The organism is Acrocarpospora pleiomorpha, from assembly GCF_009687885.1.
Taxonomy (GTDB): Bacteria; Actinomycetota; Actinomycetes; order Streptosporangiales; family Streptosporangiaceae; genus Acrocarpospora; species Acrocarpospora pleiomorpha.
Map to the genome: position 1 here is coordinate 57,672 of NZ_BLAF01000012.1, position 57,671 is coordinate 115,342.

The 57,671-nt window shown below is 69.9% G+C and carries 52 protein-coding genes and 1 pseudogene (2 of these 53 cut by a window edge); 14 read left to right on the forward strand and 39 right to left on the reverse strand.

What is annotated here, in order from left to right; translation table 11 throughout:
* Positions 1 to 1,102 carry the start of a CaiB/BaiF CoA transferase family protein gene (locus tag Aple_RS11770; RefSeq protein ID WP_155344578.1) on the reverse strand. 1,184 nt of this gene lie to the left of the window's left edge, so the window shows 1,102 of its 2,286 coding nt (coding positions 1–1,102); its start codon is at positions 1,100 to 1,102; the stop codon falls past the left edge of the window.
* Positions 1,103 to 1,259: 157 nt separating this feature from the next.
* Between Aple_RS11770 and Aple_RS11775 the strand changes: the two genes are divergently transcribed.
* The 3 genes from Aple_RS11775 (at position 1,260) to Aple_RS11785 (ending at position 5,039) form a co-directional block, all read left to right on the forward strand.
* The gene (locus tag Aple_RS11775; RefSeq protein ID WP_155344579.1) at positions 1,260 to 2,174 is read left to right on the forward strand and encodes a LysR family transcriptional regulator; all 915 of its coding nucleotides are present in this window, start codon (positions 1,260 to 1,262) and stop codon (positions 2,172 to 2,174) included.
* 142 nt (positions 2,175 to 2,316) lie between these two features.
* Positions 2,317 to 3,696: an MFS transporter gene (locus tag Aple_RS11780; protein WP_170321413.1), complete on the forward strand. Its 1,380-nt coding sequence runs from the start codon at positions 2,317 to 2,319 to the stop codon at positions 3,694 to 3,696.
* 110 nt (positions 3,697 to 3,806) lie between these two features.
* Positions 3,807 to 5,039, forward strand: a complete 1,233-nt coding sequence (locus Aple_RS11785) for an acyltransferase family protein (RefSeq protein WP_155344581.1) — start codon at positions 3,807 to 3,809, stop codon at positions 5,037 to 5,039.
* A 269-nt stretch (positions 5,040 to 5,308) separates the two neighbouring features.
* Here Aple_RS11785 and Aple_RS11790 read toward each other — a convergent pair whose 3' ends face one another.
* Entirely contained in the window at positions 5,309 to 6,541 is a 1,233-nt protein-coding gene (locus Aple_RS11790) for a low temperature requirement protein A (RefSeq protein ID WP_246264386.1), read from the reverse strand.
* Positions 6,542 to 6,633: 92 nt separating this feature from the next.
* A complete protein-coding gene (locus Aple_RS11795) occupies positions 6,634 to 7,230 on the reverse strand; it encodes a hypothetical protein (RefSeq protein ID WP_155344583.1) in 597 nt (198 codons plus the stop codon).
* A gap of 145 nt (positions 7,231 to 7,375) precedes the next feature.
* Between Aple_RS11795 and Aple_RS11800 the strand changes: the two genes are divergently transcribed.
* Both Aple_RS11800 and Aple_RS11805 read left to right on the forward strand, forming a co-directional pair.
* The gene (locus Aple_RS11800; protein WP_218038260.1) at positions 7,376 to 8,530 is read left to right on the forward strand and encodes a sensor histidine kinase; all 1,155 of its coding nucleotides are present in this window, start codon (positions 7,376 to 7,378) and stop codon (positions 8,528 to 8,530) included.
* Positions 8,527 to 9,180, forward strand: a complete 654-nt coding sequence (locus tag Aple_RS11805; protein WP_155344584.1) for a response regulator — start codon at positions 8,527 to 8,529, stop codon at positions 9,178 to 9,180. The genes Aple_RS11800 and Aple_RS11805 overlap by 4 nt, the downstream gene beginning before the upstream one ends.
* Before the next feature lie 63 nt (positions 9,181 to 9,243).
* On the opposite strand, the gene Aple_RS11810 is transcribed toward Aple_RS11805, so the two are convergent.
* Positions 9,244 to 9,873: a hypothetical protein gene (locus Aple_RS11810; protein WP_155344585.1), complete on the reverse strand. Its 630-nt coding sequence runs from the start codon at positions 9,871 to 9,873 to the stop codon at positions 9,244 to 9,246.
* 344 nt (positions 9,874 to 10,217) lie between these two features.
* On the opposite strand from Aple_RS11810, the gene Aple_RS11815 reads away from it, so the two are divergent.
* Positions 10,218 to 10,760 (forward strand): type 1 glutamine amidotransferase domain-containing protein, encoded by a 543-nt coding sequence (locus Aple_RS11815; protein WP_155344586.1) that lies wholly within the window; start codon positions 10,218 to 10,220, stop codon positions 10,758 to 10,760.
* Positions 10,761 to 10,798: 38 nt separating this feature from the next.
* Here Aple_RS11815 and Aple_RS11820 read toward each other — a convergent pair whose 3' ends face one another.
* A complete protein-coding gene (locus tag Aple_RS11820; RefSeq protein ID WP_155344587.1) occupies positions 10,799 to 11,410 on the reverse strand; it encodes a hypothetical protein in 612 nt (203 codons plus the stop codon).
* A gap of 281 nt (positions 11,411 to 11,691) precedes the next feature.
* Between Aple_RS11820 and Aple_RS11825 the strand changes: the two genes are divergently transcribed.
* On the forward strand, positions 11,692 to 12,270 hold the full coding sequence (locus Aple_RS11825) for a hypothetical protein (RefSeq protein ID WP_155344588.1): 579 nt from the start codon (positions 11,692 to 11,694) through the stop codon (positions 12,268 to 12,270).
* Between the two features lie 12 nt (positions 12,271 to 12,282).
* Here Aple_RS11825 and Aple_RS11830 read toward each other — a convergent pair whose 3' ends face one another.
* The 26 genes from Aple_RS11830 to Aple_RS11955 form a co-directional block, all read right to left on the reverse strand.
* Positions 12,283 to 12,876 carry an HTD2 family dehydratase gene (locus Aple_RS11830; RefSeq protein WP_155344589.1) on the reverse strand — a complete coding sequence of 198 codons (594 nt, stop codon included), beginning with the start codon at positions 12,874 to 12,876 and terminating at the stop codon, positions 12,283 to 12,285.
* Positions 12,873 to 13,337 carry a CoA transferase gene (locus Aple_RS11835; RefSeq protein WP_218038261.1) on the reverse strand — a complete coding sequence of 155 codons (465 nt, stop codon included), beginning with the start codon at positions 13,335 to 13,337 and terminating at the stop codon, positions 12,873 to 12,875. The genes Aple_RS11830 and Aple_RS11835 overlap by 4 nt, the downstream gene beginning before the upstream one ends.
* Before the next feature lie 6 nt (positions 13,338 to 13,343).
* Complete coding sequence (locus tag Aple_RS11840; protein ID WP_155344590.1) at positions 13,344 to 14,150, reverse strand: HpcH/HpaI aldolase/citrate lyase family protein; 807 nt, start codon at positions 14,148 to 14,150, stop codon at positions 13,344 to 13,346.
* Positions 14,147 to 15,304 carry an acyl-CoA dehydrogenase family protein gene (locus tag Aple_RS11845; RefSeq protein ID WP_174889814.1) on the reverse strand — a complete coding sequence of 386 codons (1,158 nt, stop codon included), beginning with the start codon at positions 15,302 to 15,304 and terminating at the stop codon, positions 14,147 to 14,149. Before Aple_RS11845 ends, Aple_RS11840 begins: the two co-directional genes overlap by 4 nt.
* 9 nt (positions 15,305 to 15,313) lie before the next feature.
* Positions 15,314 to 16,342 carry an ABC transporter permease gene (locus Aple_RS11850; protein ID WP_155344591.1) on the reverse strand — a complete coding sequence of 343 codons (1,029 nt, stop codon included), beginning with the start codon at positions 16,340 to 16,342 and terminating at the stop codon, positions 15,314 to 15,316.
* On the reverse strand, positions 16,339 to 17,877 hold the full coding sequence (locus Aple_RS11855) for a sugar ABC transporter ATP-binding protein (RefSeq protein WP_155344592.1): 1,539 nt from the start codon (positions 17,875 to 17,877) through the stop codon (positions 16,339 to 16,341). The genes Aple_RS11850 and Aple_RS11855 overlap by 4 nt, the downstream gene beginning before the upstream one ends.
* Entirely contained in the window at positions 17,878 to 19,038 is a 1,161-nt protein-coding gene (locus Aple_RS11860; protein WP_155344593.1) for a substrate-binding domain-containing protein, read from the reverse strand.
* 282 nt (positions 19,039 to 19,320) lie between these two features.
* Positions 19,321 to 19,899: a TetR/AcrR family transcriptional regulator gene (locus Aple_RS11865; RefSeq protein ID WP_155344594.1), complete on the reverse strand. Its 579-nt coding sequence runs from the start codon at positions 19,897 to 19,899 to the stop codon at positions 19,321 to 19,323.
* 94 nt (positions 19,900 to 19,993) lie between these two features.
* Positions 19,994 to 20,944, reverse strand: coding sequence for an MBL fold metallo-hydrolase (locus tag Aple_RS11870; RefSeq protein WP_218038262.1), 951 nt, complete (start codon positions 20,942 to 20,944; stop codon positions 19,994 to 19,996).
* A 17-nt stretch (positions 20,945 to 20,961) separates the two neighbouring features.
* Positions 20,962 to 21,897, reverse strand: coding sequence for a fumarylacetoacetate hydrolase family protein (locus Aple_RS11875; RefSeq protein WP_155344596.1), 936 nt, complete (start codon positions 21,895 to 21,897; stop codon positions 20,962 to 20,964).
* 19 nt (positions 21,898 to 21,916) lie between these two features.
* Positions 21,917 to 23,344, reverse strand: coding sequence for an amidohydrolase family protein (locus Aple_RS11880; RefSeq protein WP_155344597.1), 1,428 nt, complete (start codon positions 23,342 to 23,344; stop codon positions 21,917 to 21,919).
* A complete protein-coding gene (locus Aple_RS11885; RefSeq protein WP_155344598.1) occupies positions 23,341 to 24,006 on the reverse strand; it encodes a CoA transferase subunit B in 666 nt (221 codons plus the stop codon). Before Aple_RS11885 ends, Aple_RS11880 begins: the two co-directional genes overlap by 4 nt.
* Positions 23,993 to 24,709, reverse strand: a complete 717-nt coding sequence (locus tag Aple_RS11890) for a CoA transferase subunit A (RefSeq protein ID WP_246264387.1) — start codon at positions 24,707 to 24,709, stop codon at positions 23,993 to 23,995. Before Aple_RS11890 ends, Aple_RS11885 begins: the two co-directional genes overlap by 14 nt.
* Entirely contained in the window at positions 24,706 to 25,860 is a 1,155-nt protein-coding gene (locus tag Aple_RS11895) for a CaiB/BaiF CoA transferase family protein (protein ID WP_170321415.1), read from the reverse strand. The genes Aple_RS11890 and Aple_RS11895 overlap by 4 nt, the downstream gene beginning before the upstream one ends.
* Positions 25,857 to 26,630: a crotonase/enoyl-CoA hydratase family protein gene (locus Aple_RS11900; protein WP_155344600.1), complete on the reverse strand. Its 774-nt coding sequence runs from the start codon at positions 26,628 to 26,630 to the stop codon at positions 25,857 to 25,859. The genes Aple_RS11895 and Aple_RS11900 overlap by 4 nt, the downstream gene beginning before the upstream one ends.
* A complete protein-coding gene (locus tag Aple_RS11905; RefSeq protein ID WP_155344601.1) occupies positions 26,627 to 27,391 on the reverse strand; it encodes an SDR family NAD(P)-dependent oxidoreductase in 765 nt (254 codons plus the stop codon). The genes Aple_RS11900 and Aple_RS11905 overlap by 4 nt, the downstream gene beginning before the upstream one ends.
* Positions 27,392 to 28,990 (reverse strand): AMP-binding protein, encoded by a 1,599-nt coding sequence (locus tag Aple_RS11910; protein ID WP_155344602.1) that lies wholly within the window; start codon positions 28,988 to 28,990, stop codon positions 27,392 to 27,394.
* Positions 28,987 to 30,111: a thiolase C-terminal domain-containing protein gene (locus Aple_RS11915; RefSeq protein WP_246264389.1), complete on the reverse strand. Its 1,125-nt coding sequence runs from the start codon at positions 30,109 to 30,111 to the stop codon at positions 28,987 to 28,989. Before Aple_RS11915 ends, Aple_RS11910 begins: the two co-directional genes overlap by 4 nt.
* 14 nt (positions 30,112 to 30,125) lie before the next feature.
* Positions 30,126 to 30,608, reverse strand: a complete 483-nt coding sequence (locus tag Aple_RS11920; RefSeq protein WP_246264391.1) for a Zn-ribbon domain-containing OB-fold protein — start codon at positions 30,606 to 30,608, stop codon at positions 30,126 to 30,128.
* A 37-nt stretch (positions 30,609 to 30,645) separates the two neighbouring features.
* Positions 30,646 to 32,028: an aspartate aminotransferase family protein gene (locus Aple_RS11925; RefSeq protein WP_155344604.1), complete on the reverse strand. Its 1,383-nt coding sequence runs from the start codon at positions 32,026 to 32,028 to the stop codon at positions 30,646 to 30,648.
* A gap of 270 nt (positions 32,029 to 32,298) precedes the next feature.
* Complete coding sequence (locus Aple_RS55505; RefSeq protein ID WP_155344605.1) at positions 32,299 to 33,240, reverse strand: calcium-binding protein; 942 nt, start codon at positions 33,238 to 33,240, stop codon at positions 32,299 to 32,301.
* 245 nt (positions 33,241 to 33,485) lie between these two features.
* Positions 33,486 to 34,298, reverse strand: a complete 813-nt coding sequence (locus tag Aple_RS11935) for a hypothetical protein (RefSeq protein ID WP_170321416.1) — start codon at positions 34,296 to 34,298, stop codon at positions 33,486 to 33,488.
* Between the two features lie 9 nt (positions 34,299 to 34,307).
* Positions 34,308 to 35,081, reverse strand: coding sequence for a hypothetical protein (locus Aple_RS11940; protein WP_155344607.1), 774 nt, complete (start codon positions 35,079 to 35,081; stop codon positions 34,308 to 34,310).
* Positions 35,082 to 35,202: 121 nt separating this feature from the next.
* Positions 35,203 to 35,646 carry an SRPBCC family protein gene (locus tag Aple_RS11945; protein WP_155344608.1) on the reverse strand — a complete coding sequence of 148 codons (444 nt, stop codon included), beginning with the start codon at positions 35,644 to 35,646 and terminating at the stop codon, positions 35,203 to 35,205.
* 20 nt (positions 35,647 to 35,666) lie between these two features.
* Positions 35,667 to 36,017 (reverse strand): ArsR/SmtB family transcription factor, encoded by a 351-nt coding sequence (locus tag Aple_RS11950; RefSeq protein WP_155344609.1) that lies wholly within the window; start codon positions 36,015 to 36,017, stop codon positions 35,667 to 35,669.
* Positions 36,014 to 36,475, reverse strand: a complete 462-nt coding sequence (locus Aple_RS11955; protein ID WP_155344610.1) for an SRPBCC domain-containing protein — start codon at positions 36,473 to 36,475, stop codon at positions 36,014 to 36,016. The genes Aple_RS11950 and Aple_RS11955 overlap by 4 nt, the downstream gene beginning before the upstream one ends.
* Positions 36,476 to 36,805: 330 nt before the next feature.
* Between Aple_RS11955 and Aple_RS11960 the strand changes: the two genes are divergently transcribed.
* From Aple_RS11960 to Aple_RS11985, 6 genes are all read left to right on the forward strand, one after another.
* On the forward strand, positions 36,806 to 37,672 hold the full coding sequence (locus tag Aple_RS11960) for a DUF4132 domain-containing protein (protein ID WP_155344611.1): 867 nt from the start codon (positions 36,806 to 36,808) through the stop codon (positions 37,670 to 37,672).
* Positions 37,669 to 42,486, forward strand: coding sequence for a DNA-binding protein (locus tag Aple_RS11965; RefSeq protein ID WP_155344612.1), 4,818 nt, complete (start codon positions 37,669 to 37,671; stop codon positions 42,484 to 42,486). Before Aple_RS11960 ends, Aple_RS11965 begins: the two co-directional genes overlap by 4 nt.
* Positions 42,487 to 42,522: 36 nt before the next feature.
* Positions 42,523 to 43,653, forward strand: a complete 1,131-nt coding sequence (locus tag Aple_RS11970) for an ATP-binding protein (RefSeq protein ID WP_155344613.1) — start codon at positions 42,523 to 42,525, stop codon at positions 43,651 to 43,653.
* Positions 43,650 to 47,141: a vWA domain-containing protein gene (locus Aple_RS11975; RefSeq protein WP_155344614.1), complete on the forward strand. Its 3,492-nt coding sequence runs from the start codon at positions 43,650 to 43,652 to the stop codon at positions 47,139 to 47,141. The genes Aple_RS11970 and Aple_RS11975 overlap by 4 nt, the downstream gene beginning before the upstream one ends.
* 38 nt (positions 47,142 to 47,179) lie before the next feature.
* Positions 47,180 to 49,180: a hypothetical protein gene (locus Aple_RS11980; RefSeq protein ID WP_155344615.1), complete on the forward strand. Its 2,001-nt coding sequence runs from the start codon at positions 47,180 to 47,182 to the stop codon at positions 49,178 to 49,180.
* A 106-nt stretch (positions 49,181 to 49,286) separates the two neighbouring features.
* A complete protein-coding gene (locus tag Aple_RS11985) occupies positions 49,287 to 49,625 on the forward strand; it encodes a histone-like nucleoid-structuring protein Lsr2 (protein ID WP_155344616.1) in 339 nt (112 codons plus the stop codon).
* 30 nt (positions 49,626 to 49,655) lie between these two features.
* On the opposite strand, the gene Aple_RS11990 is transcribed toward Aple_RS11985, so the two are convergent.
* Positions 49,656 to 50,855 carry a cysteine desulfurase-like protein gene (locus Aple_RS11990; protein WP_155344617.1) on the reverse strand — a complete coding sequence of 400 codons (1,200 nt, stop codon included), beginning with the start codon at positions 50,853 to 50,855 and terminating at the stop codon, positions 49,656 to 49,658.
* Between the two features lie 85 nt (positions 50,856 to 50,940).
* Between Aple_RS11990 and Aple_RS11995 the strand changes: the two genes are divergently transcribed.
* Positions 50,941 to 51,687: an SDR family NAD(P)-dependent oxidoreductase gene (locus Aple_RS11995; protein ID WP_155344618.1), complete on the forward strand. Its 747-nt coding sequence runs from the start codon at positions 50,941 to 50,943 to the stop codon at positions 51,685 to 51,687.
* A 97-nt stretch (positions 51,688 to 51,784) separates the two neighbouring features.
* Here Aple_RS11995 and Aple_RS54375 read toward each other — a convergent pair whose 3' ends face one another.
* The 7 genes and pseudogenes from Aple_RS54375 to Aple_RS12025 all read right to left on the reverse strand — a co-directional run.
* Entirely contained in the window at positions 51,785 to 52,198 is a 414-nt protein-coding gene (locus tag Aple_RS54375) for a DUF6508 domain-containing protein (RefSeq protein ID WP_246264408.1), read from the reverse strand.
* A gap of 36 nt (positions 52,199 to 52,234) precedes the next feature.
* Positions 52,235 to 52,735, reverse strand: a pseudogene (locus Aple_RS54380) (O-acetyl-ADP-ribose deacetylase); the annotation flags it as partial.
* 63 nt (positions 52,736 to 52,798) lie between these two features.
* Complete coding sequence (locus Aple_RS12005; RefSeq protein ID WP_218038265.1) at positions 52,799 to 53,647, reverse strand: alpha/beta fold hydrolase; 849 nt, start codon at positions 53,645 to 53,647, stop codon at positions 52,799 to 52,801.
* A 188-nt stretch (positions 53,648 to 53,835) separates the two neighbouring features.
* Complete coding sequence (locus Aple_RS12010; protein ID WP_170321417.1) at positions 53,836 to 54,573, reverse strand: IclR family transcriptional regulator; 738 nt, start codon at positions 54,571 to 54,573, stop codon at positions 53,836 to 53,838.
* 113 nt (positions 54,574 to 54,686) lie between these two features.
* Positions 54,687 to 55,721, reverse strand: coding sequence for an NADP-dependent oxidoreductase (locus Aple_RS12015; protein ID WP_155344620.1), 1,035 nt, complete (start codon positions 55,719 to 55,721; stop codon positions 54,687 to 54,689).
* The gene (locus Aple_RS12020) at positions 55,718 to 57,256 is read right to left on the reverse strand and encodes a class I adenylate-forming enzyme family protein (protein WP_155344621.1); all 1,539 of its coding nucleotides are present in this window, start codon (positions 57,254 to 57,256) and stop codon (positions 55,718 to 55,720) included. Before Aple_RS12020 ends, Aple_RS12015 begins: the two co-directional genes overlap by 4 nt.
* 2 nt (positions 57,257 to 57,258) lie before the next feature.
* On the reverse strand, positions 57,259 to 57,671 hold the 3' portion of the coding sequence (locus Aple_RS12025; RefSeq protein WP_170321418.1) for a nuclear transport factor 2 family protein. Its footprint extends 193 nt past the window's final position; 413 of the gene's 606 nt are visible here — the last part of the coding sequence; its start codon lies beyond the right edge, outside the window — the gene reads right to left on this strand; its stop codon occupies positions 57,259 to 57,261.

The window sequence follows — 57,671 nt, forward strand, 5'->3', positions numbered from 1 at the left end:
CCTCCGCGTTGTGCTCCCCCACCTCCGGTGCCGGGCGTCTGGGCCCCGCGCGGACCCCGTTGACCTCGACGTATCCGGACGGCAGCCGCCCGGCCAGCCCGGGGGCGACCACCATGTCGACGAAGCCGCCGCGCGCCAGGAAATGCGGGCTGGCCAGCACCTCGCCCGGGTCGAGCAGGGCCGCGATCGGCACCCCGCGCTCCTGGCCCTGGGCGATGAGCTCCTCACGCGCCTGGTTCCTGAACAGATCGCCGATCAGCACGTGCAGCCGCTCGGAGGCGCCGAACCTGGCGGCCAGGTTGTCGTATTTCGGGTCGGCGAACTCCGCGGGTTCGCCGAGCCAGCCGAACATGCCGCGCCACTGGCGTCTGGCCAGCACGCAGATCCGGACGTACCCATCGGCGCAGGGGAAGATCGGGTAAAGGTTGCCCGCCGCGGGGCGGCCCCGCGGCAGGGCGGTGGCCGGCACTCCGCCGGTGGCCGAGCCGCCGATGCCGAAGCCGGGGTCGATGACCTGCGCGGTCATCTCGTACACCGAGCAGTCGACGTGGTCGCCCACCCCCGTGCCAAGCCGGTTGTAGTACGCCACCAGCGCCGCCCACGCGGCCTGCACGGCCGCCGACTCCTGCGCCAGCGGCCCCGGCGGCAGGACCGGCGCCCGACCGGGGATGCCCGACCGGGAGAGCACCCCGGCCAGGGCCAGATGGACCCCGTCGGTGCCGGCCCAGTCCCGGTAGGGTCCGGTCTGCCCGAAATCGGTGATCGACACGACGACCAGGGCCGGGTTGCGGTCGAGCAGCGCCGGCACGTCGAGGGTGCCCGGCCGTTCGGTCTCGATCAGGATGTCCGCCCCGGCCGCCAGGTCGAGCAGCCGGGGATCGTCCAGCGCCAGGGTGACGCCGCGCTTGCCGGCGTTGTGGGTCGCGAAATACAGGCTCACACCGCCGTGCAGAGGCGCCCGCTTCCGGGTCGGCGCCCCGCCGGGCGGCTCGACCCTGATCACGTCGGCCCCCAGGTCGGCGAGGAACCGGCCGCACATCTCGGCCTTGCCGTCGGCCAGGTCGACGACCCGGACGTCGGTGAGGGGAAGGCCCGTGGGCATGGTCAGATCACCCCAATGTGGGAGAAATTTCCAGGTGGATGACGAGAGAATGTCACGCTGATTTCGCTCTGAACACGTCCGAGTTCGCAACGTAGTCGTTGCCGGATCCGCAACGTCCGCCTTGACGTGCGGCGACGCCCGTCCCAGACTCCCCGCTATGGACGTGCAGCAACTCCGGTGTTTCGTCGCCGTCGCCGAGGAACTGCATTTCGGCCGGGCCGCCGAACGGCTGCACCTCACGCCCTCACCGGTCAGCCGCGCCGTCCGCGACCTCGAGCGCGCATTCGGCGTCGCCCTGTTCGTGCGCCGCTACCACCAGGTCGAGCTGACCACCGACGGCCGGGCCCTGCTCGATCCCGTGCGCGACGTCCTGGTCCGCGTCGACGGGCTCAAAGACCTGGTCAGCGCCCCGCCGGTGACCCGCCGCGTCGTGCACGTGGGCGGCACCCACCTGTCCCCGCCCGCGGTGATGGACCGCCTGCTGGCGATCACCGAGCAGCGTTTCCCCGGCCACGAGATCGAGGTGACCACGGCGCCGTCCGCCGAGCTGCTGCCCGGCCTCGAACGCGGCGAGCTCGACCTGGCCCTCGTGCACCTGCCGCTCGATCGCCCCGACCTGGACAGCCTGGTCGTGGCCCGCTACACGTTCTGGGTGATCGTCCGCGCCGACGACCCGCTGGCCGGCCGGGACGAGCTGAGCCTGCGCGACCTCACCGACCGCACCATGACGATCGGCCCGCCCGGCGTGCAGCCGGCCGCGATGAACCGCTTCAGGGAACGGCTGAAGGACGCCGGGATCATCTCGATCCACCGCATGCCCGACCACGACTCGGCCCTGCTGGCCGCCCACATCCGCCGCAGCCACGGCCTCACCCTGACCCTGCACCCCCGCCAGGGCGGCAGCTCCCGCGTCTTCGACGACCCGGCCTTCGCGGTCGTGCCGCTGCGCGACGACCTGGAGTTCCTGCTAGGCGTGGCCTGGTCGCGCCACCGGGCCGGCCAGGACGACGTCGTCGGTGAGCTGGTGGGAACCGTACGGCAGGAGTGGGCCGGGCATCCGCTCACGCTCTGACACGTTGCGTTTCCGCGCACGTGCACATGTGCCGATGCGCGATGGTCAACATCGGCGCGGGCCGCCTACGTTCAGCGCACCACATCAGCCTGAGCCTCGTGAGGTCCCACGCGAGCCGGCTCATCCTGTGCAAGGAGCCGTGATGTCTCACACCCCCCTCGACTCGTCCGTCTCGGCCGGTTCCATCAACGCACGCATCGACGCGATGCCGAAGGTCGGCCTCAGCCGCGCCGCCTGGTTCGCGCTCATGCTCTGCTTCTTCTTCGCCAACTACGACATCTCCGTCCTCACCATCACCCTGCCCGCGATGCGGGACGAGTTCGGCCTGGCCGGCGCCGAGCTGGGCTACCCCATCACCTGGAATCTCGTCGGCTACTGCGTCGGGGCGTACCTGTTCGGCCACATCGCGGACCGGCACGGCCGCCAGCGGGGGCTCCTGCTGACCATCGCCGCGCTTGGCGCGGGCGGGCTGCTCACGGCGTTCTCGTGGGATGTGTGGTCGCTGACGTTCTTCCGGTTCGTCACCGGCTGCGGGATGGGGGCGGTGCTGGCGCTGTGCTCGGCGTACATCGGCGAGATGGCGCCGAAGCACCAGCGCGGCGGCTACCTGTCCCGCCTCTACACCGTCGGCACCGTCCTGCTTCTGCTGGTCGGCTTCGCCTCCCTGCCGGTGCTGTCGGCCTTCGCCGGCGGCTGGCGCTGGCTGCTGGCCTTCGGCGCGCTGGTGCTGCTGGTGCTGCCGCTGGTCAATCGCCGGGCCCTGGTCGAGTCGCCACGCTGGCTGGTCACGGTGGGCCGGGCCAGGGAGGCCGACCAGATCGTGCGCGACATGGAGTCCCGCGTCGGCCTGCCGCCGGGCGGGACCGGCGTGCCGGTTGAGGCCCCCGCCGAGCAGGCGACCACGGCGGACGAGGAGCGGGTCCCGGCCCGCGCGCTGTTCAAGGCGCCGTACCTGTCGCGCATGCTCATCGTGCTGGGCTTCTGGTTCATCTTCTATCTCGCCATGTACGGCTATGCCAGCTACCTCCCGCTGATTCTGGAAGGCATCGGCATCTCCACCTCCGACGCGGTCCTGGTCAGCGTGCTGACCCGGGCGATGCCGCTGATCTCGGGGGTGGCGGCCGTGCTCCTGGTGGAGCGCATGGAACGCCGGACCATGGTCGTCATCGGCACGCTGGTGTTCGCAGCCGCGCTGCTGCTGATCAGCCTCGACCTCGGGGAGGCCGTGGCGACGATCGGCGCGCTGTTCAGCTCGTTCGGCATCGCGTTCATGGCGACCCCGGCGTACACCTACACCGCGGAGATCTTCCCCACCCGCGCCCGCGGCACCGCCTCCGCCATCGCCGACGGCGTCGGCCACCTCGGCGGCGCGGTCACCCCGTTCGTGGTCCTGCCGATCCTGACCACCTACGGCGCCCGCCCGGCGTCGTTCGTGATGGTGGCCCTACTGCTGATCGCAGCCGGAATCATCCGCCTCGGCGTACGCACCCGCGACCGGGCCCTGGCGGAAATCGCCACCTGACCGCCTAAGATCACGGAGGACATGAAACGGCATCCTAGATCTGGCCCAGGGCGCCGGGAAACCCCAGACTGAGGTTGTCACGGGTTGTCACGGACGACGGGGGAGGCAAGATGGCGGACCCGCACATCGACGTGGCGCACGCGGCCCAGCCCGAGCGGCGGACCGAACTGGACGCGATTCGCGCGCTGGTCGTGGTCGGGCTGGTGTTCTTCCATTCGGCGCTGGTGTTCGACACCCGCGACGACTACTACGTGAAGAACGCCGAGACCACCGACGCGACCATGATCGTGGCAGGGCTGGGCATGGTGTGGGCGATGCCGGCGCTCTTCCTCGTCGCCGGTCTCGGCTCGTGGCACTCGCTCCGCCGGCGTGGCGCGGGCGGGTTCGCGACGGAGCGGCTGCTGCGGCTCGGCGTCCCGCTGGTCTTCGCGACCCTCACGATCATCCCGGTGCCGCAGTGGCTCCGGCTGCGGGCCGACCCCGCCTACCACGAGTCGTACCTGCAGTTCTTACCGCAATTTTTCAACATTCACCTGGATTTATCCGACTTTCCGTTCATCGTGGCGGGCGAGCACTTCGAGACCGGGCACCTGTGGTTCGTGGAGATGCTGCTCGCGTACGCGCTGCTGCTCGCCCTGGCGCTCCGCTGGCTCCCCCGCGACCTCGGCCACCGGATCCGCGACCGGCTGGCCGTCACCGTAGCGCCGCGCGGCGCGGTGCTGCTGCTGCCGGCCATCCCGATCGCGCTGATCACCGCCCTGCACGGCATGGAGGAGGCCTTCGCGGGCTGGAGCCGCTGGGCATACCTGCTCTTCTTCCTCTACGGATTCGTGCTCGCCTCCGACGACCGATTCCGGACCGCGATGCGCCGCGACGCGACCCTCGCCCTCGTGGCCGGCCTGATCCTCTTCTCCATCGGCACACCAGGCTTCCTGACCATGGCCGGCACGCCGGGCGCGGACCCCCTCACCGACATGACCGCCCTCGCGATCGGCAGCCGCGTCCTGTTCGGCGCGGCAGGCTGGTGCTGCGTGGTCGCGATCCTGGGCCTGCTCGACCGCCGCCGATCAGCCCGGACTTCCGCGCCGGACCCTGAACCGCATCCGCGAGGCGGCCTGGGGACGCGCCTGTACGGCTACCTCGCCACCGCCGTACTGCCGCTGTACATCCTGCACCAGCCAATCGTCGTCGCCGTCGCGTACGTCGTGATCCGCTGGGACGCCCCGATGGTACTCAAGTACCTCACGATCGTCACAGCCTCCCTCACCCTGACCGTAGCCGCCTACGACCTGCTGGTCCGCCGCACGCGCCCAACCCGCTTCCTGTTCGGCATGCGCAACTGAACGAGAACCAGCACGACCAGGCGGCGGTGCGGGCAAGGTCCGCCAGCTAGATTCCCCGTGTCGAGTTGCTCGCGCGTTCAGCTTCGCGCTTCAGTTTGCGCCAGCCGCCGGCCTGATTGTTGGCGATAATCTGCCTGAACATGGCGGTGAGAGCGGGCACGTTGATGGTTTCACCCTGACGAAAGGCCACCGTGCGGGCCGGCCGGATTTCTACACCGCCGGCCCGAACAACGCAGCCTCGCCTGCGCGGGTCGCGGCGATGCGGGCGGTCACTGCTGTTCGTCCTGCTGCGGCGTGCCGCGGAGGCTACGTCGGACCTGCCCATTGCGAGTGGTCTCGACGACGATGAGGGCGGTCAGGACGGCCACCGAGCCGGCCAGACCGGCGAGTGGTGGGAGGACGACGGCGGCTGGCAGGACGGCGAGGAGCACGCAGGTCGCCACTAACCGCGGAAGGCTCAGCGCACCGTGCATGCGGCGCTCGAACAGCAGGTGCCCGGCCAGGTACAGCGCGAGGCCGCCGAAGAGCGGAAGCGCGTAGAAGGCGCCCAACGGCTTGCCCTCGCCGGCGTGCGCCACCACGCCCTCGACGCCGAGGGCGGCCAGCACGATGCCGGCGACGACGGGAAAATGCCCGTACGTGTACGCCTCGACCGCCAGGTCGACCCTGGCTCGGCCGCGCGCCTCGACGAGCCGGTGCTCGGCCGCGAGCGACACCACGTCGAAGTACAGCCACCACAGGCAAACGGCGACGGCGACGCCGAGAATGGTTGCGAACAACAGCGGCGCGCTGATGGGCTGGTCGGCGGCGCCGACACCGATGGCGACGACCGACTCGCCGATGGCCAGGATGATGAACAGGCCGTGCCGTTCGGTCAGGTGCGCCGGGCTGTGCAGCCGCCAGCCGCCGCGTCTGGCGGTGAGATAGATGCCGAGCCAGTCCACCAGGAGGGCCACGGTGAACAGCAGCGTCTGGGTCCAGCCACCCAGCAGTGCCCCGGACACCAGCAGAGCCGCAGCCGCCGTCATCGGCAGCCAGGTGACCACGATCTGGTGCCGCAACCCGGCGTCACCGGTGGCAGCCACGGCGTACACCGCAAGGTGCACGCAGCGGACCAGCAGATAGGCGCACACCAGCACAAGGGGGCCGTCCAGGCCCCCGGGGCCGTCCCGCCACGCCTCGGGAATGGTCAAGGCGACCACGAACATCGCCGCCATCGCGACGACCATCCCCGCCCGCACGAACCCCTCGTCGGCGCGCGAATGGTTTCCCAGCCATGTGTAGCCCGACCAGGTCCCCCACAGCAGGGCCAGCATCAGCAGCCCCTGCAGCACGCCGTGAGCGCTGTGCCCATCCGCCATGAAGCCGGTGACCTGCGTGACCGCGAAGACGTAGACCAGGTCGAAGAACAGCTCGAAGGGAGTCGCCCGATGGTCCTCGCCGGTGGGGCGAACACCCTTCGGCACCCTGACGCGCCGCCGGGCCTGACGCTGCTCAACCACAGCCAAACCCCTCCTCCATGGTCCACTCGGAGCATAGGGCCCAGCTTGCGAAACGGACGACATCCCGTCCGCGTCAGCCCGTCCTCGGGCTGTTAAGAGACGCCCTCGGCATCCATCTCCGTGCGCACCACATCTCCCAAGGCGGCACGGCGCCAAATGGCCGTGGCCAGCCATGCCAGCGTGGCTCCGACGACCACGTGCAGGGCGCTTGTCAGCGGGGTGTCGGGTAGCCGGGCCGCAATGGCGAATACGGGCAGGGAGATGCCATATGTCCAGACCGGGATGCGGGGATAGACGCGGGCGCGGACCATGGCGATCGTGAAGAGCACTGTGCCGACTGTGAAGACCAGGGCGCTGCCGAGTAGGGCGGATCTCGTGGGGGTGGCGAGGTTGTTCGTCACGGTCTCGCCGAGGTAGTAGAGGACCAGGTTCAGGGCGTAGGCGGCGCCGCCGAACAGGCTGAGTCCGATGAGATTGACGGCGTATCCGATCGAGCCGAGTGGGCCGGTGGCGTGCATCTGGCCCACGTGGAGTGCGGTGAGCAGCGGCACCGCGAGGGCCGGTGACATGCCGAGGATGAAGCTGGTGACCGCGGTCTCGCCCGTGAACGCCTCAACCGCCCCGGGGAGGGCGATGAACAGGCCGGAGAGCAAGCCGCAGACGGCGCCGAAACGCAGCAGGAAAGTCATGGTGGCGACGGTAGGAGCGCGGAGCAGGCCGGATAAGTGCCGACCAGGGGTGCCTGCGGCCAGAATTACCCGGCGGCGGGGTGCCGACCGGCACGTGCCGATCGGGCTATCGATCGATCACCGCTGCCTGCCGTAACCTGCGAGCGTGCCCTCTTTGCGCCCGGTGCCGTGGCTGTCGCCCCTGCTCTACGGCGTGGTGCTGGTCGCGGGCGGTTACGCGAGCATCATCGGCCTCGGCGGCACCCGGTTCGTCCCGTTCGCGGGTGGCCTGGTCGTTCTGGCCGTGCTCGACCAGGTCGAGCGCCGCCGTTACCCGGTCAGGACGCCGCCCGGCTCGGCGGTCGCGCTGCTGACCGCGCGTCTCGCCCTGTACGCGCTGGTGGCCGCGGCGGATGGGTCGGGAATGTCCCGGGTGCTGTTCCTGCTGCTGCCGTTCACCGCGTACTTCGCGTTCGGCCGTGCGGCCGCCATCGCGATCGGGGTGGTCTGCGTCGGTTTCGTCGTGGCCACCTTCGAACTGACGGTCCCGGACTGGCCTCGCCAGGTCGAGCAGGTGTCCGACCTGCTGATGTTCATCGTCGGTCTGATTCTGACCATCGCGATGGCGGCGGTCGCGGTCCAGGAGCAACGCGGGCGGGTACGGCTGGAGGAGTCCCACGCCAAGCTGCGCGAGTACGCGGCCCGGGTCTCGGAGCTGTCCGCCACCGCCGAACGCAACCGACTGGCCCGCGATATTCACGACGGACTCGGTCACCATCTCACGGCGATCGCCGTACTGCTGGAGAAGGCCGCCGCCTTCAGCGAACGGGATCCCGAGGTCGCCCAGCGGGCCGTTGACGACGCGCGGCAGTCGGCGCGGCGGGCGCTGGAGGACGTCCGCCAGTCGGTACGCACGCTGCGCGCGGAACCCGAACGTTTCCGGCTGTCGTCGGCACTCTCCGAGCTCACCCGCGAGGCCGGCGACGGGCGGCTGAACGTCACCCTCGACTGTACCGGCGACGAGACCGGACACGACTCCGCCGCGCTCCTGGCGATCTACCGGGCCGCGCAGGAGGGACTCACCAACGCCCGCCGGCACGCCCACGCCACCACCGTGGCGGTGAACGTCCATTGTGATCCGTCGCGGGCGCGGCTGGTCGTGGCCGATGACGGGCGGGGCTTCGCGCCGGAGCGGGAAGGCTTCGGCCTGCTCGGGATGCGGGAGCGGGTCGAGCTAGCCGGCGGCTCCGTCGAGGTGGACACCGGACCCGGGACCGGCACCAGGCTCACCGTCACCATTCCCCGCCGGACCGCGTCGTGACAGCCGAGCAGGTCCGTGTCCTCGTCGTGGACGACCAGCAGCTCATCAGGGAGAGCATCGCGTCCCTGCTCGACATCCAGCCCGGCATCACCGTCGTCGGCATGGCCGGCGACGGCCGCGCCGCCGTCGACCTGGTGCTCACGCTCTCCCCGGACGTCGTCCTCATGGACGTACGGATGCCCACGATGGACGGCATCGAGGCGGTCGCCGTCCTGCGCGACCGGGCCCCGGCGTGCCGTGTGGTCATGCTCACCACGTTCGACGACGAGGAGTACGTCGTGGCGGCGCTGCGCGCGGGCGCGAGCGGATACCTGCTCAAGGACCGGCCATCCCGGGAACTGGCCGACGCCGTCCGGCTGGCGCACGCGGGTGTCGTCCAGTTCGACCCGGCCGCCGCGGCACGCCTCACCTCGGCGCTCACCCGCACCACCGCCCCACCACCCGCCGACCAGGCCGGGCATACCCTCACCAGCCGGGAGGTCGAGGTGCTGCGGCTCGTCGCCACCGGCTCCACGAACCGCGAGATCGCCAGGCGGCTCTATCTGAGCGAAGGCACGGTGAAAAACCACATCTCCCGCATTCTCGGCCGCCTCGGACTACGCGACCGAACCCAGGCGGCGGTCTACGCCCGCGACCACGGCTTGCTCTGACTAAACAGTTGCCCAAAGGGCTGGAGTAGAACTGGATCGCGAGACGACCAAACAACGACGCGATCACACTCCATCCCAGGAACGGCACGCCCACCATGGGCCCGACAGGTGCTTGTACTCTTCGCACCAAACCTCATCGGGTGGCTGTCGCTTGTCGGGCAGCCACAGAAAGCCCCTGGACACCATGAGTGGCCAGTCGGTGACCATTACCTGGGCGCCGCCGGGGATGGCCTCGGCTCCGCCAGACACGAGGCCGTACCTGCTGGAATACGTTCCGCAGACGTAATACAGTCCGACGCGTTGACACCCGGTCTTGGCACCGCTGCGGGCGAGATCCATCGCATACTTTTCAAGGCTCTGCTCGGACAACTTGAAACGCACTCGGAAGGGAGCGTCTGTAGAGGTTACGAGAAGGCATCCCATGAAGATCACTAGCACCAGTAGCGGAGGAATTGCTTCAGCGAGCCCTTCGCTGGGCGAAGCGTTGAACAGCCGGATGGCAAATATCAGGCCAAGCGCACTCCAGGCCAGAATCCCGAAGACACCTCCTTCGAAGTAGGGATACGGGACGCTGTCCAGGTAGAAGCAGATCAACGTCACGAACACGGTGCTGAGGAGGAATAACCATCCAGGCGGCTTTGCCTTCCGCCCTCCAGCAGCTGTCGCCGAGGTTTTCTCCAGGTCAGTCGCCACCACTGAAGGATGTCGCACTCGATCTCCTGCGTCTAGTGTCCAAATATGAGGGCAGCAGCCGGGAAATCGCCCAGGGCAATGTCAGGCCCAGGCTTCGAAATCACCGGACGTGGATTTGTCGTGCTGAGTGAAGTTGCTGACGTGTGCGGCGGTGGCAGATCCAGGTAGGAGCGGCCGCTGGCTTGAACAAACGTTCCAGCGCCGCCCGCAGCCGGCCGCGGGCCCGGCAATCGACCCGGGAATCCAACGCCCCACCTCAGGAGCAGGGTCTCCCGGATTGCCCTGAATAGGGTCATCTAGAACGGGCAGGGGAAGAGTCTAGGCAGCTCAGAGGGGAGACAGCCATGATCGAAGGCAAGACCATCGCATTTCTGGTCGCACCCGAGGGCACCGAGCAGGTCGAGTTGACCGAACCGTGGCAGACCGTCATGAACGCCGGGGGTATGCCCCGGTTGATCTCCACCCGGGAAGGCCGGATCCAGGCGTTCCATCACCTCGACCGTGGCGACACGTTCGCGGTGGACGCCACCGTGGATCAGGTCGACGCCGCTCAGTTCGACGGGCTCGTGCTGCCAGGCGGAGTGGCCAATCCCGACTTCCTGCGTACGCGGCCTGAAGCGGTGCGGTTCGTACGGGCGTTCTTCGACCTGGGCAAGCCCGTCGCGGCGATCTGCCACGCACCGTGGACGCTCATCGAGGCAGATGTCGTACGGGGGCGCACTCTGACCTCGTGGCCCAGCCTGCAGACCGACCTGCGCAACGCGGGCGCGACCTGGCACGACCAGGAGGTCGTGGTCTGCACCTCGGCCCCGTCGACTCTGGTCACCAGCCGGATGCCGGATGACCTGAAGGCGTTCGGCGAGGCGGTGATCGAGGCGTTCGCCTAGCTCAACCGCGGGCACATGGAGTGGGCCGAGGCCCTTGACTACGCGAAGGGCTGGCAGTCGGCCGGGTTCTGGCCCTCCTGGTTGAACTGTTGTTGGGAGATCGGCCCGGAGTAGAAGACGATCCCGATGCTGGCCTCGTCTATGGGGGTCGGTAGCGGAACCTCTCTTGTGCGTTGGACCAGGACCTGGCCTGGGGTCAGTTGTTTGAGGTCGTCGGTGGTGAATTGGACCCCCATGGCGTTGATTCTGTCGACGCCTCGGCCGCGGCCCGCGCCTAGGAAGTACATGACGCCGGGTTTGAGGGTGGGTGGGCCGGGTTCGGCGGTCCAGCCGTTGTCCGGGAGGTTCAGGCGGAACGTGGCTACCAGGCCCCCGTCGAGGTCGGGGGCCCGGTACTCGGCGTCGGTGACCAGATGGTAGTCGCCGAACGTGTCGGCGAGGGCTACGCCGGAGGGAGACTCAGGGTGGTTGACGTGCACGTCTTCGGGGGTGGCGCCCTCGCACCATGCCAGTACGACGGTGAGGTGCCCGTCGGCGTCCACGGTGAGACCGACCTTCCCTGCCTGGTAGGGCGCCGAGGGAAGCATCGGAATGCATGCGACGCCGGTGGCGAGCAGGGCCAAGACCGGCAGCGTGATCTTCAGCCTCATGGCGTCAGCGTAGGCCGCAGGGGTTCGAAACCCCTATGGCTGTGACCTTGTAGGGGCTGGACTGTTATGCGGAAATGCGACAGCCGGTGCCGGATATCCCGCACACGCAACGCTGGGGAGGGCGGAGTTAGGCGGGCGCAGCCGGTCCTCCGAAGTGTGGAATGGGATCGATCGAGATATTTCCACCAATATGACCCCTGCCCGCAGTCGCTCTACCGCTCGACCGTCGGCTATCAGATCAGTTACCCTGATGAAGACACCGCGCCACATTTGGAACGGAAATGATCCTAGAAAAAGCATTAGGAGCAATAGGGAATTATACTCTTATATTTCAGTTCATAGAAGGGGGTAACTTAAACGAAATTCTGAGCACTTTTGGCCAGACGAACCTGAAGGCAGCACATCAGGCGCTCGAATCGATCGGGCGAGGTGGGGACAATCGACAGCATATCACTGAAGCGATTGGCCATCTACGTGCAGCCCATGTCGCCTTCAAGGACATTCATTCGCCGTCATCCAAAGCGGCGGAGTATTTCAAGTGGGATGCCATGGATCGCGCCTGCGGCTGGGACAAGTTGGTCTGCGCTCTGCTGTGCATCTGCTACGTCTACCTCGGCGACCAAGGCAATGCACGGTACTATATAAACGAGGCGGTGACGGCAGCCGAACGAGATCTACGTCTTTCCAGGCTGGACGATTCCGCCGCGGAACCCTTGGGGTCCTTTCAGGCAGCGATGTCAAGCCTGCTGTCCGGCCTTAATCCGTCGCAGTTTAACTATCGGTGGCTGGGTGAGGGGCACGCGCCGCCTATCACCATTGAGGCATTGAGGAAAGCGCGCAGCGCCCTGCCAGGCTCCTGATAAGCATCCAAGTCATCCTGACTCTGCGGCTTGGTATCTTTCCTGGTCCGTATTCTCGCAGAGGGCCCTCCGGGAGAGGATGACGAGCTTCTTCTCCCCCGGCGCCGACATCGTGGACGAGCTCCAGAATGCCGTCACGTACCCCTCGACGTCGCGGGCGTAGTCGCGGTCGTAGTGGATGCGGTGGGCGTTGTACGTCAGCGCTCCTCCACCACCGCGATATCCCCTGCTTGGATGATCGTGTGTCGGACCGTCACGAAGGTCAGACGCCCCGATCGCCCCTCCTTGTCGGCGACCGAGGTGATCTCCGACCTGCGGGTGGCCTCTCGGTCCAGTATCAAGGGCCGCAGCCGGGTCCACCCGGCCGGCCGCCCACATTCGGCGGCGACCTGGCTCCGGCGGTGTGGGGATCACCCCCCGGACCGGATGGCCGTCCGCCCCTAGATCCGCCTGGTGCGGACACTCGAGGAGGTAGAGCCAGTGCCATAGCAATGGCAGGCCGTCTCGCTCCAGGTTCGGAGGGGCGGCGTCGAGCAGCCGGGCCAGGGCGACGGCCAGCGCGGGCGGCAGGATCTCCGTCCGCACAATCACGTGGGAGTCGCTCATCGACCCACCACATCACGAGGTGCCAGGAACTCGGCGCGGAGCAGGTCATTGTGCTCGCCGAGCCGGGGCACGGCACCCATCGGCGCCTCCTGCCCGGCGATCGACGCCGGCGGCACCGGTCGTCGCTCGCGGAGGGTCACCGCGTCCAGGCCCAGCCGCTCGACGGCTCCGGGGGTCAGGTTCTGCACGAGGACGTCGACCCGGTCGATGATCGCGTCCAGCACCGCACGATCGGCGGCGGACTTGATGTCGAGCTCGATCGACTCCTTGCCTCGATTGAGCCACACGAAGTAGCTGGACTCACCGTGCACCGTACGGTCGTAGTCACGAGCGAAGTCCCCGGCTCCGGGGCGCTCGACCTTGATGACCCGTGCGCCGAGGTCGGCCAGTTGGCGCGTCGCGAACGGCGCCGCGACCGCCTGCTCGAGCGCCACGACCGTCACGCCGGAAAGGGGAAGCATCTGACCTCACTGGGTGTGGGAGCGCAGGATGTTCCGGGCGCGCTCGACGACGGGCTTGTCGACCATCCGGCCGTCCGGAGCGCTGCTCACGGCTACTGGCGACTCGTCCTGGGCACGGAGCACCTCGCGCGCCCAGGCGACCTCTGCCTCAGCGGGCGCAAGACCTCTCGCGGCGGCGGCGAGCTGGGCCGGATGGATGCACAGCTTGCCGCGGAAGCCCAGGCTCCGCGCACGACGGGCGTCCCTCTCGACGGCGTCGGCGTCGTGGATGAGCGTGGTGACGCCGTCGACCGGGGCAGGGAGCCCGGCCACCCTTGAGGCTAGGACCAGGCTGCTGCGCGCGTGGAGCAGCGGCGTCGGGTCATCCTCGACACCGAGATCGGCGGCAAGGTCCAGCGAGCCGAACGCCAGCCGCGCGACGCCCGTCCCTGTCGCAACCTCATGGACCCGATGAAGGCCCAACGCCGTCTCGATCAGCGCGACCACCGGGCCCATCCGTTCGCTGACCGCAGCCAGCACGCCCGGGGACTCGGCCTTCGGCACCATGACGCCCGCGAGCCCCTCGACCCCCTCCAGGGCGTCGAGGTCATCAGCGAACCAGGGCGACGCGGCATCGTTGACCCGCACCCAGGCACGTCCGCCGGAGCCGAGCCACTCGCGGACCGCCGAACGTGCTTGGTCCTTGTTCTCGGGGCGGACCGCGTCTTCGAGGTCGAGCAGAACCGCGTCGGCACCCGAAGCGACCGCCTTACCGAACCGGTGGGCGTCACTGCCTGGGACGAACAGCCACGTCGCGGCCCCGGCCACCGTCATCGCGTCACCCGGTTGCGCGCGACGAGCTGGCGGACGATGACGTTCTTCAGGATCTCGTTGGTGCCCTCGCCGACGATCATCAGCGGTGCGTCCCGGAAGTAGCGCTCGACATCGAACTCGGTGGAGTAGCCGTAGCCGCCGTGGATGCGGACCGCGTCCAGCGCGATCTTCATCGCGGTCTCCGACGCGAACAGTTTGGCCATCCCGGCCTCCATGTCCGCGCGGCCACCGTCGTCGTACCGGCGCGCCGCGTACTGGACCAGCTGCCGCGCCGCGGTCAGCTGGGTCACCATGTCGGCCAGGTAGTTCCCGACGGACTGGTGCTTCCAGATCGGCTGGCCGAAACTCTCCCGTTCCTGGCTGTACTTGAGCGCGTCCTCCAAGGCGGCGCGGCCGACGCCGAGGGCACGGGAGGCAACCTGGATCCGCCCGATCTCGAGACCACGCATCATCTGACCGAAGCCGCGGCCCTCCTCGGTCCCGAGCAACGACGTCGCCGGGACTCGGAAGTCGTCGAAGGCCAGCTCGCAGCTCTCGACGCCCTTGTAGCCGAGCTTGGGGAGGTCACGTGACACCGAGAAGCCGGGACCCTTCTCGACCAGCAGGATGCTGATGCCGCTGTGCGTCGGCCGCGCATCGGGGTCGGTCAGGCACAGCAGCGCGATGAGTTGTGAGCGCCGGGCGTTGGTGATCCAAGTCTTCGACCCGTTGATGACGTAGTCGTCGCCGTCCCGGCGAGCGACGGTGCGCATCGCCTGCAGGTCGGATCCACCGCCGGGCTCGGTCAGCGCCATCGTCGCCCGGATCTCACCGGTTGTCATCCGCGGCAGGTAGTGGTCCTGCTGCTCCTGGGTGCCGAAGTTGACGAGGAGCTTCGCCACGACGCTGTGGCCGCCCATGGCACCGGCAAGGCTCATCCAGCCGCGCGCCAGCTCCTCGGTCACCGCGGCGTAGCAGGGCGTGGACACCCCCGCGCTGTTCCACGGCTCGGGGATCGCGAGACCGTAGATCCCCATCGACTTCATCTGCTCGATGAGCGTCCCGGGGTAGGTGTTGGCGTGCTCGAGATCCCGGACGACCGGCTTGACCTGCCGGTCGACCCAGTCCCGCACCACCGACACGATGGCGGACTCCTCGGCGTTCAGCTCGTACATTCCATGCTCCTATCGTCGGGTCGCGCCGGTCAGGCGACGGTGGGTCAGCAGCGACGAGACCGCGACTGCCACGATGACCGCGCCACCGTTGAACACCGGCTCAACCCAGTCCGCGGCACCGGCCAGGGTCAGGCCGTTGATGCTGATAGCCACGAAGAAAACGCCGACGAGCGTTCCGGCGACGGTGTAGCGGCCGGGCCGGATCGTCGTGGAGCCGAGGAAGATCGCCGCCAGAGCGGGCAGCAGGTAGCCGACGCCGACGCCGGAGGCCGCGCTGCCGGTACGGGCGAGCAGCAATGCGCCGGCCAGGCCGGCGAGCGCACCCGACGCGACGAAGCTGAGGGCGACCGTCCGCTGGACCGGGAGGCCGACGAGGTGCGCGGCCGACTCATTGACTCCGACCGAGAGCAGCCGCCGGCCGAAGACCGTCAGGCCCAGCAGGAACGAGACGCCCAGCGCGACCGCGACCACGAGGACGACCGGCCGCGGAACGCCCAGCCAGAGTCCGTTCCCGAAGTTCGTGAGCGCCTCGGGCACACCCACGATCGTCTGGTATCCCGACCAACTGGCGGCCACCCCGCCGAGCAGGGTCGCCATCCCCAGGGTGATGACCAGCGAGTTCGCACGGCAGTAGGCGACCAGCACCCCGTTGGCCAGGCCGATGATCGCGCCGGTCCCGACGGCGAGGCCAATGCCGACCAGGATGGGGAGGCCCATCGAGGTGGTGGCCTTGGCCGCCGCGATCGACGTCAGCGCGACGATCGCCCCGACCGAGAGGTCGAATCGGTGGGCGACCAGCGGGATCAGCGCGGCGAGCGCGACCAGGATCAGCACCGACTCGTTGGCCACGATGTTGCGGAAGTTCGATGTGGTCGGGAACGTCGCCGAGGTCGCCGGGGTGATCGCGAAGTAGGCGGCCACTGCCGCCAGCAGGATCACGAGCCCGAAGCGCTCGGCGACGCGCAGCAACGCGGTGTGACGCCCCTCTATGCCTGGACTCACGGCGCGCGTCACGCTCTGGCCGTCATGCGATGTCATTTCGGTGCCTTCTCATGCTGGTAGACGTTGTCGAAGATCCAGTGCCGCGTGATGCGGTCACCCGAGGCCTCGCACGTGACCCGGCCGTCGACGAGGACGATCAGCCGGTCCGCCAGGTAGAGCAGCTCGTCGAGGTCCGACGTCGCGAGGAGCACGCCTGCGCCAGCGGCGACTGCGGCGTCGATCTGTGCGTAGATGTCGGCCCGTGCGCCGACGTCAACCCCCTGCGTCGGCTCGTCGAGGAGCAGCACGGCTGGGGAGGTCCTCATGGCTCGGGCAATGATGGCCTTCTGCTGGTTCCCCCCGGAGAGCCTGGAGATGGGCGCATCGATGGCTCCCTTGATCCCGTAGGCAGCCACGTCCCGCTCGGCGTCGCGGCGTTCGGCGGAACGGCGCAGCCACCCGCGGCGTCGGTACCGACCGACCGTGGTCGCCGAGAGGTTGTCGGAGACCGAGAGGCTCTGGAACGCCGCATCGCGACCCCGTTCCTCGGGGACCATGGCCAGCCCCTTGGCGATCGCGTCCGCGACGTGGCCTCGACGCACGGGCAGGCCGGCTACCTCCACCGACCCGCTGCGGGGGCGGACCGCGCCGAAGATGTTCTGCAACAGGCTGGTTCTACCGCTTCCGACCAGTCCGGCCAGGGCGACGACCTCGCCCGAGTTGACATCGAACGAGATGTCCTTCAGAGGGCCGCCGGTGAGTCCGCGCACCGACAGCACCACGGCGTCCGACGCGGTACGGCCCACCCGGTTGACGTCCTCGGGAGCATGTCCGGCGATGCCGGCGACCAGGCTGGCTCGATCGTGCTCCGCGGCCGGGCGGGTGCCGACGTGTCTCCCGTCGCGGAGCACCGTGATCGTGTCGGCGTATGTGAGCACCTCGTCGAGGCGGTGCGTGACGTAGAGGATGCTCTGGCCCTGCCGGCTATAGGACTTCAGCCGCCGCAGCAGCCCCTCGACCTCGTCCGCGGGCAGGCGGGTCGTCGGCTCATCGAGGACGAGGAGCCCCACCCCTCCCGCGTCACGGTCGCGGAGGCACCTGGCGATCGCGACCAGCGTCTGATCGGCCGGTCGCAGGTCGCGAACAGCTGTCCGCGCGTCGACCTCCACACCGAGACCGTCCAGGAGTCGCTGCACGGAGCGGTGCGCCTCCCCCCAGCCGAGCCCGCCGGCCCTGCGCGGATACGACGACCCAGCCAGGACGTTCTCAGTGACGGTCAGCTGCGGGAACAGGCCCAGATCCTGATGGACGAACCTGATGCCGGACTCCCGCGACCAACGTGGCGAGAGTCGCTCGACGTCGAAGGTCGCGTCGCCCAGCTGCAGAGATCCGCCCCGATCAGCGCCGTACACGCCCGCGAGGATCTTGATCAGCGTGGACTTGCCCGATCCGTTACCGCCGACCAGAGCGTGGAAGTGACCGGGCTCGATCGAGAAGCTGACGTCGGCCAAGGCTCTCGTGCCCGGGAAGGTCTTCGACACCCCGGCGAGCGACAGCGCGCTCGCCGGGGCGTCGACGGTGGCGTCGAACACTCAGTCCACGCCCCAGATCTTCTTGTAGTTTTCCTGGTAGTTCGACGACTTCGGGTTGCCGTCGTAGACATCTCCCTTCGGGAGGTGGTCGGCGTCCATGCTTCCGATACCCATGCCGGAGTCCACCTGGTCGACACCGGCGAACAGGCGGTTCAGCCCGTCGGCGGCGGCCCAGCCGGTCCACGTCAGCGGTCGGCCGACCGCGTACGACTGGGTCCCCTTACGGATCAGCTCGATCGACGAGGGCACGCCTTCGTTGCCGGTGAGCAGGAGTCCGTCCCGACCACTCTTGCGGGCCTGGTCGACTGCGGCACCGACGCCCAGGGTGATCGCGGAGTCCGCGGGAACCATGACCACGCCGGCATTCGGGTGCTTCTGCAGCGCTGCCGTGGCCTTGCCCTGGAGCTTGCCACCGAAGAGGTCACCGGCAGTGAATGGGACCTCGTGCACGATGCAACCGCCGCATTCGGCGAACCGCGCCGCCTGCGAGTCGCCGACGAGCCGGAGGGTGGCATTGTCGTTCTGGCGCATCAGGATGATCTCGGCCTCGCCGCCGGTCTCGGCGATCACCCAGTCGGCGATCGCCGGGCCGACGAAAGTGCTCATGTAGTCCTCGTACGAGATCAGGTCATCGTTGAACCGCAGGTGCTCGTCGAACAGCGGCTCTCCGCCGCCGCTGAACTTGTCGTCGCAGTCGAGTGCGTTGCCGCCGAAGACCTTCACGCCCACGCCCCGCACGTGCCCGATCGAGGCCTTCACCATCGAGCAGTCGACGCCGAACAGTGCGACCGCGTCCACCGATGCGGCGGCTGCCGCACGCAGCTGGGCGTTGTAGACCGCTGGATCGGCCTTGCCGTCGACGAGCTTGACGTTCCACCCCAGGGCTTGCGAGGCCGCCACGAAGCCCTCGGCGGGGAGTACGCAGCCCGCTGCCTGGGTGCTGCAGGCGAGCGCCCACACGGTCTTGCCCTCCCGCGCTGGGGGCCCGCCGGCAGGCAGCGCACGGTCGGTGCCCGCGAACGCCGCCGCTGTGGCAGCCTTCGCCTCGTCGATCACGCCGGTGCTCGTCGACCCGGCAGAGTCACTCGAGGACCCGCCGCACCCGGCCAGAGCCAGCGCCAGGAGCGGCGCGCACAGCGCCGCGATACGAGTTCTCTTCATCCCATCTCCTCGGTTCTTGCGGCCGCCGGTCCTGTGACCGTGCCGTCTTGTGGCAGGCCGATCGATTGATCCGAGTAGCTCGATCGAGCTCTTCGGCACACCCCCGTGCCGACTACGTCCATCCCAATGAACGTGATGTGGCCCACAGTAAGGTACTGTGAGCGGTATCGTAGGAGCGATTTTAGTACCACGTCAACCCGTCGGCACGCGCCGATCAGACGACGGATTCAGGGCACGCGGCAGCACCAGGAGCTGCGCGGTATGGCGTCAGGGACGCAGCGTTCAGCCCAGTCCGCGACGGCAGAAGTGCCCGAACAGCTCCAATGCGTCGCCGCGTGAGGCGCCGACCCGATCGAGGACCTCGGGGTCCCGCAAGCGCCGAATCACGGCACCGAGCATCTCCGCCCACAGGGCGGGTGTCCCTTCGGTCACCTCGCCCCTCTGCATCGCCTTGCGGACGATGCTCTCGAGCTCGCGGATGGCGATCTCCTGGTGCCGGTCGTAGACGTGCCGGGTCGGTACGTAGTTCTCGACGTCGTGGATGAACTGGCGGCTGGCGCGCCGGTTGCGTTCGACCGACGCCGACAGATAGGCCTCGATCTGATCGTGGACCCCGGCGGCGTCTTGCGCCCGCCGCAACGCGTCCTTACCCATGCCGTTGAAGAATCGGTCGACGACGCCGACCACGACCTCCTCCTTGCTCTGGCCGAGCTGGTAGAGCGTGCGACGCGAGGTGTGCGCCAGCCCCGCCATGTCACCGATCGTGAGGTGGCGGAAGCCCTCGGCGAGGAAGACCTCCTGAAGCGCATCGAGGACGCCGGCCTGTCGGGCTGAGAGCAGGTTCGGTCTCACATCACTCATTCAGCACCTCGATCCCACGGTGGACGCCGGGCGGCCGACACGAGCGCACGGCGGTACTTTCCTGGCGAGGATACCGGCGTCGTCGCCAGGTTGATCACTTGCCCTGGTGGCGCTGTCTCCACCGCGCCATCTCCGCGAACAGCTCGGTCGCCTGGGAGACCGGCGTTTCAAGGCGGGCACCCCGGTAGGCGTTGTAAACGGTGACCACCACCCGCTCCGCCTGCGGCCAACACGCGTACGGCCCGAGATCGAGATGCTCGACGGCTTCGCGCCAGGAGCGGCCCGCGGCCAGCGAGGCGTCGACCCCGTCGCGAACCACCGCCAGGTAGTCGCGCATCGTGACGATGCCGTCGACATCGGTCACGGCCCCGTGTCCGGGGACGACGACCTCAGGCCCCAGCTCGATCATGCGGTCGCATGCGGTGATCCAGCTCGATATGGAGTCCGCCCACATGATCGGCGTACCACCGTTGAACAGCAGGTCTCCGGTGAAGAGAACCCCGCGGTCGGGGACGAAGGCAACCGCATCGCCGTGTGTGTGTGCCGGCCCCAGCCGACGAAGCTCAACCGGACGTCCCCCGACGTCGACGGTGCGTACCTCGTCGAACGTCGTGTCGGGGCCGCGCAGGATGATCCCGTCGAAGGCGAACGCGCCGAAGCAGTGCCGAAAGAACTCCGACAGGAGTGGCTCGTGATCGCCCGCCACCAGACCGGCCAGCCGCTCGGGGGTCGTGCCGTGTCGCATCTCGTGCTCGGTGTCAGCCGTCGCATGGATCGTCACCTCGGGTCCCAGCAACTGGTTGCCGAAGCAATGATCTCCGTTCGCGTGGGTGTTCAGCGCAGCGCGGATCGGGTGTTCCTCGGTCACCGAAGCCATCGCCCCGAGCATCTCCCCGGTCAGCTCCAGGTCGAAGAGCGTGTCGATGAGGAAGGACTCCCCCTTCCCCCGGACCAGTCCCGCGTTGCTCCAACCCCACCCGCCATCGGGCAGCAGCCACGCCCAGACGTCCTCGGCCACACGATGCAGCCCACGTGTGTACTCCACCACGTTCACCAGCTCCTTTAGAATCCGGACCGCAGACGGTGGACCGGGACACCGGGGACGACTCTCTGCTCCGTCCGCCCCAGGAGGTCGCCCCCCAGGGAGACCACGTCCCCCGGCCTCAGCCAACGATCGAATGTGTCGGGATCCCCCGTGAGGTGCTCCAGCAGGCACCCGCCGGGCAGGGTGCCTGAGCCGATGACGTCACCGGGGCGCAGATCGGTCCCCCGCGAGACATAGGAGACGATCTCTGCGAACGTCCAGTCCATGCCGGCGAGCGTCCCCCGAGCGATCTCCTGTCCGTTCACCGACGCCCAGATCTCCAGGTCCAGCGCGCCGTCGCGCACCGAGTCCGCGATCTCCTCGGCGGTGACCAGCCACGGACCCAGGGTCAGACCCGAGTCCTTGCCCTTTCCCTGGCCGATTCCCATCGCCGTGTCGAGCCGCTGCAGGTCGCGCGCCGTCCAGTCGCAGAACAGGGTGTAGCCGACGATGGCCTCCTGCGCGGCACGCAGACCGAGGTCGCGACCCGTCCTGCCGATGACGGCACCGACCTCGAGCTCGAAGTCGAACCAGCGCGAGCCGGGTGCCATCGGCACCTCGTCGTAGGGCCCGAGGACGGAGGACGGGTTCCCGAAGTAGAACGCCGGCACCTGGTACCACACCTCCTCCAGATGAGGATCCCGACCGTAGGCACGGCGGCAGCCCCGGACATGGTCGAGGAACCCAATGGTGTCGCGGACCGAAGGCGGCCGCGGTAGCGGCGAGACGAGGTGGCAACTCTCGAGCGGCAGTACGTCGGACGGCGACCGCCGCAGGCGCGCAGCGACCTCTGCCAGCTCGCCACCGTCGATCACCTCGAGCAGGCTGGGCCCCCTGTCGTGTAGGTGGACGTCGTCCCCGACGATGAGCCCGACGCGCTCCTCGCCCTCGAATTCGCAGGTCACCCAGCGCATGCTCGTGCCATCCCTCTGCTCATGCCCTGGTGGTGGGCGCCCCGGACCCGGCCGTGTCCGCGCCCCACCAGTCCGGCTTGGGCGGCACGAGCCCGCCGTAGGCCTGGGACTGCTCTCGGATGTAGGCACCGGACTCCTGGAGACCACGCGTCGCCTTCTCGAGCAGCTCGGCACGCATCCGTCCGCCGCTCTTGACGACCTCTCCGCCGACGACCACGGTGTCCACGTCGGCGATGGTCGCGTTCATCACGATGGTCGAGAGCGGGTCGAGCGACGGGTTGAGCCTGGGTCCGCGGCGGTCGATGAGCACGAGGTCCGCTGCCTTGCCCACGTCGATCGACCCACACTCCGACTCCAGGCCCAGGCCGATGGCGCCACCGAGCGTCGCGTAGTGCATCACGTCCGCTGCCTTGAGCTGAAGTCCCTCCATCTCGTAAATGCCGACCTCCTCGAGGGCCTTCTGGTTGCTCCGCGCGCGCTCGCCGGACAGCATCAGCCGCATCGCGGTGAACATGTCGGGTGAGTTGTTGGACTGGATGTCGGTACCGAGCCCGGCCGCGACACCGGCGCGGTCCGCCGCCGCGGCGATCGGGTACCCCATCCCCATGCCGAGTTCGGTCTCCGGCGTGGAGGAGACCTTGCACCCGAACTCCGCGAGGAGAGCCAGGTCCGCGGTGTCGGCGGTGTTGCAGTGGGAGTGCAGCTGGTGCGACCACAGCAGACCGGCCTGGGCGAGCTGCTGGATTTCCGAGGGGTAGCCCGGCCGCCAGCGAGCGTTGGTGTGGGTGTGGATGAGGCAGTCGAGGTCTCGGCCCACCCGCATCTCGCGGGCGATCTGATCGATGCCGACCAGACTCATCTCCGTCGGCGCGATGCCGAACCTGACCCGGTCTTCGAGGTCGCTGGATCGGGTGTCGCGCACCCGGTGGGCGTCGGCGATCCGCTGCTCCACACTCGTGAACGTCCTCGTCGTCGCCGGCTGGTCGTACAGGCCGTAGCACCACACGCCGCGGATGCCCGACTCGACGAACGCCTCGAGACCGGCGTCGGCATGGTCGGGCGTGACGATGCAATGGTTGTAGTCGACCGAGCACGTCGTACCCGAGTCGAGCAGTCCGACGGCGGCTCCGAGCGTGCCGTTGTAGACGTCCACCGCACGATGGATTCCGGAGTGATTCCGGCGGATGACCCAGACGTAGTCGGCGAGGGTGAAGTCGGCCGTCAGGCCGCGCATCGTGGCCTGCCACATGTGCTGATGGGCGTCGACGAATCCTGGGATGATCCAGGCCCAGCCGGCGTCGACGACTTCGGCGCCTTCGGCCTCCAGGTCTCTGCCGAGGCGCGCGATACGTCCCTCGACGACCTCGACGTCGACGTCCTGGAAGGAGCCTGCGCGTGGGTCTCCTACCAGAACCCGGGCGCCTTGGTAGATGGTGTGGTTGGTCACCGTGCGCTCCTCCTGAGCTCGTCCTGCCGATTACGACCATCGGCGAAATCGCATGCCGTGCGGTCGTGTACCTCCTCGAGCGTGACGTCCGGGGCGAGCTCGACCAGATCGAGTCCCTGGTCCGTCACATCGAACACCGCGAGGTTGGTGATGACGCGGTCCACGACGCGCCGCCCGGTCAACGGGAGGTCGCACGACCTCACGACCTTCGAACGGCCGTCCTTGGTGGTGTGCTCGGTGATGACCACGACGCGCTTGGCGCCGACGACGAGATCCATCGCACCGCCCATCCCCTTCACCAGCACGCCCGGAATGGTCCAGTTGGCCAGGTCGCCGAGCTCGGAGACCTGCATCGCGCCGAGGATCGCGAGGTCGACATGGCCGCCCCGGATCATCGCGAAGGACTGGTCGGAGCCGAAGAAGCTCCCACCCGGGTTGATCGTGACCGTCTGCTTCCCGGCGTTGATCAGGTCGGCGTCCTCCTCGCCCTCGAAGGGGAACTCCCCCATGCCCAGCATCCCGTTCTCGCTCTGCAGCGTGACTCGCATGCCCGCGGGCACGTGGTTGGCGACCAGCGTGGGGATCCCGATGCCGAGATTGACGTAGGAGCCGTCGACCAGCTCCCGGGCCGCGACACCTGCCATCTCCTCACGCGTCCACATGCGCCGCTCTCCTCGTCGTGCGCTGCTCGATCTCCTTCTTCCGGGGCGAGGCGACGACCACCTCGTCCACGTAGATGCCCGGTGTCTCCACGGCGTCAGGGTCGATGAACTCCGGGAGGAGCTGCTCGACCTCCGCGATCGTGACCCGTCCCGCCGTGGCGACGACAGGGTTGAAGTTGCGGGCGGTCCGGCGGTAGGTCAGGTTGCCCGCCCGATCCGCGCTCCGCGCCCGGACCAGTGCGAGATCGGCGACGATCGCGCGCTCGAGAAGGCAGATGCGGCCGTCGATCTCCATCGTGGGCTTGCCCTCGGCGACCGAGGTGTGCGCGCCGGTCGGGGTGTAGAAGGCGGGGATACCGGCGCCGCCGGCCCGAAGTCGCTCCGCGAGCGTGCCCTGCGGGGTGAACTCGACCTCGAGGTCCCCGTCGAGGTACTGCTGGGCGAACAACCGGTTCTCGCCGACGTACGACGCCACCACCTTGCGCACCTGCCGGCCCTCCAGCAGAACACCGAGGCCCTTGCCATCCACACCCATGTTGTTGGAGACGATCGTCAGATCCTTCACCCCTGAGTCGCGTACCGCCTCGATCAGGTCGAACGGGTTGCCGCAGAGGCCGAAACCTCCGACCGCGATCGTCATCCCGTCGAACAGGTGCCGGTGGACCACCTCCTGGACGAACCCGAACCCTCCTGCCGCCCTCACGACCGGTCCTCGAGCCCGGACGGCAGCACGACGGCTCCGGCGTCGACGTGACGCCGCACCTCGCGCTGGTCCATGCCGAGTTCGGCAAGGAGCGCCGCGCCGTCGCTGCCGACGGTCGGCGCCGGCCGAGGGTCGCCCGCGGGGGTCCGGTCGAATCGTGGAACCGGCCGAGGCATGTGGCCACTGCCGAGAGCCACGTAGGTTTGCCGATGGGCGTGATGCGGGTGCAGCGGTGCCTCGTTCATCGACAGGACGGGCGTGACGCACGCCGAGCTCGTCGCGAACACATCTGCCCACTCGTCGCGGGATCGTGAGGCGAACTTCTCCCGCAACCGCTCGATCATCACCGGCCACCGGTCGCGGTCCTCCTGGTTGGAGAACGCCGGATCATCGGAGAGTTCCAGTCCCTCCAGGAGAGCGGCGTAGAACTGGGGCTCGATACAGCCGACGGCGACATGCCGGCCGTCGCCGCATTCGTAGGTGCGGTAGTACGGCGCCGCCCCGTCGAGGTGGTTGACCCCGCGCTGGTCCACCCATCGGCCTTCGACGAGGTAGCCGTGCAGCATCGCCATAAGCGCGGCCGATCCGTCGATCATCGCCGCGTCGACCACCTGGCCGCGGCCGGTCGTGCGAGCACTGACGAGGGCGGCGAGCACGCCATAGGCGAGGAGCATGCCGCCCCCGCCGAAGTCGCCGATCAGGTTCAACGGGACGACGGGGTCGCCGCCGGCCGGGCCGATGGCATGAAGCGCTCCGGTCAGGGCGATGTAGTTGATGTCGTGCCCTGGCAGCCGCGCCCACGGTCCGTCCTGACCCCAGCCGGTCATCCGACCGTAGACCACGCGCTGATGGGCGCGATGGACGTCGCTCGGGCCGATGCCGAGGCGCTCGGCGACACCCGGACGGAAGCCTTCGATGACGATGTCGCCGGCCTCGATCATCCGCAGTGCGACCGTGCGTCCCCGCTCGGACTTCAGGTCCAGCGCGATGGACCGCCGGCTGCGGTGGAGGACCGGGTGGAGCTCCGCTCCGGGGCGATCGATCCGGATCACGTCGGCGCCCAGATCCGCGAGCATCATGCAGGCGAAAGGCGCCGGGCCGATCCCGCCGAGCTCGACCACCCGCACGCCGTTGAGAGGCCCGCTGTTCATCGGCCGCTCCAGACCGGTCGGCGCTTCTCGGCGAAGGCGAGCGCCCCTTCACGAGCGTCCGCCGACTCCATGACGGGGCGGGCGACTTCCAGCTGGCGGTCATACGCCTCGTCGTGGCGCCATGAGGATGAGGTCATGACGATCTCCTTGCTTGCTCGCAGTGCCAGGGGCCCGTTGGCGGCGATCCGGGCCGCCATCGCCCGCGCTGCCGCGAGCGCATCTCCGTCCGGCGCCACGGCGTTGACGAGACCGACGTCGTGCGCGCGGGAGGCGCCGACCATGTCGCCGGTCAGGATCCACTCCATGGCGATCTGGTACGGGATCCGCGCGGGAAGCTTGAGGAGCGCTCCGCCCACGGCGACCAGGCCCCGCTTGACCTCGGGTACGCCGAACCTCGCCGACTGCCCCGCGACCACCACATCGCACGCGAGGACGAGCTCACATCCGCCGGCGACGGCGGCACCCTCAACGGCGGCGATCACCGGGATCGCGGGCGGTCGAGCCGTGAATCCCGCGAACCCACGACCGGGGATGGAGGACCGCTCACCGCGCACGAACGCCTTGAGGTCCATGCCCGAGCAGAAGCTCCCTCCTGCCCCGGTGAGGATGGCGACCCGAAGGTCGCTGCGCTCGTTGAGGTGGTCGACGATTTCGGCAAGGGCTTGCGTCATCGCCGCGTCGACGGCGTTGCGCACCTCCGGGCGGTTGAGCGTGATCGTCGCGACGCCGTCCGCCTCCTCGAAGAGGACGGAGTCGGTGGCCCCGGTCACCGGGCAGCCATCCTGATCGCGCCGTCGAGCCGGATGACCTCGCCGTTGAGGTATCGGTTGTGCAGGAGCTCGTCGGCCAGCGACGCGTACTCCTCCGGGTCCCCGAGACGCCGGGGGAAGGTGACCGTGGCCGCGAGCCGGTCGCGAACCTCGGCGTCGAATCGGGCCAGCAGCGGCGTGTCGAAGATTCCGGGTGCGATCGTGTTGACCCGGATGCCCAGGTCGGACAGGTCACGCGCCGCGCACAGGGTCATGCCGACGACGCCCGACTTCGCAGCGGCGTACGCGATCTGGCCCATTTGTCCGTCCCAGGCTGCGACCGATGCCGTCATGACGACGGAGCCGCGCTCGCCCTCGTCCGGTTGGTTGCCGGCCATGTGCGCTGCGGCGAGACGCAATGCGTTGAACGTCCCCACCAGGTTCAGCCGCAGGGCGTTCTCGAACTGGTCGAGGGGGAAGGGGATTCCCTCGCGGTCGACGATCCGACGGGGAAATCCCTTGCCGGGGCAGTGGACGAGCCCACGCAGCGGCCCGAGGTCGGCGGCGATGTCGAAGACGCCGGCGAGGTCCGTCTCGGAACAGACGTCACCCTGCACGAAGGTGATGCCTTCTCCCCACCGTGCCCTCGCGGCGGTTTCGCCGACGGCGACGATGTCGGTCACGACGACCGTCGCGCCGCGATCCGCCAATCGTCGGGCAGTGGCGCCTCCGAGGCCACCGGCCCCGCCGGTCACCACGTACACCGGGGATTTGTCGCTCACCTAGATTCCTCTCGATCGGTGCGGCTGCGCGGTCGTCGGGAGAAGGACCTCGTCCAGGATCCGAGTCCTGTTGACCTTCCCCAGGGACGTTCTGTGGACCGAGTCGACAAACCGGTACTCGCGCGGGCTCTTGAAGCGTGCGAGACGGGGGGCCAGGTGGCGGCGGAGCCGCTCGACGGCTTCCTCTCCGGCCTCTTCGCCGGGCTTGAGCTCGACGACGGCGACCACTCGCTGACCCCACTCGGCGTCCGGGACGCCGACGACGACGGCGTCGGCGACCGTGGGCTCGGTGACCAGGGCAGCCTCGACCTCGGCCGGGTATATGTTGACGCCCCCGGAAAGGATCAGGTCCGCCCGCCGGTCGCCGACGTACAGGAAGCCGTCCTCGTCGAGGTATCCGACGTCGCCGGCGGTCCGGAAGCCGTCGGCGGGGCCTTCCTGGCCGCCAGCCGCGGCCGCGCCGCTGTAGGCGAACTCGTAACCGCCCCGGACCCAGATGGTCCCGACCTCACCAGGCGGCAGGCTCACCCCGTGGCCGTCGCGGATCCGCAGCGAGATCCCATCGGCGGCGCGACCAACCGAGCCTGGCTTGTCCAGCCAGACCTGCGAGGTCACCAAGGTGGCCATACCGAACTCGGTGCATCCGTAGTACTCCGTGAGGACGGGGCCCCACCAGCGGATCATCTTGTGCTTGACCTCGACGGGGCAGGGCGCTCCGGCGTGCATGACGACCTCGAGCGAGGACCCGTCGAACCGGGCACGATCCGCTTCGGGGAGCTCGAGCATCCGGTGGAACATCACCGGCACCATGAAGGTGCTCGTCACCCGGTGGGCGTCGATGAGTTCGAGCGTCTCCCGCGGGTCGAAACGCGGCCGGAGAACCAGCTCCTGACCCAGGTGCAGCGCACTGAGAGCGTTGAGGTTCGGGCCCGGGTGGTAGAGCGGCGCGACGGCGAGATGCACCTGGTGTTCCTCACCCATCCCGAACTGGGCCGAGCGCTGGCGGGACCGGGCGTCGGCGGCCTCATCCGGTGTGCTGGTCGGGAAGGGGCGTCTGACGCCCTTGGGGCGACCGCTGGTCCCCGAGCTGTAGAACAGCATGGATCCGGCGTGCCTCCCTGGTGGCGTCGCCACCGGCTGCTCGTCAAGCAGCGCCTCGAGGGCGATCCCGGTGTCCGGCTGACCGGTGCGGAGGAGGGCGTCGCCGGCGATGCCGGCCTCGGCCGCCGCCTCCCCCACGACATGTGCGTGCTGCGGATCGGTGATCACCAGGCCGGAGCCGGAGTCGTCGAGGAGATAGGCGATCTCCGCAGCGGTCAGGTGCCAGTTGACCGGCACCATGCGAAGGCCGGTCTGCTCGACCGCGAGTTGGGCCACGACGAAGTCAAGGCTGTTGGGCAGCACCACGGCGATCGTTCCGCCTCGCGGCACGCCCCGGGGCCCCGACAGCAGGTGCGACCATTGGTTGACCCGGCCGAGCAGGTCGCCGTACGTGACCACGGCACCGTCGACGTGGATCGCGACGCGCTGGGGATCGGCGGCGGCGATCTCGTAGAACCCGCAGGCCTCCCGCGCTCCGGCATCGGTCGAGGCGGTCACGTCGGCTCCTGGTTCGACAAGACCAGCGTCGCGGCCTCGGAGAAAAAGTGGCCCACTCCCTGGACGACACTGATCTCGACGTCCTCCAGTTGGGCGAAGGCCTCACCGCGGAGCTGACGAACGGACTCCTGGATCGCGAACATTCCGTACATGCCGGTATGGGTGTAGCGCAGGCCGCCGCCGTTGGTGTTGAGGGGCATGCGACCGCCGGGGCGGGTGTTGCCGTCGACGATGAAGGCACCCGCCTCTCCCCTGCCGACGACTCCCAGCGCTTCCAGTCCGTAGAGCGGCACATGAGCGAAGGCGTCGTAGATCATCAGGTGGTCGATGTCGGAGACGGCGATATCCGCCTCTCTGAAGGCCGCTGTCGACGAGCGCTCGAACGTCTCCGCCCTCGTCAGGTCGGGCATCTGGGACACCAGAGGACTCTGGCCGGCCTCACCGGCACCCCAGAGGTAGACCGGGGGTCGCCTGCCGTCCTTCGCTCGGTCCGCGGCCGTGACCACGAGTGCACCTCCACCGTCGCTGACCATGCAGCACATGAGCTTGGTGAACGGCCAGGCGATGGGCGGGGAGGCGAGGACGTCATCGACAGACACTCGAGTCGGACGTGCCGCGCGCGGGTTACCGTCAGCCCATTCGCTCTGAATCGCCGGCACCGCAGCCAACTGCTCGACGGTCGTGCCGGTCTCATGCGCGTACCGCATATACGGCAGAGTGAACATGGTTGGCGGGCCGTAGACGCCGTAGGGGAGCTCAAACTGTCCCATCATGCCGTCGGCCGGGATCGGCCGCGGGTGGCGGCCGATCGTCGACCGGCGGGACTCACCATGGAGGACGAGCACCACATTCGCGTGGCCCGCAGCGATGGCGTCCGCGGCGTGACGAACGTGGACGAGGAACGACGTGCCCCCGACGGTCGTGCCGTCGAACCAGGTGGGCTCGACTCCGAGGGCATGTGCCACATCCACCGGATTGTGGACAGCGCTGGTGACGCCGTCGACGTCCGCCAGACTCAGTCCCGCGTCCGCGAGCGCGAGAAGCGCCGCCTCCACATGGAGGTCCAGTTCAGAGCGGTCGTCCAGCCGCCCCAGGTCGGTCTCGGCGGCCCCGATGATCACGGCGAGCGACCTCCTCAACGGACACCCCCGGCCGGAGCGAAGACGGGCAGGACGCGACCAGCGCGCCGCTCGAACCGGACTTCCAGCTCCATGTCCACCCGAAGGTTCTCTGGCCGCGGTTCGACGCCAACGATGTTGGTCATCATCGACGGACCTTCGACGAGCCGGACGATCGCCAAAACGTACGGAACGGCGTCCTCGAACCCCGGAGCAGGCAGATGAACGATGACGAAACTGCTCAGCGTGGCCCGCCCGCTCGCAGTTACCCATATCAACTCCCGAGCGCCGCACCCGACGCACGAAACCCGCGGGTAGAACACGACGGTCGCGCAAGAGTCACATCGCTGGATGTCAAGCCTGCCGTCGCGCGCGGCGGACCAGAACGGTTCCGTCGTCGGTGTGGGTTGTGCTCTGGCAGCTCCGACCGACACTGCCATCGACGAGTCGTGGATGGGTATCACGAGCGGTACTATATGCCTTGATTCGGTACCGGGCAAGCGCGACTGGATGTGCTGTGACGTCCAGGGAGGCCGGTCAGCCGGTGACGGAGGCGACTGCCGCGCGGGCCTCGCCCAGCGCCGCGTCCAGGGCCCGGATTCCCTCGCCGGCCTCCTCGGCGGAGATGTTGATCGGGGGGACGGCGTGGATGCGGTTGAAGTTGGCGAACGGCAGCACACCGTTGGCCATGGTGGCCGCGATCACGGCGCCCATCTCGGGGCTGGAACCGCCGTACGGCGCCAGCGGCTCCCGGGTCTCGCGGTCAGCGACCAACTCGATGGCCCAGAACGCCCCCACACCCCGCACCTCACCGATCCACTGGTGACGCTCCGCCAATGAACGGAGGCTGGGACCGAAGACCTCCTCACCCAGCGCCGCACTGTGCTCCACGATCCGCTCGGCCTCCATCACCTCGATGCTCGCGACCGCCGCGGCACAGGCCAGCGGGTGACCCGAGTAGGTCAGACCACCCGGATAGGGCCGCTTGGCGAAGGACTGGAAAATCGCGTCGCTGATCGCCACACCGCCGAGCGGCACGTACCCGGAGTTGACGCCCTTGGCGAAGGTCAGGAGGTCCGGAACGACACCCGCGTGCTCGATGGCGAACCACTCGCCGCTGCGCCCGAAGCCCGACATGACCTCATCGGCGATGAACACGATTCCATGCTTGTCGCACAGCTCCCTTACGCCGCGGAGGTAGCCCGGTGGTGGGATCATGATGCCCGCGGTCCCGGGTATCGACTCGAGGATGACGGCCGCGATCGTCGAGGGGCCCTCGAGAGCGATGACCTGCTCGAGGTGATCGAGCGCGCGCTCGCGCTCCTCCTGCTCGGTCGTCGAGTGGAAGGGGCTGCGGTAGAGGAAGGGCCCGAAGAAGTGGACGTTGCCGGTGGAGCCGGTGTCGTTCGGCCAGCGCCGCGGGTCGCCGGTGACGTTGATCGCGAGCTGGGTGCCGCCGTGGTAGGAGCGGTAGGTGGAGAGGACTTTGTGCTTGCCCGTGTGCAGGCGCGCCATCCGGATCGCGTGCTCGTTGGCGTCCGCTCCCCCGTTGGTGAAGAAGACCCGGTTGAGGTCGCCGGGCGTGTGCGAGGCGATCAGGCGGGCTGCCTCGGACCGGGTGCCGTTGGCGTACTGCGGCGCCACCGTGCACAACGCGGCCGCCTGCTCCTGGATGGCCTCCACAATGCGCGGGTGCCCATGACCCAGGTTGGTGTAGACCAGCTGAGAGGTGAAGTCGAGCAGCTTCCGGCCCTGGCCGTCCCACACGTACGAGCCCTCGGCCCGGGTGATCACAAGCGGGTTGATGAGCTCCTGGGCGGACCAGGAGTGGAAGACGTGCTGCCGGTCGAGCTCGTAGGCGCGATCGGCGTCCTCGGTCAGGGCACGCATGCTGGCGTGCGTGGTCACGGTCTCAGGCATTTTGCGGGAACCTCAGTAGGTGTGCGTCGGTCTCGAAGCGGCGCGCGGCGTCACCGTCGTTGGTGAAGGTTGCGGTCCCGTTACCGTACTCGTTGGCGTCGACCAGCTCGACCGCCGCCTATCGGCGAGCCCTGGACGGACATCATCACGGTGATCAAGACCGCCGACACCGCCAGCATCGGACGAGTCACGCCGTCGCTGTGACGGAGCGGCCCCGACACCCTGGCTCCAGGGGCGGCGTGTCGGGGCCGTGGCCCGGGGTGGCGAAGGTTACAGCTCGCAGCCGATTTCCACGTCGGCGCCCAGACCGCCGTTGCAGTCGTCGGCGAAGCCGACGCCGCCGTTCAGGGTGTCGTTGCCCGAACCGCCCCGCAGGGTGTCGTTGCCCAGACCGCCGGTCAAGGTGTCGTTGCCCCAGCCGCCGGTCAACGTGTCGGGGCCTAAGCCACCGTTCAGAGTGTCGTTGCCCCAGCCGCCTTTCAGGGTGTCGGTGCCGATGCCTCCGTTCAGGGTGTCGGCGCCGGACTTGCCGGCTATGACATCGTTGCCGCCTCCGCCGGTCAGGGTGTTGGCGAGGGTGTCGCCGGTCAGGGTGTCGGACGCGGAGCCGCCGATGACGTTCTCGACGCCGTTCAGGGTGTCGGCTTCGCCGGCCTCACCGCAGGGGCAGGCGGCCAGGTCGACGGTGACCGGGGCGACGCGGGCGGCGTAGCTGACGGTGTCGGTGCCGGTGCCGCCGTCGATCAGGTGCTGGCCGGGGCCGGAGTGGATGAGGTCGTCGCCCGGGCCGCCGTCGACCAGGGAGCCGACGCTGCCGGGGAAGCCGTAGGCGATGTCGTCGCCGGAGCCCAGGCCGATCAGGGCATGGTTGGGGCCCGTCGGGTTGACGATGTCGTCGAGGTCGCCGACGTCGACGATGAGCTGGCCGCCGAACCCGAACTCGGCCGTGCACTGGACCAGGGTGAGGTCCCTGGCGTTGGGGTGGGTGCACCCCTCGAGCGGGGTGATGGCGACGATGTCGTCGACAAGGTAGGTGTTGGCGTCGGTGCGGGTGAACACCACGTGGTTGACCTGGCCCGGCGCGGCCGTGTAGTTGAGTTCGCCGCCCTGGACCCACGCGTTGGTGTCGATCGCGTAGGCGGGGGCCACCGCGATCGTGGTGGAGAAAATGAGAACCGCCGCGACGACCGCGGCTGAGCGTAGTGCTGACATGTGCTTCTCCTGTCGGAGTGGACTGCCTGACCGCAGGGTCTGCCCATGCCGTTGAGAGCTGGTTGCCCGCCACTTGCAGGCGTCAGCGGCTGCGCCGTTCGAGGACGAATCACCAGCGAGGCAGACGAGGCAACAGTCCGGCGATCAGGCAGTTCCACCGAGAGCTGGCCAACGACCCCGGCATTGGGGGTCGACGCCGCTTACGAAGGCCGCCGAGGGCGCGGCCGACCGGGGCCGGCCGTCGATCACGAGTAGTCCGGGACCAGTTCCCGCTGGTCGATCACCTGGTCGGCGGGCGGGGCGGTGACCACCAGAGGCTGCCCCCACCCGCTGAACCGGGTATCGACGCTCGCCGCGCCCGGGTGCGTGCCCCAGCCGGAGGGCTCCGAGGTACGCAGGCGGGTGGGCAGGCCCTTGGCGTCGGTCCAGAGCCACCAGCTGATCTTCTTGTGGTCGTTGTCGTACCAGCTCCGGGCGGCCTTGGACAGCTCGACATAGGTGGTCGTGCCCTGGTAGAGCCGCCCGCCGGAGTCGAGCCTCCCGGTCTTTCCGGCCAGCAGGACGGTGAGGACGCGTGGGTCGTACACGTTGATCGGCTGAACAGTGACGTGCGGGGAGTCCTGGGCGCTCGGAATCTGCCTGACCCAGGGCTTGCCGTCCTGAAATTCGGGCTCGCCGCGCACATAGGTGGATCCGCCGGTGCTGATGAAGTTGTACTCGTCCACCGAGTCCCTGGAGGCCTGCGCGTCCGCTTCCAGCGTCCACGGCTCCGGGTCGGGAACGCCGGAGAACTGCGCGTAGGAGCCGACCGGACCGGTGGGGCTGAGCTGGACCAGGCTGTGAACGCGGATCCGGCGCCAGCCCCCCTTCGACAGGGAGTACCGGCCGACCTCGAAGACCTCGACACCGCGCTGGTGTCGCAACTGGTTCTTGACCGCCTGCGCGGGGTTCGGGGCGCCGGAGCCCCCGAGGGCCGGCGCCGGGATGCACAAGACCAGCAGACCGGTGGCGACCAACGCGACCCATCGCTTCAGGGGGTTCTCATCCTTTGTTCTCAATGGACGGGTTCACAGGTCGTCCGCGTCGATCACCTGGTCGGCGGGTGGGGCGGTGACGACCAGCGGGAATCCCCAGTCGCGGTAGCGGGTGTCGAAGCTCACGCCGATCCTCAGGTCCCCGCCGCCGAGGAAGTCCGTGGTGCGGAGCCGGGTGGGCAGGCCCTTGGCGTCGGTCCAGAGCCACCAGTTGATCTTGTCCTTGGCGTGGCGGGTGGCGGCGACGCCCAGCTGCTCGCGGGTCACGACGCCGCGGTAGGCGTACCCGCCCGGGACGGCCTTGCCGGTGGCGCCCCGCAGCAGGATGCGCAGGACCCGCGCGTCGAACACGTCGATCGCCTGGTGGCTGAAATACCGGGCGTAGGAGGCATGCGGCTTCGCCCGGATCCATGACTTGCCCGCGGGGAGGCTGCCGGGCTCGGCATGCAGGTACGTGACTCCGTTGACATGAGTGATGTCGTCCCAGTCCACCATGGCGATGGAGTCGCGCGCGTCGATCGCCCGCTGGTCCATGTCCGGCAAGGGCATGAAGTAGAGGGAGGCGTCATAGGCGACCGGCCCGGTGGGGCTCAGCTGCACCTGACTGCGCATGCGGTCGGAGGGAACGTAGTCCTTCCCGAAGATCAACACGGAGAGCTCGGAAATCCGTACCCCGTGGCCATGGCGCAGCTGTTTCTGTACGGCCCGTGCCGGGTCCGGAGTGCGGGGCTGCGCGACCGCCGCGGCGGGGGCGGCCACGGCCCCAGCCAGCAGGGCGGCCAGGGCCAAGGCTAACCATCGCCTCATGAAGCCTTTTTCCTTCCGGAAAGAACTGTGATCATGCGGAATGGTCATCATTGCAGACGACGATGGCGCGATTGATGAACATTTGAAGGGAATTCGTGGCCTTGACCAACCGGCCGCCGGCTCAGTGCCAGTCGCTGATCTGCACGTCCCGTGGTGCTGGTGCGCCCTCGCCGGTCTCGACCAGGGACTTCAGGCTCATCAGGAACGAGCCCCACTTGGTGCTGCAGTGGTGCATGAACTCCACGGGCTCCTTCCAGCCCTGGTGCTTGAACAGCACGATCGTGTAGTCGCCGTCCTGGCGGAGGTCCCAGTCGATCGTCGTCCCGAGCCATTCCTCGGGGCCGTCGACCACCCGCCATGCCACCCGCTCGTACGGCCGTAGCTCGACGACCTCCATGTCGAAGCCGCCGACCGGGAACCGGAACTCGAGTACGCCGCCGAGGTCGCCGCTCCCCTTCGTGTCGTCGGTCCACCAGCCGGCGAGGCCCTCGACGGTCGTCAGCGCGTCGTACACCTTCTCCGGTGCCGGGGTCTTGACCCCGACCCTGTGCAGAATGTCCACCATCTCGGCTCTCCTTGGTCTCGTCAGTCCTGTTGGGTGCGCTGGATCGCCTCGGCGATGCGCTTGATCCGCTGCAGCCGGGCGTCCCACGCGGACCCGACCGACGACAGCTGGGCCACGGCGCGGGCGAGCTGGGCGTCGTCCACCCGGTATCGCTTCTCCCGGCCCGCCGGGGTCGCGCGGACCAGGCCGACCCGGTCGAGGACGCCGAGGTGCTTGGCCACCGCCTGACGGGTGACCGGCAGTCGCTGGCTCAGCGTGGTCGCGGTGCCGTCGCCCTCGATGAGCAGCAGGTCGAGCATCCGGCGCCGGGTCGGGTCCCCGATCGCGGACCAGAGGTCGTCGTCGACCTTCTCGGCCACTGGAGTGCTCATGACCGCGCCTCCAGCGTCGCGACGTACGGTGCCAGCCGCGGCAGAAAGAAATCCCAGCCGGTGATGTGCTCCTTGTACTGCTGCTCGAGGACGGCGGCCTCCCAGCCCATCTCGCGGAAGCCGGTCTCGGTCATCTTGAGCAGCGTTCCGCCGCCCGACGGGGTCAGGTCGAAGGTGACCAGCAGCGAGTTGCCCTCCGCCGCGACCTCGCCGACCGGGTGGGTCCAGCGGAACGAGAACGTCCGCGGCGGTCGCGCGTCGACGACGGTGAACCCCACCACTCCCCCGCCGGCGTCGGGGTCACCGAAGACGATCTCCCCCGTCGACCCGGGCGCCGGCTCGTACCGGGCGTCGTCCGGCCACCACTCCTTGAGGTGGCCGGGACTGCTCACCACCTCGAAGACGATCTCGGGCGACGCCTCGACGTAGATCTCGCGCTCGATGGTTCCGAACTCCATGCCATCCTCCTGCAACGTTTGGTTGCGCATCAGGCTATCCGGAAGGCTGACATTACGCAACCATCAGTTGCATCTTGGAGATACCGGCCCATCTGTCGGTGTCTAGGGCAATTGGCACCCAATGCTGATCACAGCCATGGGATGATGGCGCCGCGGTTCCGCGGATGATCGCCACCGTGCCGTCTGCCACCGTCATCCGTGCCGTCAGGGCGCCCGGCTTTTTGTCGGTCGGGAGCGCTAACGTTCGGCGCATCAAGCAATGGCGGGGGTTTGGAGAATCACAAAACCCCTGCTCATTCGACGTTTCATGCTTCTGGAAGGCGGGGACCGTTGGGTTGGCTGGCAGCGGGCGACCAGTACGAGGTCGCCCTCATAGAGGGCCGGGTGGCGGCGCGCGCCACTTCGGGCCGGGCGGCGGGACGGCAGCTGAAATCGCTGCCGAAGGCACTGCGTGATCATCCTGAGGTGGACCGGCTGCGCCGCTTCGCCGAGTGGCTCGACCGTCACGCCGCCGCGTGCGTGGCGCAGACGGATCTGTGGATGGTGTCGTCGCTGCCCGTGCCGACCGGGCTGCTGGCCCGCGTGTGGCCGGACGAGGCGTGGCAGTCGGCGCTGCGCGACCTGGCCGTGGTCGGCGACGACCCCGACGAGGTGGGCTTCCTGCGCGACGCCACCGAGGCGGGCGAGCTGCGGGTGGTCAACCTGGACGGCGAGACCGTACGGCTGTCGCCGGCCACGGTGACGCTGCCGCATCCGGTGCTGCTGCCCGACCTGGACGACCTGCGGGAGTTCGCCGCCGAGCTGGGCGTAGTCCAGAAGGTCGAGCAGATCCACCGCGCCACCTGGCGCAAGCCGGCCGATCTGGCCGACAACGCGACGACCGTGACGGAGTTCTCCGGCGGCACATACGACTCCAGGTTCGCGCTGGCCGCGCGGGCCACGTCGCTCGGCTACCGGGTCACCGGCGGCTACGCCACGTGCCGGGTCCGCGACACCGGCGCCATCGTCGAGGCGAGCGTCTGGATCGGCGAGCCGTACTGGGACGACGAGGTGACCACGGGCGGCCTGAGCTGGCAGGACCTCGACGGCAGGACGCTGCCGCTGCGCGAGGTCGGGCCGGTGGCGTGGTCGGAGGGGATGCGAATGGCCGCGGCGCTGCACGCGGGACGGCGAGTCGAGGAGGGCAAGGACACGTGAGCGAGCACAGGAGCGAGGAGCTGCTGAGGGCCGGGGCGATCCTGCCGCCCGGCACCGAGGGCGCGGGCGAGAACGCCGTCCCGATGACCGCCCGCCGCTACCGTCACCCCGCGCTCGACGGCCGGGTGGTCGTGCGCCTGGTCGCGGACGAGCTGGGAGCGGCCGAGGACCTGGCGGCCGGGTTCCTGGGCCTGGAGCCCGACGGGGAACCCTCCGTGGTGGGGCTCGGGTTGCGGCGCTCGCTCGGGTTCCCCGAGTGGGTGCTGGCGCGGCACCCCGGCGACGGGCATCACGCGCTCGCCGTCGTGCCGGAGCTGGAGCGCGTCGCCCGGCAGGCCAAGTCCAAGCCGAAGAACGCGCTCGACGGTTACCACCAGCTGGCCGGCCGGCTCGCCGCGTCCGTGCCGCACTTCCTGCCCACGTTCTACGAGCAGGCCGGACGGGTGTTCATCGGCGTGGAGAACGCCACCTACGCCGCCCAGATGTTCGCCAGCGCGCGCAGGTCGGAGGCCGAGCACGGGCTGACGGTGGACGAGGACCGGCTCGACGCGGTGTTCCTGGAGTTCGCGCTGGCGGGGGCGCTGCCGGTCAAGGTGCTCTCCGGGCACGCCAAGGAGCTGGCCGCCCGAGTGCCCGCCGACGAGGCGCTGCGCCGCTTCTCCCGGCTGTGCGTGCGACGCACGGCGGGCGGGCTGCCTCCCTCGGCCCAGATGGCCAACGACCTGCGCCGCCTGGCCAAGGCGGCGGGCGTGGACGCCGACGCGGCGGAGCAGGCATATCTGGGCGAACTGCTCGGCCTGCCCGCCACCCTGCGGGCCGCCACCGGCTGGTGGAAGGCCCACCGCACGGCGATCGCGGCGCTGGCCGGTCGCGACCCAGAAGCGCGGCGGACACTGCTCGCCGTCATGCCGCAGACCAGGGACGCCGAGCTGGCCGGCGTGTGGCTGGACATCCTCCAGTCCTCGGGCGCCACCGAAGATCTCATCTCCGGCCTGGCCCCGGAGGACGGCGTGTCCGGCTGGCTCCAGCGCTTCCTGGCGGCCCGCAACTCCGCCTGGGGCCTCCCGCCTCGCCTGCCCGCCCTCTACCCGCTCGTGGAGCGGGCCGCCGACCGGCTGCGCGCCGAGCTCGCCGGCGGTACGACCACGTTGACGGACCCGTATGACGTGGACCTGCTCGACCTGCTGCTCGCGCTCGGCCTGCCGGTGGCGGACCCCGGCGAGAACGATTCGCTGCGGCTGGAGCACTGGGCGCAGGGTGAGGGCCAGCGCGACCTGACCGCGCTGGCCGCCGACGGCCGGTTCACGCTGCCCTTCCAGCGCGCGGCCGACGGGTTCTCCGGCGATGCCGACGGGTTGCGCGCCGTCCGCCTGCTGGCGGCGTCGACCGGCGGCCGGCCGATGCTGGCCGAGTGGGTGCGCAAGGTCGCCACGCGGTCCTCGGCCGCCGGGCTGCCCGACCTGCCCGACGCGCTGCGGCGGCTGTCCTGGCTGCCGGGCGAGGCCGTGGTCCTGGCCGAGGACGAGGTGCGCCGGGCCGCCGCCGCCGATCTCTCGCCCGTGCTCGCCCGTACGCTGCGGGCCGGGATCTTCGACGAGCTGGGCTGGCCGGCTTGGGAGGAGGCGGCCGCGACCCTCGTACCGAGGAAGGACATCGACGATATCGTCGTCGCCGACGCCTGGCCGCACCTGATCGCGGCGGGTGCCACGCAGGTCCGCGTGCTCGGGCCCGAGGGCACCGTGCTCACCCACGACCTGCGCATCCCGCCCAACGACCATTGGGGCGACGTCGGCTACCACTACGTCGACGGCGACCTGCTCGTCTACTGGCAGTCACGCGCCGCCGACAACGGCCTCCGCGGCTACTGGCACACCTCAGCCGACCGCATCCACCCCATCGCGGGCCAGGACCACGGCACCCGGGGCACCCGCATGGACTGGTACCGCGGCGAGGACCCGGTCACCCTGGCGCTGCCCGGCGGCGGGCGCAGCACCGGGTTCGGCGTGCTGCACCCCGGCGACACCACCCTGCCCAGCGAGCGGTCCGTGATCACCGACGGCGTCTCCCACTGGGTGTGGACCTGGGACGAGTCCGACTACAACAGCGCCGGATGGCACGAGTACGACCCGGTCAGCGGGCAACACGGCAGGAAGAGCACGCCCGCCTTCTTCACCGACGTCCCCGCGGGCACGACGTTCCACGCGGGCTGGCTGCTGCCCGCCCCGGCCGAGGTGCCCAGCCCCGCGGGCGTGCCCGTTGGCGGGTTGCTCGGCTGGCGGGTGACGCGGCTGCCCGACGGGTCGCTGCGCGGCGAGGACCTGTCCGGCCGCACGGTCACCCTCCCGCCCGACGGCGGGTCCCCGGTGCGCGCCCTGGCATTCCCCGGCGCCGATCGGCTCGTGACCGTGGTCAAGGGGAGCTACCAGGTCAAGCTGGTCGACGCCGACGGCGTGCTCACCGCCACCGCCAAGACCGACGCCGCCCCCGGCGTCTTCGGCCAGGGCACGCTCATCCTGCCGCCGCTGCGCCACTGGCACTGCCTGCGGCCCAGGGACCCCGAGGGGTCGGCCGCCCTGCGCGAGCTCAGCCTGGACTCCGCCGCGCGGCTGCTGGCCGCGGCCGGCGAGGAGGACCTGCCGGCGCGGATCCGGGAGCTGCTGCCCCAGGTCAGCCATGACGGGCTGGTGGCGGGCATCGCCGGGATCGTGCGGTTCGCCGCCGTCCAGCAGGGGGCGCTGAACGCCGTCGCCGCCAGGCTCGGCGAGGCTCTGGCCGGAGGGCACCGCCGGCAGGCGCCCGCGGGCCCCACGGACCACGAGCTCCAGCAGGCGCTCAGCGGGGTGGCCGTCTCCACCACCTACTGGCGCCACGGCGCCGACGGGGCCTTCCAGCAGATCCGGATGGCCCAGGCGCCGGAGGAGTCGCCTGGCACGGCGGGCGGCATCCACCTCAACCGGCCCGAGCTGCCGCAGTCCACCCTGCGGTGGGACGCGCTCCTCGACGACCTGGGGGCCGTGGCCTATCGCACGGGATCGGCGGCGACCACGCAGGAGCACCGCGTCGCGCAGGGGGAACTGCTGGACGCCCTGGTCGAGGCCGGACTGCCTGTGACAGCCGACCCGTCCCGGTGGCGTCGTGTCACCGTGGACCTGGCTAAGGGGCACCTGACCAGGCCCGATGGCGAGTGGCGCGACGGCAACTGGCTCGGCGTCCTGCCGCTGGACGGCGGCGCGCGCCTCGTCTTCGTCAACCTGGAGTCGCACGGCGACGCCGGGGGCCGGTGGACCGCGCTGTTCCATGACCCGGCCGGGCGGTTCGAGGTGCCCTCGCCGTACACGCTGATCTCGGCTGCCCCGGTCGGCGAGGATCGTCCGCACGGGTGGCTGGAGTCGTTCCGTGCCGAGCTGGCCGCGCACGGACCCGCGCCCTGGCGGCCGGAGGCGGCCGAGGAGTTCGCCCGGCTCACCGGTGTCTCCTTGACGGTGGCCCGGCTCGTCGTGGCGGGGCTGCCGTCCATGGACTCGCATGAGCACTCCTTCCTCGCCAAGGAGACCCGCGCCGTGACCGGCTTGAAGCTGGCCGACGCCGCCGTCGCCCGCGACGAGCTGCGCGGGATCGACGCCGGAGCCCGGCGGGCGATCGTCGCCGCGCTGCTGCCCCAGGAGCCCGCCCGGCTCTGGAGCGACGGCCCGGACGTCGCCGCGGCGGCGGCCATCTGGAACGACAAGATCGGCCCTCAGGTGTCCGTCCCCGAATGGCTGGTCGGCGAGGCGTCCCGCGCGGTCAAGACCAGCTGGAACACCGGACGCGCGCTGCGCGCCCTCATCGATCCGGCCGGCGAGCCGGAGTTCAGCCGCGATCTGCGCTGGGCCGTCCGGGGCGACCGCGCCACGCCCGCCGACGACAATGCCGTCGGCTTCTCGTCCGGCACGCTGTCCATGGCCGTCACCATGGCGGCCTGGCTCGCCCACCGGCTTCCCGCCGGTGATCCGATCAGGACGGCGCTGCCCGGCGCGCTGGCTGCCGTACGCGCCCGGTTGGCCAATCCCGACCTGATGCTCGACCTCGGGCGGTATGTCGACCTGGTCGCCTTCCGCAAGGCGGCCGGCGCGCCCACCGAGACCGGCGACGGGTACGAAAGGTACGGCGCGGTCATCATGGCCACGCACGACGAACGGCCCGCGCCCGCCATCCGCACGTCTCTCCTGGACGCGGCCGGTGACGACCCGTACCTGCGGGCCCTCATCGGATCGGAGGGGTCGTTCCCGGTCGAGTATGCGCTGCGCATCGCCCGCGACCCGCGCTTCGAGGCCCTCCTGGCCGACCCCGTCGCCGGGGAAGACGACGCCGACGGCGTCTGGTGGCCGCAGGACCCCGCCCGGTCCATGCCGTCCCTGGTCGTCGAGGTGGCCAAGGAACACGGGCTGGGCGAGGACGCCGCCGCCGCGTACCTGATGCTGCTGGCCATGCCCGACCCCACCGACCGAAACGTGGCCCGCTGGACCGGCTGGAAGCCCGCCCGGCTCAAGTCGGCCCACGCCGAGCTGGCCGCGACCGACCTGGTCGTCCAGGCCACCCGGGAGCGGGCGGGGCGGTCGTTGTTCCTGCCCGGCGGGTGGGCCGTGCTCGCCGCGCCGCGGCTGCCGGTGGAGCAGTGGAAGCTGCCGCTGTTCGACGTGGAGGGGCCGCAGGGGACGCCGCTGGTGCCGCTCGAACCCGTCGCCGACCTGTACGCCCGGGCTTGGCGACGGGTGCGGGACGGGGACATGCCGCGGTTCGAGGAGCTCAAGGTCAAGCGTGGCCCCCGCCGCTGACCCCCATTCACCATCACTCAGAGGACTTCTCTCCCCATGACCTTGACCGAGAATCGAGCTCCCGCGGCCCGGCAGGTGCTGCCCGCCGAGGAACGCCATGCCGCCGAACTCGCCTTCCTCGCCGCCCACGACTCCGGACCCCGCCCGCCCGGCTGGGCGCTGACCCCGCGCGCGGTCGTGACCTTCATCTGCGGCAGCGGCGACCAGACCCTGGACGGCCGGATGAAGGTGGCGCCCAAGTTCGTCGGCGAACGCGCCCTCGTCGAACGCTGCGTCGTCACCCTCGCCGGAGAACGCGGCCTGCTCCTGGTCGGCGAACCCGGCACCGCCAAGTCGATGCTCTCCGAACTGCTGGCCGCCGCCGTGTGCGGCACCAGCGCGCTCACCGTCCAGGGCACCGCCGGGACGACCGAGGACGCCTTCCGCTACGGCTGGAACTACGCCCTGCTCCTCGCCCAGGGCCCCAGCCGGGCCGCGCTCGTCGACTCGCCCGTGCTCACCGCCATGCGCTCCGGCCGCGTCGTCCGGGTGGAGGAGATCACCCGCTGCCTGCCCGAGGTCCAGGACGCCCTCGTGTCGATCCTGTCCGACCGGCGGGTCAGCGTGCCCGAGCTCGCCGGGACCGAGGACGCGCAGGTCGCGGCGGCGCCCGGGTTCACGGTGATCGGCACCGCCAACCTGCGCGACCGCGGCGTCTCGGAGATGTCGGCGGCGCTCAAGCGGCGCTTCAACTTCGAGACCGTGGATCCCATCTCCGACGCCGACGCCGAGACCTCCCTGGTCCGCCGCCAGGCCACGGCCGTCGTCGAACGGGCCGGCGCGGCCTTCGGCGTGGACGACGCCGTGCTCGACGCCCTGGTCACCGTCTTCCGCGACCTGCGCTCCGGCCGCTCCGCGGAGGGCTGGGACGTGGAGCGCCCCGGCACCGTCATGTCCACGGCCGAGGCCGTGCAGGTGGCGGCCTCGCTGGGGGTGGCGGCGGCGTACCTGCCGGCAGGCGACGTGCTGGACCTGGTGCCCGGTCATCTGCTGGGGGTGGTGCGCAAGGACGATCCGGCGGACCACGGACGGCTGCTGGGGTATTGGGACGGGCCGGTGCGCAGGCGCGCCGAGGACGGGTCGGCGATGTGGCGCCGGCTGTGGGACCTGCGGGAGAACCTCCGTTGACGGCTCAGGATCCGCGGGAGGCGGTGGCCGGGCTGGCGGCCTCGTCGCGGCCGTACCTGCTGGGAGTCCGGCACCACAGCCCCGCGCTGGCCGTGGTGGTGCCCGCGCTGCTGGAAGCCGCCGACGCCGAGGTGGTGTGCGTCGAGCTGCCGGCGGACTTCCAGCCCTGGCTCGCGCACCTGGCCGACCCGGGCACCCACGCCCCGGTGGCGCTGGCCGGGGCGCGGGGGGACGGAGGGCTGGCGTTCTATCCGTTCGCCGACTTCTCGCCCGAGTTGGTGGCCATCCGGTGGGCCTGGAAGCGCGGGATCGACGTGATCTGCTGCGACCTGCCGCTGTCCGACGCCGGCTGGCACGCCCCCGTCACGGTGCCTGACGGCAAGGCACCGGGCGTCTCCTTCGCCGACGCGCTGGCCGCGGCCGGCACCGGTCGCGACGGCGACGACATGTGGGACCGCGCCGTCGAGGTCCTCGCCCCTGGCTGCGAGCCTGAGGCCGTCCGCCGGGCGGCCCTCGGGGTCGGCTGGGCGCTGCGCCGCGACGCGGAGGCAGCGGGTGGCGTACCCGGGATGGACCTGGCCCGCGAAGCCCACATGCGGCACGTCGTCGCGGCCGCCGCAGCCGGTGGCCGTCGCGTCGCGGCCGTGATCGGCTCCTTCCACGCCGCCGCGCTGACCCAGTCCCCTGACTCGGCCGCCTTCCCGCCGCCGGCCTCGGGTGACGGGCCCGTCACCTCGCTCGTGCCGTACGCGTTCGACCTGCTCGACTCCCGGTCCGGTTACCCGGCCGGCATCCGGGACCCGCGCTGGCAGCAGGCCGTGTTCGCGGCCGGGGGCGATCCCGGGAAGGTCCGGGACGGTGCCGCGCGCGCCGTCACCGACCTGTGCCGGGAACTGCGCTCAGCCGGGCACACTGCGGGCACCGGCGAGGCCGTCGAGACGTTGCGGCTCGCCTGCGATCTGGCCCGCCTGCGCGGGCTGCCCGCCCCCGGGCGTGGCGAGCTGCTGGAGGCGGTGACGACCGTGCTCGGCCAGGGCGAGCCGCTCGGCCGGGGACGGGCCCTGGCGCGCGCGCTGGACACCGTGTTCGTCGGCGCCGAGCGGGGCAGGACCGCACCCGGCACGCCACGTTCCGGACTCGGGCCCGCCGCCGAGGCCGATCTGGCCGCGCTGCGCCTCCCGTGTCCTGGTAACCCCGAGCCCAAGGAAGTACGCCTCGAGCCGCTCCGCTCCGACCTGGACGCCCGCCGCGAGGTCGCGCTGCGGCGCCTGCTCGTCTGCGGCGTCAGCTACGGCGAGCCGGTCGAGGTGATCGGGACGGGCGACGGCGCGGCGCTCACCACCAGGTGGCGGCTGGCCTGGACGCCCGCGGTCCCGGCCCTGCTGGACCTGGCGGGCGTGCGCGGCGTGACGCTCGCCCAGGCGGCGGCCGGGACGCTGCGCGAGACGTACCGCCGGGAGTCCGCGGAAGGCGGGCCGACCTGCGCCCTCATCCTCCGCGGCCTGCGCGCCGCCGCCGAGTGCGACCTGCCCGACCTGGTCGCCGACCGCCTCGCCGACGCCGCGGTCACGCTGCCCGCCACCGCCGCCCTCGCCGAACTGCTCGAGGCCCTCGACCTGCTGGAAGGGCTGCGCCGGCAGCATCTGCCAGGCACTACGCCCGAGGGCCGCGAGCGCGCCGCCGAACTGTCCGGCATCCTCCTGGAAGCCGCGGTGCGGGCTCTGCCGGGGCTGGCGGGCAGCGACCAGCCGGAAGACGCGGTCGCCCTGGTCGCGCTCGCCTTCCGGGTCGGTGAGGAACGCCTGGGCCTGCGGATGGACGACGCTCTGGCCATGCTCGCCCGCACGGCCTCGCCCCTCGTGCAGGGCGCGGCCCTGGCCGCCCGGGTGCTGCTGGACCTGGACGGCGCGTCCTCGCTCGGGGACCGGGCGGCCGGCTGGGTCGACGCCGCGACCGGGCCAGAGGGCCGCCTCCGGCTGGACCGGCTGCTGACCGGCGTGCTCACGGCCGCCGGTCCGCTGCTCCAGTCGGCCCCCGCCGCGCTCGACCCGCTCATGGACCGGGTGGACGGGCTCACGGACCAGGAGTTCCTGGACCGGCTGCCCGCGTTGCGCGGCGGATTCGACACGCTCGACCCGGCCGGACGCACCCGGCTGCTGGAGGTTGTCTCCGAGCGGCTGGGCGACCGGCTCGACCTGGCTCTGGGGGCTCCACCGTCGCTGCTCGCCCTCTGGACCGCCGCCGACGCGGCCGGTTTGCACGCCCTGCGCGCGCTCCGACTGCCCATCCCGACCCTGTTCGACGTCCCGGAGCCGACCGCCTCCGCCGACGCGTCCGGAGGTGCGGCCGTCGTCCCCGGGGACGACGCTCCGCGGAGGCTGCGGCCCGCGGACCGGTGGCGGTTGCTGCTCGGCCGGGAGTCCGAACGGCTACCGGCAGGCTGCCGCTCGTACGCCCGTGCCCTGGACGAACTGTACGGATCGGGCCGCGGCGAAGGCTCGAACGACTTCGGGGCCGCTCCAGGGGGCGGCAGGGAGGTCCCGTTCCCCACGGCACGCGAGTGGTCGCAGGAGCTGGAGACGCTGTTCAGCACCCAGGTGCGCGAGGAGGTCCTGGCCCGCGCCGCCGACGCCGGACGCACCGACGTGCTGGCCGAGCTCGACCCCGCCTCCGTCCGGCCGTCCGTGGAGCTGCTGACCTCTGTACTGTCCCTGGCCGGTGGCCTGCCGGAGCAGCAGGTGGCCAAGCTGCGCCCGCTCGTACGCCGCCTGGTGGACGAGCTGACCCGCGAGCTCGCCACCCGCCTGCGGCCCGCCATGACCGGGCTGGCCACACCGCGCCCCACCCGCCGCCCTGGTGGCAGGCTGGATCTCCCGCGCACGCTGCGCGCCAATCTGTCCCACACCCGCCGCCTGGACGACGGGCGGCTCATGGTGGTGCCGGAACGGCCGGTGTTCAGCACGCGTTCCCGTCAGGAGGCCGATTGGCGGCTGATCCTGGTGGTGGACGTGTCCGGCTCCATGGAGGCGTCGGTGGTCTGGTCGGCGCTGACGGCGGCGGTGCTGGCGGGCGTTCCCTCGCTGTCCACGCACTTCCTGGCGTTCTCCACGCAGGTGATCGACCTGACGGACCGGGTCAGCGACCCGCTGTCCCTGCTGCTGGAGGTGCGCGTCGGCGGCGGTACGCACATCGCCGCCGGGCTCGCGCGGGCGCGTCAGCTGGTCACGGTCCCGAGCCGCACGCTCGTCGTGGTCGTCAGCGACTTCGAGGAGGGCTACCCGATCGGCGGCCTGCTCGGCGAGGTGCGCGCGCTGACCACCTCAGGCGTGCATCTGCTGGGGTGCGCCGCGCTGGACGACAGCGGCGTGCCGCGTTACTCGATTCCCGTCGCCCAGCAACTCGTCGCGGCCGGCATGCCCGTCGCCGCCCTCAGCCCACTCGCCCTCGCCCGATGGGTGGGCGACCGCCTCCGCGGAGAACACCGGTGAATCCCCCCACATCAACCACCCCTGAAGCTGTTGCCCCCATGGCGGGTATCTCACTGCCGCCGGTGGCCCCCGATGTGGTCGCCGCAGCCGTCGAGGGCCTCACGTCGCGGCTCCGCAAGAAGCTGGACGCCGCGATCGAGCAATACGCCGCCCTGCCCGTCGAGGCCGGCGGCGAGGGTATCCGGATCACCTGCGGTGAGGACGCGATCGTCACGCTCTCACCAGGGCCGTCTGGCGTGATCACCGGCGACCAGGCGCGGTGCAGCTGCCTCCTGGACCCTCGTTGCCTGCACCGCGCGGCCATTCTGAGCGCATGCCCGATCGCGGACGGCCTCCCCCACCCGACCGCCAGCGGGGAAGAGGGGTCAGACGGCTCCTCTCACGCAGGGCCTGCTCCCGACGGGACGGCCGCGACGGCGCCCCTCGTCGGTGGCACGCCGACTCACACGACCGCCGCCGAGGTGCCCACGGCAGCGATCGAGCCCCCGGCGGCGCGGGTGGCCGCCGCGTCCGGGCTGTGGGCCGCCGCCGCGGCCGTGCTGTCCGCCGGAGTGCCCGCCGCCGGCGCGGTACCCCAGTCCGAGCTGCTGAGGGCCGCGCACACCGCCCGCGTGGCGGGGTTGCCCGGGGCTGAGGCCGCCGCGCTGCGAGTGGTGCGGGGGTTGCGGACCGCCCGCGCCCATCACGCCGGGCACCGCCTCGCCGACCTGGTGTCCGACCTGCGCGAACTGCTGCTCATCACGGGCAGGCTGGCCGGAGGCGATCCCGACCCGGCGCTGGTCGGCACCGTACGACGCGACTACCGGCCAGGCGGGAGCCTGAAGGTGCACGGGGTGTTCAGAGAGCCGGTGATCAGCTCCACCGGCTACGGTGGCGTGGTGACGCACATGGTCACGGAGGACGGCCGCTGGTATTCGGTGGCCGACGTCAAACCGGGCGGATCGGCCCGCGCCCGTGGGGCCGCCACCGCGCCCGTCGCCATCGGCCCCGCCATGCTGAACCACGCCGAGCTCGCCCGCACCGGACTACTGATCGCCGGTGCCACCGTCTCCCCGGACGGCCGCCTCGGAGCGGGCAAGGACGTACGCGCCACTCCCGTCGCCGGTATGCCGTGGACGGAGGGCCCGATGGCGGCCCTGTTCGCCCGCCCGTTGGCGGAGGCGGCAGGCACCCGGCTCTCCGGTCACGCCTGGAGCGAGTCGGACACGGAGGAAAAGGCCCGCGAACCGGTCGGCTGCGACCTGATCATCGTCGGGGCGGCAGGCGACCACGTACTGGCTCGCGAACTGCTACCGTCCGAACCTCGCCACAAGAGGCCAGACGACCAGTCCAGCTCCTCCGAGAAGGCCGATCACTCCGGTACCCCAGACGCGGCACCCGCAGGAGCACTTCCCGGGAGCTGCGATTTCCCAGGCGACGTCCACGGCCCGTTGATCCGGCTCGTCCCGGCCAGTCATCACCCCGAGCTGGCCCATGTCGACAACCTTCGGCGCCTCGCGTCCCGTCCAGGTCTGCTCGTGCGCGTGGTGGGCCGGGTGGCGCCCGACCGGGCTGCCACGCTGCTCCCGCTGGCGGTCGGCCCGGTCCCCGGCGCCGAGGCGACGCTGCGCCTGCCCTCCGAATGGAAGGGCCACGCCGACCTCGGGTACGACCGTCTCCAGGGAGCCCACCTCCCGCCCCAGGACGCGCCCATGTCACCCCCGGCGAGCGACGAGGTGGACCCGGTGGCCGGCGCGCCACTCTGGCGGGTACGCAGGCTGATCGAGCTGGCCGTCTCCGGCGGCAGACGGGCGGTCGCCGAATCGGCGCGCAACGGCGACTCCCACGCCCCGCTGCGCAACGCCGGGTTCCAGACCGCCGCCGACCTGGTCACCGGGCTCACGGCCGAGGCCGACCGCCGGAGCCGTGACGTGTTCGGACGGTTGACGGATCATGGCCCCGACCGATACGCGTGGGCGTGGGTGGCCGCCGCGACCTACCTCGCTACCGCGGAACGGGCCATGATCCAAGCCTCCTGGCGAGGAGAACACACCCTCTGACCAGCGCGTACACTCAATCTCAAGGAATATTCCCTCGGATTTTCGACCGGCCCGGTTCAGCCGTTAAGGTATGGCAAATATCGCGGCGGTATTGAAGGAGCGGACCATGGCCAAGCACATCGTTGAGCAGGTCACCGACGACCTGGACGGCACTGGGGGTGCCACTACCTACCAGTTCGGCTGGGGCAAGGACACCTTTGAAATCGATCTGAGCGAGGCGAACAAGGACAAGCTGGAGAAATTCCTGGCGCCCTTCATCACCAACGGGCGACTGGTCCGCGAGGCCCGGCCCGGCCGCGGCCGCCGGGCCGGGGTCAGCCAGACCAAGCTGAGCCGGGAGAAGTCCCACGAGATCAGACAATGGGCCAAGGCCAACGACTATCCGGTGAACGAGCGGGGCCGGATCGCGGCCACCATCATCGAAGCCTACGAGGCGGCCCACTGACCCTGGCCACCGGCGCGGGCCGTACTCCGATCACAGGTCTTCCAAGGCGTTGAGCAGGCGGTCGACGTCCGATCTGTCGTTGTAGTGCACCAGCCCGGCCCGTACTGCGGAGCCGGTGTCGCGGATGCCGAGAGCCCCCGTCAGTTCCCAGGCGTAGCAGTGCCCGTCCCACACGTTGACCTTGCGGGCCGCCAGGTGCTCGGCCACCTGGCGGGGCTCGTGCCCGGCGACGCCGAAGAACGCGGTGGCCGTACGGCGAAGGGGCGAGCCGACCAGGCCGACGCCGGGCAGGGACGACAGCCCCTTGAGCAGGTGAACGAGCTCGGCCTGCTCGTGGGCTTCGACCGCCGCCATCGAGACGAGCAGCCGTTCCCGCCGGGTGCCGGTCGCGGCCGGGTCCAGCCCGGCGAGATGGTCGACCGCGGCGGTCACCCCGGCCAGGTCGGCGAAGGGCAGGGTGCCCGTTTCGAACCGGTCCGGCACCTCGTCCGGCGATGAGGCGAGCTTGTCGGGCGACAGCCGCTCGAGCCGGTCGGGCCGGGCGATGACGGCTCCGATATGCGGACCCGACCACTTGTAGGAGCTGGTCGCGTAGAAGTCCGCGCCGAGCGCGACCATGTCGATCGGGGTGTGCGGCGTCGCGTGCACGCCGTCGACGTAGGCCAGCGCTCCCACGGCATGGGCCCGCGCGGTGATCCGCCGGACGTCGGGCATGGTGCCCAGGATGTTGCTGGCCGCGGTGACGGCGACCAGTCTGGTGCGGTCGGTCACGAGCTCGTCGTACTGCTCGGCGGGCAGTTCCCCGCTCGGCACGTCCACCGCCGCCCATCTGATCCGGGCTCCGGCCCGGGTGGCGGCCTGCACCCATGGCCGTACGTTCGCGTCGTGGTCGAGCTGGGACACCACGATCTCGTCGTCCGGACCCCAGTCCTTCGCCAGCGCGTACGCGAACCGGTAGGTCAAGGTGGTCATGTTGGGGCCGAACACGACACCGCCCGCGTCGCCGCCGACCAGATCCGCGACGGCCTGACGAGCCCGCGAGACGATCTCGTCGGACCGTGCGCTGGCCGGGAAGGCGCCGTGGGCGTTGCCGATGCCCTCGGCGTAGGCGGCGGCGATGGCATCGATCACCGGTCGGGGCACCTGAGTGCCCGCAGCCGCGTCCAACCAGGCATATCCATCAGAAAGGGCAGGATAAAGGGCGCGGATCCGCGCGATGTCGAGGCTCATGCCTCCCCAGTCTCAGGGGTCGGCCGGTCGGCGGTAAAGGGGGCCCCATCCGGCCGGAGCACGTCGACCTGTTATTGTCCGGCCGGTGAGCGGACGAGCGGTAGTGGTAACTGGGGCATCGCGAGGGATCGGACGGGCGATCGCGACGGCGTTCGCGGCCGAGGGCGACCGGGTCGCGATCCACCATCGGAATTCGCCGGAGCTGGCTGAACGGCTCCGCGCCGAACTGCCGGGAGAGGGCCATGCCGTCGTGCGGGCCGACCTCGACGATCCCGATGCGGTACGCCGGATGATCGACTCGGCGGCTGAGGCCCTCGGCGGGATCGACGTGCTGGTCAACAACGCCGGCGTCTTCCTCCCCCACCCGATCATGGAGGTCTCCTACGAGGAGTGGCAGGCCGCGTGGCACCAGACGCTGGGCGTCAACCTGCTCGGCGCGGCCAACGCGACGTGGTGCGCCGTACGGCACATGCCCCGCGGCGGCAGGATCATCAACGTCTCATCGCGCGGCGCCTTCCGCGGGGAGCCGGACGGTCCCGCGTACGGCGCGAGCAAGGCGGGCATGAACGCGCTGGGCCAGTCCCTCGCCATCGCCCTGGCTCCGCGCGGCATCACCGTGGGAACCGTGGCGCCCGGGTTCGTCGAGACCGACATGACGAACGAGGACCTCAAGGCGCCGCGGGGCGACGCGATCCGTGCTCAGAGCCCGTTCGGGCGGGTGGCGATGCCCGAGGAGATCGCCGCCGCCGTGCTGTATCTGGCCTCACCGGCGGCCGAATGGGCGAGCGGCACCATCATCGACCTCAACGGCGCCTCCTACCTGCGCAGCTGACCCCTTGACCGAGCGGCGCGACCTGATCGGCAGGCCGCGCCGCAGCCGATCTGCGCTCGGGGCGTTGAGCGTCGACCTGCCAGATGGATCCCGAGCGTTATTGGCGTTCGTTTTGGTACCAATGGCGCAGCCGGCGCAGGATGGCGTGGAGGGCGCCGCTCTGAATCGCTTCCTGTATCGTCCCTTCAGAGAATCGCTCAGCCCGGATAAAGGTGGTCGCCAGTCGCGCCGCATCGGCGACGGGAGCCTGGTCCAGGCCATTCCCGTCGGGAAACAGGGGCGTGGCACGGTGCCATGCCGACCAGTCGAACGGCACAATGACCTGCAGTCCGACCAGAACGCTGAGGACGGCGTCCAAAGCGTCGCTGTAAATCGCGTGCGGCATCTCTGAGACGCCCTCTTCGCCCGGTTCCGGTCCGCCTTCCCAGGTAACCTCCAGATCGGCATCCGTGAGCGCGTCGGCCAGCGCGAACAGCTTTTCCCAATGTTCGGACGGCCGCGCGGCGAGCACCGCCTCGATTTCCTCATCCGTGGGTCCCAGGCCCCGAAGGACCCGTTCGAACGTCTGGTACGCCTCCACGTCGAACAACACGAACGTGACATCGTCGATCCGCGTATCCGCTGACCGCACCGTGCCGAGAACGATTCGGGCCGCATCCTCCATGGGCCACCGATAGACCCCCGTAGAGATCGCGGGAAAGGCGACACTCCGCGCACCGAGTTCATCGGCCACTCGCAACGATTCCCGATAACAGGAGGCCAGCAGCCCTGACCTGTCCTCCTTAACCGAATGAACCGGACCGACCGTGTGAATCACCCACCGCGCGGGCAGCTTCCCAGCGGTGGTCGCGACTGCCTGCCCTGTCGGCAGCCCCTTGCCATACCGCGACGCCCGCAACTGGCGGCACTCCGCCAGAATCTCGGGTCCGCCATGCCGATGGATGGCTCCGTCAACGCCACCTCCACCCAAAAGTGAGGAGTTCGCGGCGTTGACGACAACGTCCGTGGCCTGCTGTGTGATATCCCCCCGCACGAGCGTTATCTTCATGCGGCCGAGTATTCCAGCGTGATCGGCGTTCTCAGGGAGTATCAACACGCGGCCATCGGCTGCCTAGCGTACAGAGCAGACCGCGGACGCGATCGTTGCCGTCACCTCATCCGGATGCGATATCAACGTCAAATGGGACCCACCCGGGAATTCAGTGATCTTCGCGTGTGCCCGGTGAGCCATGGCCAGCTTCGAGGCCGGAGTGATGATCTGATCGCTGTCGCTGATGAAGAACCAGGACGGGATCGTCTTCCACGCCGCCGCTTTCGACGGCGTCGTGAACGCACTGGTCGAGACGGGACGCTGGGAGGCCCACAGCCGCATCGCGATGTCCTGGGGCTGGTCGGAGGCGAACGAACGGACGAAGATCTCCTGCCGGAGGTAGAGGTCTTTCGCTCCCGCGGGCGCTCCCGGATAGGACACGTCGTAGTACAGGGAAGCGGGATTCTCGTTGAGCACGGATCCGGCGCCGCTGAGTTGACCGGTCGTCTCTCCGATGTCAGGCGCGGTCGCGTCGACGTACACGAGAGCCTTGACATTGGGATTGCCCGCGGCGGCGTTCGTGATGACCGATCCTCCGTAGGAGTGCCCGACGAGCACGATCGGGCCGGAGACGGTCTTCAGATACTCTGCCACGGCCGCGGCATCGGTGGTCAGGTTCCGGAGCGGATTCGGTACGGCCCGGGCGACGTACCCCGCTTCTTGCAGAGCGTTCACCTCGCCGTTCCAGCTCGACGTGCCGGCCCAGGCGCCGTGAACCAGGATGATTATGGGCTTCTCGGCGCCCGGCGCATGGCAGGGAAAGGGACTGCTCCTGGTGGCCGCCTGAGCGGGGGCCGTCCCTACCGTGGCGATCATCGATAGGGCCAGGGGTATGAGGACCTGCCGTCGTCGGGTACGCGCAACCTTCATATCTTCCCCTCCGATGACGGCCGAGCTAGATGATCAAGCCCTATCGCATGCAGTCCATGATGCCGCGAACAACGACGCAATTAACCCAAACAGGGTTAAAACGTCATTTTTTGCCGCCGCCTCGGTGGGTGCCACGTGGTGCGCCAGCTCGGATACCCATATCCGACTATCGGAGTTCGGTGGCGCGTCTACTCTTCGGCGGTGCCAGTGAAGTTGGTCATCCGCTCACTGATCTGATTGGCCGCCGCCAGCAGCGCCGCGGTTCCCGACGTGATCGCCTCCGAGCGGACCAGCGGGGTGACGATCGCCAGGCTGGCGACGACGCCTCCGTCGGCGTAGATCGGGACAGCCAGTCCGGCCAGGCCGTTGTGGTACTCGTTGCTGCTGAGCGCGAACCCCTGATGCCGCACCTGGGCCAGCTGTTCCAGGAGCAGAGCCCGATCCTCCGGGCTGGTCGTCGAGCTCTTGATGACCAGCTCGCGCTCGTCGTCGGGCAGAAAGGCGAGGATCGCCCGCCCTGACGCGGTTCTGGTCAGCGGATACCGGTATCCGGGCGGGAAGTTGACCTGCAGCAGATGCCGGCGCCCGGGCATGACGTCCGCCGACAGCGCGTCCGACCCGTCGCGGACGACGAGCACGATGGTTTCGTTGATGGCCTCGGCCAGCCCGCTCATGGGAACGCGGGCCACGTTGCGCAGCTCCTCCTCCATCTGCCGGGCCAGCGCGAACAGGCGTGGCCCCAGGCTGTAGATGAGCTGCGCGCGCCGGACGAAACCGTGGACCTCGAGCGTGGTGAGCAGCCGGTAGACGACCGTCCGCGAGAGGTGATGGTGGCGGCTCAGGTCGTTGATGGACATGGGTCCGTTGGTCGACAGCGTCTCCACCAGGTTCAGGGCCTGGTCGACGGTCTTGGAGATCTCAGGCACTCCCACCTCCGCTCAGACGCCCACCATCCGGCAGGTCGAGTGACGATTGTCCGGGCCGACCGGCATTTCCGGGATGATGGTATCCGAATAACGGATTCTGTCGAACGGGGGCGTCAGACGGGTGGAGGCGCCGGGTCTTCGGAGAGACGAACAAGCATTTTTCCGATATTGCGGCCGACCAGCAGGTCCCGAAACGCGTCAACGGCCGAACCGAGACCCCAGACGACCGTGTCAGTGCTCCTCAGCTGCCCGTCCAGAAGCCAGGTGGTCGCCTGCGCGACGAAGGCCGGGTACGCGGACATGTGCTCGCGAATCGTGAAACCCTCCATGCGCAGCCGCTTGGTGAGCACGTAGATGAGATTGCTCGGACCCGGCTGCTCTCGAAGGGCGTTGTACTCACCAATGGCACCGCAGACCACGACGCGCCCGTGCGGGTTCATCGAGTCGAGCGCGGCCTGGAGATGGACGCCGCCGACGTTGTCGAAGTAGACGTCGATCCCGTCCGGGACGTTCGCGGCCACACAATCGCTCAAGGACTCGACGTGGTAGTCGAAGGCGCCGTCGAAGCCAAGCTCGTCCACCAGGTACGCCACCTTGGCCGGCGTCCCAGCGCTGCCGACGACGCGACCGGCACCCAGGATCCGGGCGATCTGCCCGACGACGTTGCCGACCGCGCCAGCCGCGCCCGAGACGTACAGGGACTCCCCCGGCGCGAAGGCTCCGATCCGGGTGAGCCCGATGTACGCCGTGAATCCAGCCATGCCGAGCACACCAAGATGGGCGGCCAGCGGGATTCCGGTGACATGCCGCACCGGGCCGGCGCGGCGGGCGTCGAGCACCGCGTGCTCCCGCCAGCCGAGCCGGTGGCTCACCACGGCGCCCACCGGCAGCTCCGGGTGCTCGGACCGCTCCACGACGCCGATCGCGCTGCCATCCATGACCTGGTCCAGCTCCCAGTGCGGGTACGAGGGCAGCTTGGCCATCCGCACCCTCATGTACGGATCGACGGACATCAGGATGTTACGCACGAGAATCTGGCCCGGACCCGGAGCTTCGAGTGAGGTAGTGACCATACGGAAGTCATCCTTGACGGGCATCCCGTCGGGACGGCGCGCCAGATGGACCTCCCTGGTCTCGTACCGGGTCACGCCCGACCTCCCACGTGCGAGGAGAGTTCGGCCCGGACCTCCGCCTTGGCCACCTTGCCGGACATCGTCCGGGGCAGCGGCTCGGGACGTACGTACACGTACTTGGGCACCTTGTAGTCGGCCAGTTCGAGCCGGCAGACGTCGAGCACCATCGCGGCCGTCAGGTCGGCCGAGTCGCTCACCACGACGGCCGCCGGCACCTCGCCCCACCGATCGTCGGGCACCGCGACCACGGCGGCCTCGGACACCCGCGGATCGAGCATGATGATCCGTTCGATCTCGCCGGGATAGACGTTCAGGCCGCCGGACAGGACCATGTCCTTCTCCCGGCCCATGATGGTGAGGTAGCCCTCGTCGTCGAGCCGGCCGAGGTCACCCGTGCGAAGCCAGCCATCGCGCAGGGTCTCGGCCGTGGCCTCGGGGTTGCGCCAGTACCCCCACATGACGGCGGCCCCGCGCAGGCAGATCTCACCGACCTCGTCCGCCGGCAGCGGCGTCCCCTCCGCGTCCATGATGGCGAGCTCGATTCCGTAGTTCGTGACTCCGGTGGAACCGGCCTTGCGCTCGAAGTCCTCCTGCGGCAGCGAGGCGCCCACGCCGGTGCTCTCGGTCATCCCGTACCCCTGGCCGATCGGCGTTCCGCGCCGGACATAGCGGGCGAGCGTCGCGGCCGAGGGCGGAGCGCCACCGGCCTTCGCGACCCGCAGCGTGCTCAGGTCGGCGGTGTCAAACTGGGGCAGGGCGGCCAGCTGGTCGAACACCACCGGCACCGCCGGGAAGACCGTGATGTTCCCGCTCTCCAGCTCGGCCAGGGTGCGGGCCGCGTCGAACCGGGCGTGCATGACGAATCTCGCGCCGGTGTAGTACGTCGGCGCCCAGGTCGCCATGAGGCTGCCGGTGAAGGCCAGCGGCAGCACCAGCAGGCAGCTGTCGTGCCTGGTCATGGACTCCGTGATCGAGAACGAGATCGCCGCGGCCAGGACGTTGCCGTGGGTCAGGACCGCACCCTTGGGACGGCCGGTCGTGCCCGAGGTGTAGGAGATGAACGCCGGGACATCCGGATCTCCGACGGCCCGCTTCAGACGGCCCGCCGACGCTCCGGCCGACCCGGTATCCAGCGGGCGGGCCCACGGCGGGCAGCCGGGTCCCTGCCAGTACAGCCGCAGCGCGCGGCCCTCGCGCAGCTCGAGGGCCTGGCGGCTGTACGCCTGATCCACCAGCAGGGCGTCGAGCCCGGCGTCGTCCACGATCCAGCTCAGCTCGGGGATGGTGAGGCGGATGTTGAGCGGGACCACGATGGCGTCGAGGGCCACCGCGGCCAGGATGGCCTGGATCACCCCCACCCCGTTCTGGCACAGGTAACCGATCCGGTCGCCCGCCCGCAGGCCGTCGGCCGCCAGGTGTCCGGCGAGGGACTCGACGCTGCCGGCCAGTTCGCGCCAGGTCAGCGTCGTCCCGTCGCACTCGATCGCCACGGCGTTCGGAGTGCGGGTGCTCCAGTAGGTGAGACTGGCCGTGATGCGGGGACTCGGCATGGTCACTCCGGGGTCGAGGTCTGAGCGGCGCGGTACCGGAGGATGACGGGAGTCGACTGGTCGGTGTCGTCGTACGCGCCGCGCGCTCCGGGCGGATACGTGGACAGGATGCCGTCCGCCGCCGGCTGCTGATGGCGCCACTCGGAGTGGACCCGTCGGCGGGCCAGCTTCCACTCGCCGTGGCGCCGTTCCCAGCGGTCGAGATAGCGGCCCCCGGCGACCAGGTCGTAGGCGCAGCCGGTGCCACCGAACATGCCGCCGAGTGGGGCATCGGCCCGGACCCGGTGGTAGGCCGTGCAGAGCGCCTCGCTCACCGCCGCCTCCCCGTCCAGGCTGATCAGGATATTTCCCACCTGGTGGTGGGTGACGTCGAGGGCCGCCGCGAACAGCGTGCGACTGCTCTCCATCGCCTCTC

Bases quoted from the DNA above. Each gene is read 5' to 3' on its own strand.
- Aple_RS11865 (WP_155344594.1), bottom strand. From the start codon at position 19,899: ATGAGTGATGTGAGACCGAACCTGCTCTCAGCCCGACAGGCCGGCGTC.
- Aple_RS11850 (WP_155344591.1), bottom strand. From the start codon at position 16,342: ATGACATCGCATGACGGCCAGAGCGTGACGCGCGCCGTGAGTCCAGGC.
- Aple_RS11990 (WP_155344617.1), bottom strand. From the start codon at position 50,855: ATGAGCCTCGACATCGCGCGGATCCGCGCCCTTTATCCTGCCCTTTCT.
- Aple_RS55505 (WP_155344605.1), bottom strand. From the start codon at position 33,240: ATGTCAGCACTACGCTCAGCCGCGGTCGTCGCGGCGGTTCTCATTTTC.
- Aple_RS11875 (WP_155344596.1), bottom strand. From the start codon at position 21,897: ATGCGCTGGGTGACCTGCGAATTCGAGGGCGAGGAGCGCGTCGGGCTC.
- Aple_RS11980 (WP_155344615.1), top strand. From the start codon at position 47,180: ATGGCGGGTATCTCACTGCCGCCGGTGGCCCCCGATGTGGTCGCCGCA.
- Aple_RS12020 (WP_155344621.1), bottom strand. From the start codon at position 57,256: ATGCCGAGTCCCCGCATCACGGCCAGTCTCACCTACTGGAGCACCCGC.
- Aple_RS11985 (WP_155344616.1), top strand. From the start codon at position 49,287: ATGGCCAAGCACATCGTTGAGCAGGTCACCGACGACCTGGACGGCACT.
- Aple_RS11970 (WP_155344613.1), top strand. From the start codon at position 42,523: ATGACCTTGACCGAGAATCGAGCTCCCGCGGCCCGGCAGGTGCTGCCC.
- Aple_RS11775 (WP_155344579.1), top strand. From the start codon at position 1,260: ATGGACGTGCAGCAACTCCGGTGTTTCGTCGCCGTCGCCGAGGAACTG.
- Aple_RS11815 (WP_155344586.1), top strand. From the start codon at position 10,218: ATGATCGAAGGCAAGACCATCGCATTTCTGGTCGCACCCGAGGGCACC.
- Aple_RS11820 (WP_155344587.1), bottom strand. From the start codon at position 11,410: ATGAGGCTGAAGATCACGCTGCCGGTCTTGGCCCTGCTCGCCACCGGC.
- Aple_RS11925 (WP_155344604.1), bottom strand. From the start codon at position 32,028: ATGCCTGAGACCGTGACCACGCACGCCAGCATGCGTGCCCTGACCGAG.
- Aple_RS11845 (WP_174889814.1), bottom strand. From the start codon at position 15,304: ATGTACGAGCTGAACGCCGAGGAGTCCGCCATCGTGTCGGTGGTGCGG.
- Aple_RS11835 (WP_218038261.1), bottom strand. From the start codon at position 13,337: ATGCTTCCCCTTTCCGGCGTGACGGTCGTGGCGCTCGAGCAGGCGGTC.
- Aple_RS11840 (WP_155344590.1), bottom strand. From the start codon at position 14,150: ATGACGGTGGCCGGGGCCGCGACGTGGCTGTTCGTCCCAGGCAGTGAC.
- Aple_RS11825 (WP_155344588.1), top strand. From the start codon at position 11,692: ATGATCCTAGAAAAAGCATTAGGAGCAATAGGGAATTATACTCTTATA.
- Aple_RS11780 (WP_170321413.1), top strand. From the start codon at position 2,317: ATGTCTCACACCCCCCTCGACTCGTCCGTCTCGGCCGGTTCCATCAAC.
- Aple_RS11885 (WP_155344598.1), bottom strand. From the start codon at position 24,006: ATGTGGACGCGTGAGGAGATGGCAGGTGTCGCGGCCCGGGAGCTGGTC.
- Aple_RS11895 (WP_170321415.1), bottom strand. From the start codon at position 25,860: ATGAACAGCGGGCCTCTCAACGGCGTGCGGGTGGTCGAGCTCGGCGGG.
- Aple_RS11785 (WP_155344581.1), top strand. From the start codon at position 3,807: ATGGCGGACCCGCACATCGACGTGGCGCACGCGGCCCAGCCCGAGCGG.
- Aple_RS11940 (WP_155344607.1), bottom strand. From the start codon at position 35,081: ATGAGGCGATGGTTAGCCTTGGCCCTGGCCGCCCTGCTGGCTGGGGCC.
- Aple_RS12005 (WP_218038265.1), bottom strand. From the start codon at position 53,647: ATGAAGGTTGCGCGTACCCGACGACGGCAGGTCCTCATACCCCTGGCC.
- Aple_RS11795 (WP_155344583.1), bottom strand. From the start codon at position 7,230: ATGACTTTCCTGCTGCGTTTCGGCGCCGTCTGCGGCTTGCTCTCCGGC.
- Aple_RS11950 (WP_155344609.1), bottom strand. From the start codon at position 36,017: ATGAGCACTCCAGTGGCCGAGAAGGTCGACGACGACCTCTGGTCCGCG.
- Aple_RS11830 (WP_155344589.1), bottom strand. From the start codon at position 12,876: ATGAGCGACTCCCACGTGATTGTGCGGACGGAGATCCTGCCGCCCGCG.
- Aple_RS11945 (WP_155344608.1), bottom strand. From the start codon at position 35,646: ATGGTGGACATTCTGCACAGGGTCGGGGTCAAGACCCCGGCACCGGAG.
- Aple_RS11860 (WP_155344593.1), bottom strand. From the start codon at position 19,038: ATGAAGAGAACTCGTATCGCGGCGCTGTGCGCGCCGCTCCTGGCGCTG.
- Aple_RS11955 (WP_155344610.1), bottom strand. From the start codon at position 36,475: ATGGAGTTCGGAACCATCGAGCGCGAGATCTACGTCGAGGCGTCGCCC.